The following is a 54,977-nucleotide window of genomic DNA, read 5'->3' as shown; positions in this document are numbered from 1 at the left end:
CCGACGCCGACCGAATGGACGATCGCCGACAGCGGCCCGACCGCATTCGAAACGTCGTTGGCGCCATGCGCGAAGGACAGCAGCGCCGCAGAGCCGATCAGCGGCAGGCGGAACAGCACCCGCAGCGAACTGTTGCGGTTTTCAAGATCCCGCGCCTGGGCGAGAACGAGCGGCCGGGCGGCAAGCCAGCTTAGCAGCCCGGTGGCAATTCCGATGAAGATGATGGTGAAGGATTGAAATTTGCCGGCTGGCGACAGTTGCAGCACCATATAGGCCATGAAGCCGCCGGCCATTGCCGCCACCAGCACCGGCACCCAGCGCTTGGCCGCCGCGATCTTATCGTCGCGATAGATGATCAGCGTCTTGACGAGATAAAGCAGCCCGGCTGCGATCAGCCCCCCGATCAGCGGCGAGGTGATCCAGCTCGAAGTGATTTCCAGCAGCACCCGCCAGTTCACCGGCTCCGGCCCGACGGCTGAGATGCCGGCTCCGATCACTGCTCCGACGATCGCATGGGTGGTGGAAACCGGCGCATTCATCCAGGTCGCGAGATTGATCCAGAGGGCCGCCGCCATCAGTGCCGCCATCATGATCCAGCCGAGTATTGCCGGCGGCACCTGGACGGCGTCGACCAAGTTCGAGGAAATTGTCTTGACGACCTCGCCGCCGGCGATGGTGGCGCCAAGGATTTCAAAAATCGCCGCGATGACCAGGGCCTGGCCCATCGTCATGGCGCGCGCGCCGACCGCGGCACCGACATTGTTGGTCACATCATTGGCGCCGATGTTCATCGCCATGTAGCCGGCAAGCGCCGCCGCCGCCACCACCAGCATCGCTCCCGGCCGGTCGAACACATAGACGCCGGCAAAAAGCATGGCCAGACCGAGAAAGATCAGTCCGAGACCGGGCGCCACCAGCCGCCGCAAAACATGCTTCGCCACGTCCTCGGCATGGGTGATCTTGTCGAGGTCCTTGTCGAGCGTGCGTTTCGTGAGGACTGCGGGACGTGGCGGCATTCTTGTTCCTGAGAATGAATCTGCTTCTACGCTGCTTTTCTAGCAGTGCAAGATGGCAGGAATCATTCCGCCGGAATTTGCTTGGCCGCCGGAATTTCGTTGTCCGTTGAAATTTGCGTCGCCGCGTTGGCCGAAAGCCTGTCGGTCATCTTTTTCTTGAAAGCAAGGAAGAGGTGACGGAGCTCCGGTTCGCGCACCCGCCCGGCCGCCTCGTCGAACGACACCCATTCGATGCGGCGCTCGCCTTTTTCCTTGAAGTTCTTCATCATATTGGTGACTTCGAGCGCATAGACCTGCACCTTGCAGACCACCTGCACCCCATCGCGCAGCACTTTGGGATAGGTATAGGCGCCAAGCGTCTCCGGCTCGACCACGCCGCGCACGCCGGCTTCCTCGAAGGCCTCCTGCATCGCGACCTCATGGGCGCATTTGCGCGTCATCGGCCAACCCTTGGGAATGACCCAGCGGCCGGTGTCGCGACTCGTCATCAACAGCACCTCGACCTCGCCGCTCTTCTTCTTAACCCGGTAGCAGAGCGCACCATATTGCTGTCGCGGCGGGCGCCGGAACATCAGTTGCACATCGGAAGCCAGTCGGGCGAAAAGAGTCAATTGTCGGGTCACCTTCACAGTCGTCGTTAGGAATCACTCATATACGTATATCACGGAAAGCTTACGCAATCCAAAATGGCATGACGATTCGAAACGCCATTTGATCGTCGTTCATAGGGAAAATCGAGGTAGGACAGGTTCGGAGAATCCGTCACGCCCTGTCTCGAATGCGTCACATTGCACAGCTGTACAATATGGCGTGATCTTGCCTTTCGTTCAATGGCAAGATCAAGTGATGCACTATGATTTTCGAATGTGGTAATCATGCGTCTACCCCCTCTCAACGCCGTCCGCGCCTTCGAGGCCGTCTGCCGTCACGGCAGCATTCTGAAAGCTGCCGAAGAGCTGAATGTGGTGCGTGGCGCCGTGCGTCAGCAGATTGCCACGTTGGAGAATCACCTCGGCCGCAAGCTCTTCACGCGTGACGGCCGCCGGCTGGTTCCGACGGTGCAGGCGAGCGCTTTCGCCGCCGCAGCGGGCGTGGCTTTCGACATTCTGCAGCGCGCCGTTTTGGAGCTCGAAGACGCCGAGCAGAATCGCATTCGGCTCGGCGTGCCCTCCGCCTTCGCGGTCTGGTGGCTGATGCCGCGCGTCGCGGATATGCAGGCAAGTCTCGGCGATACGGCGGTCGAGATCGTGCCGATGACCGTGGTCGAACCGCTGCAGATGCACCCGGAGTTGGACGCTGTGATCATGGGCGGTGAATACCGGCCGGCCCCGGGGATCACCGCTCTGCGATTCATGGAGGACGAGTTCGGCCCGGTCTCCACACCTTCGCTCGCCGCGACACTATCCAAGGACCCTGCAGCGATGGGTGCACTGACGATGCTCGCCAGCCGCAGCGTTCCGAAGCTCTGGGACGAATGGTTCGCCGAAAGCGGCACGCCGCCGGTCGTCTTTTCCCGCGTCCAGGAATTCGAGGATCTGCTGCTGGCGCTGGGGGCTGCCCGCTCCGGGCTTGGCATCGCGCTTGCGCCGCGTGCTTCGATCGAAGACGATCTCGAACGCCGGCATCTCGTGGCGCCCTACGGCTTCATATCCCGCCCGTCGGGCTACAGCCTCTGCTGCCGCACGCCGGATGCGAAACGGCCGGCCTTTGTGGCTTTGTCCGGCTGGCTGCTTCGTTGCGGGACGTCGGCCTGAAAGGGCAGATTTTCTGCCCCTTCGCCAGAATTACTTCCATATTCGCAGCCCTGTTGCTCCGCTAAAACAGCACCAAGGCGCAAATAGGAAAGAGATGATGGAAAAGACCGCAACCCGTATCGATTGGATCGGCGGCAGCTGCCGGCTGCTCACGGCGACGGCGGCCGAATTCGAGCGGACGCGTCCTTTCGAGGGTCTATCGATCGGTACCGGCATCCATCTCGAGCCGAAGACGGTGGCGCTGTTGATGACGCTGCGCGCCGGTGGCGCGCGTCTCGTCTGCACCGGCAATCTCAACAGTACCCAGCCGTCGACGGTCGAGTTCCTGCGTTCACAAGGAATCACCGTCTTTGCCACGCAGACGACCGATCCCGCTGCCCATCATCAGAGCCTCGAAGCGGTCATCGCCGAGAAGCCGGATCTGCTGCTCGACAATGGCGGCGATCTCTTCGCCATCGCGGCGGAAAAGCCCTATGCCAATCTCCTGGGCGGCACCGAGGAGACCACTTCGGGGCGCACCCGTCTGCTGCCGCTGCGCGAGCGGCTGGAGATGCCGATCCTCGTCATCAACGACAGCCCGATCAAGCAGTTCGCCGAAAACAGGCATGCCGTCGGCCAGAGCCTGTTCGAAAGCTACCTGCGCTTCACCAACCGCTCCACCAACGGCAAACGCGTGACCGTCTTCGGCTACGGCGCCTGCGGCAAGGGCACGGCCGCCTGTTTCCGCAATGCCTTTTCAACCGTCAGCGTCGTCGACATCGATCCGGTGACGACGCTCGAAGCCCATCTCGACGGTTTCGTCACGCCGCTACGCGACCAGGCGATCCGCTCGGCCGATATCATCGTCACCGTCACCGGTTTTGCCGGCATCGTCACGGCAGCCGACCTGCCGCTTGTCAAGGACGGCGCGATCCTGATGAATGGCGGCCATTTCCCGCATGAGATCGATGTCGAGGCCCTTCGCCGCCATCCCGATGTCACCGGCATCGATCGCTACGAGGCCGACCATATCGAGACCTTCCATCTCGCCGACGGCCGTTCCTTCCATGTACTCGGCGGCGGTCACATGGCCAATCTCGCCGGTCCGCGGCCGCTCGGCAATACGGTCGAGTCGATGGATCTCGGCTTCACCCTCCAGGCCCGCTGCCTGGAACGCATCGCCCGGGGCGAGGCCGGTCCCCAATCCTGCGTCGTCCCCGTACCCCGCGATATCGACGCGATGGTGGCGAACGCCTATCTCGATCTGGCGCGCTAATTCTCTCGTCGAGGTTAGTCGATCTCGACGACGAGCTTTCCATCCGCCTGCCGGCTTTCGATCAGCCGATGCGCCTCATCGGCATCGGCAAGGGTGAAGCGGTGCCTGTCGAGCTTGGGCATCACCTTGCCGGCTTCGACAAGCTTCGTCATCTCCCGCATGATCTGACCGTGATGGGCGCGTCCCTCGCCGGTCAGAAGCGGCAGCAGCGTGAAGACGCCGGAATAGGTGGCGGCCTTGAAGGAGAGCGGCGCCAGCGCGTGGCTTCCCCAGCCAAGACAGCTCACGACATGGCCGAACCGGCTGACGGCACGGAATGCCGTATCGAGCCCCTGGCCGCCGACCGTATCGTAGACCAGATCGAAACCCTTGCCGCCGGTGTGTCTTGCGACATAGGTTTCCACCGTTTCCACGTCACGATCGATCGGTGTTGCGCCAAGGCCGGCGAGATAATCCGCTTTCGAAGCGCCGTCGACCACATAGACCTCGGTTCCGGCAGCCTTGGCGATCTGCGCCACGATATGGCCGACACCGCCGCCGCCGAGTACGAGAACCTTCTGGCCGGCCTTGACCCCGGCGCGGTCGACAAGCCCTTCCCAGGCGGTGATCGAGATCAACGGCAGGGCGGCTGCCTCGCGCATCGACAGATTCTGTGGCTTTGGCGCCAGCAGCGCGGCGTCGATGGCTGCAAATTCGGCAAGCGATCCCTGAATGCCGCCGACCCCGCCGGTCATGCCGTAGACCGCGTCGCCGCGGCGGAAACCACTGACGCCAGTTCCGATCTCTTCGACGATGCCGGCCATATCGATGCCGAGTATGGCGGGAAGCGGATGGCGGGCATGGACCGCATTACCGGCCCGGATCTTGAGGTCGAGCGGGTTGACGCCACTTGCCTTGATGCGCACCAGAACCTGGCCCTCGCCGGGGGACGATTTTGCGATATCGGCGATCCGCAGCGGCGAATTCGGCGTCTCCGCCAGCAGTGCTTTCATCGTTGATTGGACAGGCATGGAACTCTCCTTCGTTCGCAGCGCGGCGTCTGCTGGGGCGTCGGCAATGGCTTGTGCTGGAAGAAGATGGTGCATTGAAGCGCGAATGAAAATGAAAGATAATGACTGAAATCCATGCATTTTTGTTTGACGGATGCGGGCGATGGAATGGAGCGACCTCAAGCTGTTTCTGGCGATCGCGCGGTTCGGCACGCTGGGGGCAGCAGCCCGCAGCCTCGGGCTGACGCAGCCGACGATGGGCAGGCGGCTGCGTGCTCTTGAAGCCTCGCTCGGCCAGACGCTTTTTCAGCGCACGACGGATGGCTTCGTGCTGACTGACGAGGGCACCGCCGTGTTCGCCGGCGCTGAACGCATCGAAGAGGAGGCGCTCGCCATGGAGCGCGTCCTCGCCGGTGGCAGTCGTCAGCTCGATGGCTTTCTCAGGCTGTCCTCATCCGATTGGTTCGGCGCGCATGTGCTTTCGCCGGTACTGGCGGAATTCTCGCAAGTCCATCCAAAGGTAGAGATCGAATTGCTGACCGACAGCCGGCTTCTCAACCTGTCGCGACGCGAAGCCGACCTCGTCTTCCGCATCCGGCCTTTCACGGAGGCGGAGGTCATATCGCGCAAGCTCATCCATATCGAATACGGCCTTTACATCAGACGCGGCGCACCGCACCCCGAAGCTGGCGATGGCACGGGCGCCCGCCTCATCACCATGGACGAGGCTTTCAGCGACATGCCGGATGTCGGCTGGCTGCAGCGCCTGTTGCCGCGGGCCGATACCGTCATGCGGAGCAACAGCCGCGACGTGCAGGCAGCGCTCTGTGCCAACGGTGCCGGGCTCGCCGTTCTGCCGCGGCCGCTCGGCGATTCCCTTGCGGTCGTCGAACTGGTCGATCTCGGTGAACCGCCACCCGGCCGCAACACCTGGGTCGGCTATCACCGCGACATGAAGCGGCTGGCGCGGCTGCGCGCCCTGCTGGACCTCGTCATCGAGAGGCTGGCGCGCTGAACCGGCACTGCCATCAGCGCTCCCAATAGGGGACGGGGCCATAAAGCTCTGCCAGATAATCGATGAACAGCCGCACCTTGGCTGGCAGGAACTGCCGGCTGGGATAGACGACCGACAGCGCGACATTGTGCGAGCCTTCATAGGCCGGCAGCACCTGCACCAGCCGGCCGGCCTTGAGCTCTTCGCCGATATCCCAGGTGGAGCGCAGGGCGATTCCGAGACCGGCGATGACAGCCTCGCGGATCACCTCGCTGGAATTGGTGATCAGCATGCCTTCCGGCCTGAGACTCAGCGCTCCGTCCGGTCCGTTCAGCCGCCAGGTGTCGTTATTGTGCGCCGGCAGGCAGCGGTGGTGTTTCAGTTCGTCGATATGCCGAGGTGCGCCATGCGCCGCCAGGTAATCCGGCGAGGCGCAGAGCAGCCGGCGCACCGGCGCCAGCCTTCGGGCGACGAGGCTCGAATCGGTGAGTTCGGCGATGCGGATCGCCAGATCGAAGCCGCCGCCGACGATGTCGCTGAATTCGTCCGTCAGCACCAGATTGATCGCAAGCTCCGGATGCGCCTCCATGAAACCCTTCAGATGCGGCGCGATATGCATGCGCCCGAAGGAGGTCGGCGCCGAGATCTTCAGCGTGCCGTGCATCTGCGCCGAGCGGCCGGAGATATAGAATTCCGCTTCCTCAAGCCCGGCGAGAATGCCGAGGACGCGGTCGTAGAAACCCTGTCCGGCTTCCGTCAGCGAGATCTGCCGAGTCGTGCGTTGCAAAAGCCGGGTGCCGAGCCGGTCCTCCAGCCGCTTGATCCGCTTGGAGACGACGGCCGGGGAAAAGCCGAGCGCGCGCCCGGCGAGAGACATGCTGCCTGTCGAAACGACCTTGGCAAAGATTTCGAGATCACCCAGATTGGTCATAAGGTTTTGCGACTTTTTCCCCTTTTGGCATAAGTGCTTAGCATTTGCGCCGCTTTCGGGAAAGTGCTAAGCCGGTCAATCGGCGGCAGGGAGGTTCGCGGCCGGTTCCGCTACCCACTTCCCGCTGTCATTTCCCCGTCGTCAGGGCCAGGGAGAACGCCATGTCCGACGCCATTTCGTTTCTCAGCCCCCGCGCCGATGTCCTGGCGCGCAGAGCCCAGATCGTCGCCGATCTGACCGATCTCCTGCCGCCGGAATGCCTGGTGCATGAGGCGCGCGAGCTGGTGCCGTTCGAGACCGACGCCTTCGTCTCCTACCGCCGTCTGCCGCTCGCCGTCGCCCTGCCGCGCACGACAGCCGAGGTTTCGGCCGTCATGCGCTATTGCCACCGATACGGCATTCCGGTCGTGCCGCGCGGCGCCGGCACCTCGCTTTCCGGCGGCGCCATTCCGCAGGAGGATGCGGTTGTGCTCGGCCTGTCGAAGATGAACAGTATCCTCGAAATCGATCTGCCGAACCGCGTCGCCGTGGTTCAGGCCGGCGTCACCAATCTCAACATCTCCGAATCCGTCTCCGCGGACGGCTTTTTCTATGCGCCCGATCCAAGTTCACAGCTTGCCTGCACCATCGGCGGCAATATCGGCATGAATTCCGGCGGCGCCCACTGCCTGAAATATGGCGTCACCACCAACAACCTGCTCGGCGTCAGGATGGTGCTGGTCGACGGCACGGTGATCGAACTCGGCGGCAAGGCGCTGGATGCGGCGGGGTATGATCTGCTCGGCCTCGTCTGCGGCCACGAAGGCCAGCTCGGCATCGTCACCGAGGCGACGGTGCGGCTGATCGCCAAGCCGGAAGGCGCCCGCCCGGTGCTCTTCGGTTTCGAAAGCTCGGAGGCCGCCGGCTCCTGCGTTGCCGATGTCATCGCCGCCGGCATCGTCCCGGTTGCGATCGAATTCATGGACAAGCCGGCAATCGAGATCTGCGAGGCCTTCGCCCATGCCGGTTATCCCCTCGATGTCGGCGCGCTTTTGATCGTCGAGGTCGAAGGGTCGGAAGCGGAGATGGACGCCACGCTGAAGGACATCGTCGAGATCGCCCGCCGGCACGCGGTGAAGACCGTGCGCGAATGCCAGTCGGCGACCGAGGCGGCATTGATCTGGAAGGGCCGCAAATCCGCCTTCGGCGCCACCGGCCGCATCGCCGACTACATCTGCATGGACGGCACGGTGCCGCTCAGCCAGCTTTCCCATGTGCTGAAGCGGACCGCCGAAATCGTCGATCACTATGGCCTGCGTGTCGCCAATGTCTTCCACGCCGGCGACGGCAATATGCACCCGCTGATCCTCTTCAACGCCAACGATCCCGAGGATGCCGCTCGCGCGGAAGCCGCCGGCAACGACATCCTGAAGCTCTGCGTCGATGCCGGCGGCTGCCTGACCGGCGAACATGGCGTCGGCATCGAGAAGCGCGACCTGATGCGCCACCAATATTCCGAGGCCGATCTCGCCCAGCAGATGGCGGCGCGCGCCGCCTTCGATCCCGGCTGGCTCCTCAACCCGTCGAAGGTCTTTCCGCTCGAAGGGCGCCCCGCCGCATGATCGATCTGATGCCGACGAGTGAGGAAGAGGCGACGGCAATCGTCCGCGCCCACGCGGAAAGCGGCCAGCCGCTCGCGATTTGCGGCGGCGATAGCCGCTCGGGCTTCGGCAATGCCGTTGTCGCCGAAGGCCGGCTGCGCTCGACCGGGCTTTCCGGCATCGTCGCCTATAATCCCGGCGAAATGGTCATGACCGTTCGAGCGGGCACGCCGCTCGCCGAGGTCGAGGCGGCGCTGTCTGAGAGCGGCCAGATGCTCGCCTTCGAGCCGATGGATCATCGCCCTGTGATGGGGACGTCCGGCGAGCCGACCATCGGCGGCGTGTTTGCCGCCAATGTCTCCGGCCCGCGCCGGCTCATCGCCGGTGCCGCCCGCGACAGCCTGCTCGGTGTGCGCTTCGTCAATGGCAAGGGCGAGATCATCAAGGCCGGCGGCCGGGTGATGAAGAATGTCACCGGCCTCGATCTCGTCAAGCTGGTGGCCGGCTCGCATGGCACGCTGGCTTTCCTCACCGAAGTTACTTTCCGCGTGCCGCCGCGCCCGAAGACGGAACAGACGGTGGTTCTGTCGGGCCTCAACGACGCCGAAGCGGCAAAGGCCATGGCCGCGGCAATGGCGCTGCCGGTCGAAATCTCCAGTGCCGCCCACCTGCCGCTGACGGTGACGTGGAAATTCCTCGCCGGCACATTGCCGGAGGGTGAGGCGACGGTGCTGCGCATCGAAGGCTTGGCCGGTTCGGTCGACGTGCGCATTGAAAAGCTTGTCGCGACAATGTCGGCCTTCGCCACGGTCACCAGGCTGGAGCAGCCCGACAGCCGCAGGCTCTGGCAAGAAATCCGCGACGTGCTGCCCTATGCCGACGGCACCGCGCGGCCGGTCTGGCGCGTCTCGGTCGCCCCCGGCACCGGCCATCAGCTGGTCGCGGCGCTGCGCCTCGAGGCCGGCGTCGACGCTTTCTATGACTGGCAGGGCGGTCTTGTCTGGATGCGCATGGAGGCCGGTCCTGAAGCCGAGCTGGTCCGCCGCTTCATCAAGGCGCTCGGTGGTGGCCATGCGACGCTGATCCGCGCATCGGCCGAGGCGAGGGCAGTCACCGCGGCTTTCCACCCCGAGCCTGAGGCGGTGGCGATGCTGTCACGGCGGGTGAAGGAGAAATTCGATCCGGCCGGCATATTCAATCCGGGGAAGATGGGGTGAGGGAGAAGATGAGCACAACCCCCGATATCCTCCAAAAGCGGAGGTCCCTCTAAATGCAAACCAACTTCACCCCGAGCCAGCTGCTCGATCCCGCTGTCGCCGAATCCGAGCAGATTCTGCGCAAATGTGTACATTGCGGTTTCTGTACCGCCACCTGTCCCACCTATGTGACGCTCGGCAACGAGCTCGACAGCCCGCGCGGCCGCATCTACCTGATCAAGGACATGCTGGAAAACGGCCGCCCCGCCGATGCCGAGGTCGTCACCCATATCGACCGCTGTCTCTCCTGCCTTGCCTGCGTCACCACCTGCCCCTCCGGCGTCGATTACATGCACCTGGTCGATCACGCCCGCGCCCATATCGAAAAGACCTATAAGCGCCCGTTGATGAACCGGCTGACGCGCGCCATCCTTGCCGCCGTGCTGCCCTATCCCGGCCGTTTCCGCCTGGCGCTCAATCTCGCCCGTCTCGGCCGGCCCTTCGCCGGCCTGATGCGGGGTGGCGCACTGAAACCTTTCGCCGCCATGCTGGCGCTTGCGCCGCGCCGCGTGCCTGCAGCTTCAGCCTTCGCAAAACCCGGCAGTTATCTGCCCGAGACGGAACGGCGCGGCCGGGTGGCGATCCTTTCCGGCTGCGCCCAGCCGGTGCTCGATCCCGGCATCAACGCGGCGGCGATCCGGCTGCTGACGCGGCTCGGCGTCGAGGTCGTACTGCCGGAGGGCGAGGTCTGCTGCGGCTCGCTGGTCCATCACATGGGCCGCGCCGAACAGGCGCTTGCGAGCGCGCGCGCCAATGTCGATGTCTGGACACGCGAGATCGATGGGCAGGGCCTCGACGCGATCATCATCACCGCCTCGGGCTGCGGCACGACGATCAAGGATTACGGCCACATGCTGCGCCTCGATCCCGCCTATGCCGCAAAGGCGGCCAGGGTCTCGGCGCTCGCCAAGGATATCACCGAATATCTCGCCACCCTCGAGCTGCCGGCCCACATGCCGAAGGGCATCACGGTCGCCTATCATTCCGCCTGTTCCATGCAGCACGGCCAGCGCATCACGCTCGCGCCGAAGCAATTGCTGAAAGCGGCGGGCTTTACGGTGCGCGATCCGGCGGAAGGTCATCTCTGCTGCGGCTCTGCCGGCACCTATAACATCATGCAACCGGAGATCTCGGCTGCGCTGAAGGCACGCAAGGTCAAAAACATCGAGGCCACCAAGGCCGATATCATTGCCACCGGCAATATCGGCTGCATCACCCAGATCGCCACCGGCACCGGCATGCCGATCCTGCATACGGTCGAACTGCTCGATTGGGCTTATGGCGGCGCTGTGCCGGAAAAATTAACAGGTTTACCGCTAGGCTGAAGCTACTACAGCGCCGCGCGTCTTTTCAGATGCGCAAAGGACGCTGTAGCACTTTAAATTGCTGCATATGCAGCAGGCCCGTCGGGCCGGTCTCGGGAGGTTGGGCGATGTGGCGGGGAATGATCGTGCTTGCGGGACTGCTCGGAGCGGCAGGCGCCGCCCATGCCGACAGTCGTTTGTTCTGTTCCGCCGACGACAAGGAAGCGCGTTTCACGCTCGAAAGCGGTTTCGAAAGCGATGCCGGCCACAAGCTCAACCATTTCCGCGGTGCACTTGTTGTCAAGGACCAGGCGCAATCGACGGTATTCGGAAAACGTGTTTTCGAATCGCAGCATCTGACCAATCACTGGTCGCGTGACGGCGAACTGCTCCTGGAGGTTCTCGACGGTGGTGATGACGACACCGGCGGAGCAACGCTGGATCTCGTCGTGGTTGCCGGCGAACGCGGCAAGCCGTCGGCAAATTTCAGCGGCACCTATTCCCTGACGATCGCAGGCGGTGAAAAGCCCTATGCCGTCCAGGGCAAGGTCAGCTGCGGCACGAAATAGAGCAATTTCAGGAAGTACGAAGCGGTTTTCCCAGGCAAAGCGCAAGGCGGTTTTGCCTGGGAATTGCATAACGATAAAAGGTTAGAGCGGTTTTGCGCTTTTATGCGCTGAACCGCTCTCACGTCGCAGCCGAAATTTGTTCTTACCAGTGGAATGAAACGCCGACGTTGACGGCATTCGTGAAGATGTTGGTCTTCAGGTCCACGCCGTTGTCGATCGGCACGTCGATGCGCGAATAGGTGCCCTTGTATTCGACGAAGGTCGACCAGCGCTCGGTCACCTTGAAGTCGACGCCGGCCTGGGCCTGCAGCGTCACGCCGCCGAATTCATAGGCCCAGGTCTTGCCCTCGGGGCGAATCACTTCGACATGCGGAATGTTCACGCCGATACCGGCGCCGAGATAGGGCGTCCAGCGGCGGGTCGGATCCTGGAAGCGGTAGAGACCGTTCACCGTAAGCAAGTTCAGGCCGTCGGTGAATTCGAAGTGCGACCAGCCGGTCTTGGCCAGCGTATCGTCGTCGGCATAGACCTTGTCATGGGTATAATCGAGCGAAATACCCCAGTTCGGCTTGTTGAAGTTCTCGAGCCACCAGGTGACGCGGCCGCCGTAATAAGGCGGGCTGCCGAAGGACTTGCCTTCCCAGCCGGCGGTGAAATGCGTGCCGTCGGAGAGATCGACGCCGCTGTGCGGTGCGGTCTGATAACCGCCATAGACAGAGAATTGCAGATCTTCCGCCGAGGCGGAAACTGCTGAACAGATTGTCAAAAACGCGATGCCCGCAAGTAGCGAAGCGGAGGAACGCAGCGCATATGTCATTGAATAGCCCCGATATTGCAAATATGTCGACTCTTAGGCATGTGTGCCAGCTTTCGGCCGCAAAGTCTAAGCAAAACAAAAGGCGCGTCGAAATGCGCCTTTCGTTTTTTTCGTCAGTGTTGCTCAGCCGCCAAACATCGTGCGCAGCACGTCGATGCCTCGGTCCTCGAAAGCCACCTTGCCCTGCCGGTTGCCGGGGCCGATGACGATCACCTTGGTGCCGACAGGCGCGCGGTCGTAGAGGTGCGTCACATCCTCGTTCATCATCCGGATGCAGCCGGAAGACATGTTGAGGCCGATCGTCCAGGGCTGGTTGGTGCCGTGGATGCGGAAGATCGTGTCGCGGCCGCCCTGGTAGAGATACATGGCGCGGGCGCCGAGCGGATTGTCCTCGCCGCCTTCCTGGAAAGCAGGGATGATGTGGCCCTTGGCGGCTTCGCGGCGGCGCATCTCGGCCGGCGGCGTCCAACTCGGCCATTCGGCCTTGCGGCCGATCTTGACGATCCCCGACCAGCCGAAGCCGTCGCGGCCGACGCCGATGCCGTAGCGGGTGGCGCGGTTGTTGCCTTCGACGAGATAGAGATATTTGTTGTTGGTATCGATGATGACGGTGCCGGCCGCTTCCGTCGTCACCAGGCGCACTTTCTTGCGCTTGAACTGCGGCTTCACGTATTTCGGCATCTGCGCCACGCGCACGATCTGCGCCGGGGCTCGTGTATTGTCCGGCGCGGAGCCGGCGGGTGCAGCAAAGGCGGATGTGGACATCAAGGACAGGACAAGTCCGGCGGCAGCCAGACCCGGCATCAATTTGATCATGATCGATTCCCCTCAAGCAAATTCGCTCGAAGCTACATGAACTTCTCCCCGATTCAAGATCGGCGTGGCCGGATAAAGCTCTTTTGGAGAAGGGAGCCGGCTATTCTCTACGGCTCCCCAGGTATTTGCCCGGTCGTTACATGACGATGACGCGGGTTCCGACGTTGACGCGGTCATAGAGATCGACGACGTCTTCGTTGCGCAGGCGGATGCAGCCCGAGGAGACGGCGCTGCCGATCGACCAGGGCGCGTTGGTGCCGTGGATGCGGTAAAGCGTCGAGCCGAGATACATGGCGCGGGCGCCGAGCGGGTTTTCCGGGCCGCCGTCCATGCGCGCCGGCAGGTAATGGCCCTTGGCGGCTTCGCGGCTGATCATTTCGGAAGGCGGCGTCCAGTCCGGCCATTCCGTTTTGCGGGTGATCTTGTGGGCGCCGGCCCATTCGAAGCCGGGCTTGCCGACGCCGACGCCGTAGCGCCTTGCCTTGCCGCCTTCCATCACCAGATAGAGGAAGCGGTTGTTGGTATCGATGACGATCGTGCCGGGCTTTTCCGTGGTATCGTAATCGACCATCTGCGGCAGGAATTGCGGCTCGATCGGACGGCGGATCGACGGGATGCCGGGATTGATCGCCGAAACGGTCTGCGGTGCGGCCTGCGGCGCCTGGCGCAGCGCGCGGCGCTGGAAGATTCCGCGCTGCGGCTGCCGGATGACCGGCCGCTGATAGACGACGGGTCGAACCGCGCCGCCGCCGAGCTGGTTGATCCAGGGCGCCGTCAGATCCGGGCTGAGCACGACCGGCGGACGGGTGGCGTAGCGGTCGTCTGCAAGGGCGGCCGTGGAGACAATGCCGAAGAGGGCTGCGGCAAGAATAAGCTGTTTCATCATCGGACGAACTCTCTACAAATGACCGAAAATGGCTGGCGGGACTACTTCTCCGCCCGGGCGGACATGTTCCGCCCGCAAAGACGCTGCCACCCTATCCGCCAGCGAATGGTAAAGATCGATTCATGAAAAGCCGACCGACCGGATAAACTTTTCGTCAGGGTTACCGTTCGGTTTGGAAAGACGGTTTGCAAATGGTAAAGCCGGAATCATGCACGGTGAACGAAGCGGACCCCCGCAGGATGAAGGATCATGAGCGCGACAGGCATCATCATCGGCGAGGACGGCAGGAGCCGCTGCCACTGGCACGCCAATCTGCCCGACTACCTCCGCTATCATGACGAGGAGTGGGGCCGCCCCGTCACCGACGACATCCGCCTCTTCGAGAAGATCTGCCTCGAAGGCTTCCAGTCCGGCCTTTCCTGGCTGACGATCCTGCGCAAGCGCGAGAATTTCCGCGCCGCCTTTTCAGGCTTCGATTTCGACAAGGTCGCTCTCTTCGGCGACGAGGATGTCGCTCGCTGCCTTGGCGATGCCGGCATCATCCGCCATCGCGGCAAGATCGTCTCGACCATCAACAATGCCAAGCGCGCGATCGCCCTCAGGGACGAGTTCGGCTCGCTCGCCCGTTATTTCTGGCGCTACGAGCCGGGCCATAACGAGCGGCCTGTTGTGGTCGACCGCGAGCATATCGTCGCCAACCCGACGACGCCGACATCGGTCATCATTTCGAAGGATCTGAAGAAACGCGGCTGGACCTTTGTCGGCCCGACCACAGTTTATGCTTTCATGCAGGCGATGGGTCTCGTCAACGATCATCTGGAAGGCTGCTTCTGCCGGCCCGAGGTCGAGGCGATGCGCTGCGCCCTGGTCCGTCCATGAAAGATCTGTCCGTGAGAATATTGATAACAGCCGCTGCCCTGTTTTTCCTGCCGGTCTCCGCCATGGCGCAGACACCGCAGCTCGATCCCGGCGAGAAGCTGGAGAAGCTGCAATTCCCGGCCGTCACCATGCAGCTGAAGGGCTGGACGAAGTTCGGCAATAGCCATGTCTATACGCTGCCGGTGCGCACCGGCCAGCACGTGAAGGTCAGTTTTTCCACCAAGAGCAAATTTGCCTTCCTGGCGATCTTCGACCTGTCGAAGCCGGATGACGAGGCCTTCTTCGGCACCGACGAGGATGGCATGAGCTTCGAGACGACGGTCAAGGAAGACGCCACCTGGCTGCTGCGTCCCTATTATTCCAAGGTCTCGCCGCGCCGCGGCCTCGGCGCTCCGTTCAGCATCTTGATCGAGCCCTTGGCGGCCGCCCCACAACCGCCGCAACCGCCGGCCGAGCCCGAACGCCCGTCGCTGTTTCCGAAGGCGCCTGCCAAGCAATGAGGCTCTAGCCGAGCCGGTCGATCAGTTCGCGCAATTCCCCGAGATGGCCGATCTTGCGGAAACGCGGCGCTTCTTTCGGTTCATCGACATGTTCCAGCACCCAGGTGAGTTCGTGCGGCACGAAGACGCCATAGCTGCCGGCGGCGATTGCCGGCACGATGTCCGATTTCAGCGAATTGCCGACCATCATCGCCCGCTCCGGCCCGTCGCCGACCTTGGCGAAGATGCGCCGATAGGTGACGGCGGTCTTGTCGGAGACGATCTCGACGGCATCGAAGAAATCGCCGAGCCCGGATTGGGCAAGCTTGCGTTCCTGATCGAAGAGATCGCCCTTGGTGATCATGACAAGCAGGTATTTGCCGGCAAGCCCCTCCAGCGTGTCGCGCACATGCGGCATGGTTTCGACGGGATGGGAGAGGAGCTCGCGGCCGATATCGAGGATCTTGGCGATCACGCCCGAGGGAACCTTGCCCTCGGTGATCTCGATCGCCGTCTCGATCATCGACAGCGTGAAACCCTTGATGCCGAAGCCGTAATGGCGAAGATTGCGTTTCTCGGCCTCCAGCAGCCGCTCGGAAATCTTCGGTCCTTCGGCGAAATCGGCAAGAAGCCTGGTGAAATGCGCTTCCGTCAGTCGGTAATATTGTTCGTTTTGCCAGAGTGTATCGTCGGCATCGAAGCCGATCGTCGTCAGTGGTCGCGTCGTCATATGCGCACCTCTTAAAATATGGCCGGCAATCTATCGGCTGCCTGTGTCGAGACAAGGGCGTCATCTTGGGTACGGTTGGGCGCAGCGTTGAAAAGCGCCGCTGCCGCACTAAATGCACTTTGCCTCACCCTGCAGCCAGCCACGGCTGTGCCTGTCGCGCGCAGGCCAATAATCAAAAAATGAAGTTCAGCGGTTCGCAAGCCCTCTTGCGGCAGACACAAAGGAATTTTTCCACCATGCGTTACAACCAGCTCGGAAATACGGGACTTTTCGTCTCGGAAATCTGCTTGGGCACCATGACCTTCGGTGAAGCCAAGCAAGGCAGCATGTGGGGCGCCATCGCCGATGTCGACCAGAATGCCGCCGACCGGATCGTCGAACGCTCGCTTGCTTCGGGCGTCAATTTCATCGACACGGCCGATGTCTATTCGGCCGGCGAGTCCGAAAGGCTGCTCGGCCAGGCGCTGAAGAACCTCGACATCCCACGCAAGGACGTCGTCATCGCCACCAAGGTCTATGGTGTGATGGGCGACAAGCCGAACGACCGCGGCGCCTCGCGCGGCCACATCATGGATTCCGTCGAGGCGAGCCTCGAGCGCCTGCAGACCGATCACATCGACCTCTATCAGATCCACGCGACCGATACGGTGACGCCGATCGATGAGACGCTACGCGCCTTCGACGATCTCGTCTCCCGCGGCCTGGTGCGCTACATCGGCGTCTCCAACTGGCAGGCCTGGCGCATCTCCAAGGCGCTCGGCCTGTCCGAACGCCGCGGTTTTGCCCGTTTCGAAACCGTGCAGGCCTATTATTCCATCGCCGGCCGTGATCTCGAACGCGACATCGTGCCGATGATGCAGGAGGAGAAGCTCGGCCTGATGGTCTGGTCACCGCTCGCCGGCGGACTGCTCTCCGGCAAGTATGGTCCCGGCGCGCCCGGCAACGGCGAGGGCCGCCGCGCCAGTTTCGATTTCCCGCCTGTTGACAAGGACAAGGCCTGGGCCTGCGTCGCCGTCATGCGCGAAGTCGCCGAAAAGCACGGCGTCGGCGTCGCCACCGTGGCGCTCGCCTATATCCTCGCCAAGCCCTTCGTCACCACAGTCATCATCGGCGCCAAGCGTGTCGACCAGCTCGACCAGAACCTTGCCGCCGTCAAGCTGAAGCTCGATGAAGACGATATGAAGAAGCTCGACGAGGTGAGCGCGCTTGCGCCCGAATATCCCGGCTGGATGCTGGCCCGACAGGGCGCCGGCCGCCGCCCGGCCGATTTCGAGCCGAAGGACTGACCTCGCCAACATAAGTCTTGGGGAACGCCTGACATCCCGGCGTTCCCCTTTTCATCCACGATCGATTATTTGCCGTGGGCCTTGAGCCAGGCGGTCATCTCAGCGATCTCGGCTTCCTGTGCCTTGATGACGGCTTCGGCGAGCTTTCGGATATCGGGATCTTTTCCATATTGAAGCTCGATCCTGGCCATATCGATCGCGCCCTGATGGTGCGGGATCATGCCGCGGACTAAATCCGCATCGGCATCGCCGCTATACTCGATCATCATATCCTTGTGCATCTTGGCATTGGCCTCGCTGAAGGCGTGGCTTGCCGCATCGTGATTGCCCATCGGCTTGCTCATATCCATCGGTTTGTCTTCGGCAAGGACGGGAGCGGCAATGATGGCGAGCATGGCGGTGAGGGCGATGATTTTCAAAGACATGAGAGTTCCTTCCTCTGTCTGACAATAGGTTTGCCGGGCGGCTGAGCCACCCGATTGGCATGGATTGCTATGGTGTCAGGACAATCGCGGAGGCGGCGACTGTGGTGTCGGTTTGTCGTCGTCGAGGGCGCGGGCAAGCGCGGGGTCGGGATAACCAAAAATGGACTTACCGCTGGCCATGACCGTCACCGCCGGTGGCAACAGCAGGCAGGCGGCGCAAAGCGGCATATGCGCGGAATTGCCGCCGGCGCAGGGGCCTTTCGAGGGTTCAGTCTTGCCCGCCGCCTCGGACATAGCCATGCCGTGCATTTCGTGATGCATGCCGGTTTCGACGGCAACCGGTGCATTCATCGATGCGCAGGTCGGACAGCCTGCCCATGCGGACATGGCGCTGTAGACCAGCCAGCCGAGAAACATCACGATGAGGGCGAGCATGCGCATGCTGTTTTATAGGCGAATGACTGATGCAAGCCAAGCCGACCGGCGATCACATCCTGATCACCAGCTGGCAATGACCTTGTGCTCGATCCGGTAATCCTTGCTCTCTTCGCCGAGCGGCGCCACCGGCCATGTCCAGGTAGCTTTTGCCGGCGGCGGCAATACGCCATGCAGCAGGTCGGCCTCCTCATGCGTCCTGCCGTTGCGGTCGATGACGGCATAGGCGATGTCGGTCACCAGGCAGCCGCGGCAGGGGAGGCCCGAAAGCCCGGTCAGATGCGCCGCGATCAGCCTTTCCACCGTGTCTTCGGGCATTCGCCCGGCCTCGGCCTCCGAGCGCCGTTTCACACCGCGACCGATCTGCGACAAGAGGTTGGCCGAAACCACCAGATCGAGATAGGGCACGCTCCTGAGGAAGCCGAGCGGTTCGGGCTGCCGGCCGGCGGCAAGGTCGTCATAGCCGGAGAGGTCGCGCTCGATCAGTCGGACATTGCGATAGCCCTTGGCCGACAGCCACAGGCGCACCGATGCGAGGTGAACGAGATCGACCAGCACGACGGTATCGAAATCGCGCGCCAGTTCCTCGATCGGCACGTCCCGCAACAGACCGGAACCGAGCACGACGGCGGTCCGCTTCTGCCTGAGACCGGCCGCAGCCGCGCGGATCGCAGTCCGGCTCTTTTCCTCATGTTCGGCCCAATCCGCCGCACAGCGCCCGGCCCGCGACCACAGATTGACGGAATAGCGGATGAACTTTCGATGCGGCTTGCCGGTCAGCGGCAAGGTCGCGGCATAGAGAAGCGCTTCAGCGATCATGAGCATATCCGCATTTCTGATGGATGCCTCCGGTTCAATCGATACTCCCTGCGGCATCAAGACCCTTCGCCCTTGCCGCTCCCCGCCCGATCGGTTAGGAAACCGCCACTGTCACAGTCAGCGGAATTCCCGGAAATGAACGACAAGCAGAAGAAACCGCAAAAGCTCAAGGCCCGCCTGCCGCGCGGCTTCGTCGACCGCACGGCCACCGATATCCGCGCCGTCAACGAGATGACGGCAAAGATCCGGGAAGTCTATGAGCATTATGGTTTCGATCCGCTCGAAACGCCGCTGTTCGAATATACCGATGCGCTCGGCAAGTTTCTGCCCGACAGCGACCGGCCGAACGAGGGTGTCTTCTCCCTGCAGGATGACGACGAGCAATGGATGTCGCTGCGTTACGACCTGACGGCGCCGCTCGCCCGTCATGTCGCCGAGAATTTCAACGAGATCCAGCTTCCCTACCGCACCTATCGCGCCGGTTACGTCTTCCGCAACGAGAAGCCGGGCCCCGGCCGCTTCCGCCAGTTCATGCAGTTCGATGCCGATACGGTCGGCGCGCCGGGTGTTCAGGCCGATGCCGAAATGTGCATGATGATGGCCGACACGCTTGAGGCCCTCGGGATCAAGCGCGGTGACTATGTCATCCGCGTCAACAACCGCAAGGTCTTGGACGGCGTGCTCGAGGCGATCGGCCTCGGCGGCGACGACAAGGCCGGCCAGCGGCTCAACGTGCTGCGTGCCATCGACAAGCTCGACAAGTTCGGCCCGGAAGGCGTGGCATTGCTGCTCGGCCCCGGCCGCAAGGATGAATCCGGCGATTTCACCAAGGGCGCCGGGCTTGATCAGGAGCAGATCGACAAGGTGCTGTTTTTCGTCGGCATCAAGGATTATGCCGAAAGCGCTCAACGCCTCGCCGAGCTCGTTGCGGGAACCTCGAGGGGTGGCGAAGGCGTCGAGGAGCTGAATTTCATCGCAGCGCTCGTCACCAGCGCCGGCTATCAAGCCGACCGGATCAAGATCGATCCCTCGGTCGTGCGCGGTCTCGAATATTATACCGGCCCGGTCTATGAGGCCGAACTCAGCTTCGACGTCACCAATGAAAAGGGCGAGAAGGTCGTCTTCGGTTCGGTCGGCGGCGGCGGCCGTTATGACGGTCTCGTCTCTCGTTTCATGGGCCAGCCGGTTCCGGCGACGGGCTTTTCGATCGGCGTCTCTCGCCTGATGACGGCGCTGAAGAACCTCGGCAAGCTCGGCGCCAGCGAGGTGATCGAGCCGGTGCTGGTCACCGTCATGGACGGCGATGTCGAGGCGATGGGCCGTTATCAGAAAATGACGCAGCAACTGCGCGCCGCCGGCATCCGCGCCGAGATGTTCCAGGGCAACTGGAAGAAATTCGGCAACCAGCTGAAATACGCCGATCGCCGCGGCTGCCCTGTCGCCATCATCCAGGGCGGCGACGAGCGCGCCGAAGGCGTCGTGCAGATCAAGGATCTGATCGAAGGCAAGCGGCTTTCCGGCGAGATCGAAGACAATGCCAGCTGGCGCGAAGCACGCGTGGCGCAGGAGACGGTGCCGGAAGCCGACCTTGTGGCCAAGGTGAAGGAAATCCTTGCTGCGCAGGCTGAGGATCGGAAGAGGGCAGCATCGAATGTCTGAGGCGTACCTTCAGGCACGCCCTTCGCCTACTATTTGGAGCTCGGCATGCCCCTGATCAACCTCCCCGAATTCTCCAACGACCTGCTGGCCGAATTTACCGCGCGCAACGCCGAGCGCATCGATACGCCTGTCATTCAGCCGGCCGAACCTTTCCTGGACATCGCCGGTGAGGACCTGCGCCGCCGCATCTTCATGACGGAGAGTGAAACCGGCGCCAGCCTTTGCCTGCGTCCCGAATTCACCATTCCCGTCTGTCTGCGCCACATCGAGACGGCGACCGGTACGCCGAAGCGTTATGCCTATCTCGGGGAGGTTTTCCGCCAGCGCCGTGACGGCGCCAATGAATTCTACCAGGCCGGCATCGAGGATCTCGGCGATATCGACCTGTCAAACGCCGACGCCCGCGCCATCGGCGATGCCACCGGCATCCTCGCTCGCCTGCTGCCGGGCCGGCGACTGTCGGTGACATTGGGCGACCAGGCAGTGTTCGAGGCCGTCGTCCAGGCGCTCGGCCTGCCGCTCGGCTGGCAGAAGCGCCTGATCCATGCCTTCGGCAACATGACGCAGCTGGAAGCGCTGCTGGCCAGCCTCGTCAGCCCGCAATTCGTCACCGGCCTGGACGACGATATTGCCAGGCTGGTCGCATCCGGCGACGAGCAGGCGCTGGTCGTCCATCTCGAGCGGGAGATGCAGAAGACCGGCTATTCGACGAATGCCAGCCGCTCGCCCCTGGAGATCGCCCGGCGCCTCAAGGAAAAGCTGATCCTCTCCGAAACCCGCCTCGACGATGCGGCCTTCCAGGTGCTGGAAGAGTTCCTGTCGCTCGACGTGCCGCTCATCAACGCGTCCGCGGCCCTTGCCGGTTTCGCCGATGCTGCTGGCCTGAAACTCGGCAACGCGCTCGCCCGCTTCAATGGCCGGGTCGCAGCCCTTGCCAATGCCGGCGTCGATCTTTCCTGCCTCGACTACCGCGCCGCCTTCGGACGGCCGCTCGACTATTACACCGGCCTCGTCTTCGAGGTGACGGTGGAAGGCTCGAGCGCGGTGCTCGCCGGCGGCGGTCGCTTCGATCGGCTGCTGACCTTCCTCGGCGCCACGGACCGCATTCCTGCCGTCGGCTTCTCCTTCTGGCTCGACCGTATCGAAACCGAAAGGGCAGCCGCATGACCATCACCATTGCGCTTCCTTCCAAGGGCCGGATGAAGGACGACGCTTCGGCGATCTTCGAACGTGCCGGCATGCCGATCTCGGCTGTTGGTAACGACCGCTCCTATCGCGGCCGCGTCGAAGGCTGGGACGATGTGGAAGTCGCCTTCCTGTCGGCTTCCGAAATCTCTCGCGAAATCGGCAACGGCAGCGTCGATTTCGGCGTCACCGGCGAGGATCTGATGCGGGAGGGTTTTGCCGAGATCGACAAGCGCGTCGAATTCTGCGCCCGGCTCGGTTTCGGCCATGCCGATGTCGTCGTCGCCGTGCCGGAGATCTGGTTGGATGTCGACACCATGGCCGATCTCGTCGATGTCGCCGCCGATTTCCGCGCCCGCCACTCCAGGCGGCTTGCTATCGCCACCAAATACTGGCGGCTGACCCAGCAGTTCTTTTCGAGCCAGCACGGCATCCAGCTTTATCGCATCGTCGAAAGCCTGGGGGCCACCGAGGGCGCTCCCGCCGCAGGCTCGGCTGACATCATCGTCGATATCACCTCCACCGGCTCGACATTGCGCGCCAACCACCTGAAGGTGCTCCAGGACGGCGTCATCCTGCATTCGCAGGCCTGTCTCGTGCGCGCCCGCAAGGAGAGCCACGCCGACGAACCGGCGGTGCAGGCGATCATCGATGCGGTGCGCGCCGCCCTCTGATCTCGGCTACATAACGGCACAAGAAAAACCCGCCGTCGGATGACGGCGGGTTTTCTGTTTCTGGGAGGATGTCTGCTGGTGTCAGGCCGTTGCGTAGGCGCCGCGGCGGGCGTCGAGCGAGTAGGCGCCTGCGCCATTGGTGGCGAGCATGATATAGGCGCCGGCGAGCGTGATGTTCTTCATGAAGTTGACGAAGTTCAGGCCGCTCAGCCAGGCGTTAGCGGCGGCCGGGAAATCAGGAACGTTGATCGGCGAGAAGTGGAAGACGAAGCCGGTAAAGACGCAGAAGACGGCAAGCAGCCAGCCGACGATGCGGACCTGGAAGCCGACGAGCACGGCAAGGCCGGTTGCAAGCTCGAACAGGCCGGCGAGATAGGTGAGCGCGGTGGAAGCCGGCAGGCCGGCGCCGGCGATCATGCCGGCGGTCGATGCCGGATCGGTCAGCTTGCCGAAGCCGGCGAAGATGAACATGAAGGAAAGAAGGATACGGGCGATCAGGATGATGACGTTGTTTGACATGGACGTTGTCTCCGTTTGATTGGCTCTGGAGATCTTGGTGCCCCGGCACCGGTTGGACCTCGGATGCTTCTATGTCGCTCTTTTCCTTCGTTGTGGAAAGATAAACGGAAGCGGACAGATCGTTCAACAATATGGAACGATCTCCTGGTCGCCGCTGCTTGCCTTTACCGAGCCCGGTCTTTTATGGTCGGCGCCCAACATGGAGATTCCGATGGCAGATCTTTCCGCATTTCCGATCACGACGCGCTGGCCGGCGAAAAATCCCGACATCATCCAGCTCTATTCGCTGCAGACGCCGAACGGGGTGAAGGTTTCCGTCGCCCTCGAAGAACTCGGTCTTGCCTACGAGCCGCATTATGTTTCCTTCGCCGCCAACGAGCAGAAGTCGCCGGAATTCGAATCTCTCAACCCGAACGGCCGCATCCCGGCGATCATCGATCCGAATGGCCCGGACGGGAAGCCGATCGGCCTTTTCGAATCCGGCGCCATCCTGCTTTATCTCGCGGAAAAGACCGGCAAGCTCATCCCTGCCGACGCCGCGGGCCGCTACGAAACCATCCAATGGGTGTTTTTCCAGATGGCGGGCATCGGTCCGATGTTCGGCCAGTTCGGGCATTTCTACAAATTCGCCGCCGACAAGGTCGCCAACAATTCCTACCCGGTGGAGCGTTATCGCGACGAGTCCAAACGTCTGCTCGGCGTGCTCGAAGACCGGCTGAAGGGCCGCCAGTGGATCATGGGCGATCTCTATACGATCGCCGACATCACCACCTTCACCTGGGTTCGCGGCGCCGATATCTTCTATGGCGGCCGCGAGGTTCTGGAATATGCGAAATTCCCCGCAGTCTCGGATTGGCTGGAGCGCTGCATCGCCCGTCCGGCAAGTGCGAAGGGCCTCAACATACCCGTCAAGCCGGAATAACGGAGAGGCCGACCGGAAATGCCGAAGGCCGCCCTTGAGAGCGCCTTTTCTTTGCGCTGGCGGCTTTTATCGGCGGCTTGTGATCTGCCTTGCGCCTTCAAGCTTGAAGCGCGGGAAGATGAAGACGCCGGACATGCCGCCGCTGTATTTCTCTTCGAGCCCGTTCGACTCGCCCATGCAGAACAGCGGCTGGCGGAAGCCATTCGGCATGATGATCGTCGTCGAAAAACAGAAGGAGGAGTTGAGCGTCGCCGCCTGTTCGAACAGCTCCAATATGTGGCTGCGGTCTTTGGTATCGTAGCAGCGGATCAGGCTTAACAGCCCGCATTCCTGTGCGGAGAGGCCGTGTAGCATGCCGCTCCATTCGCCGAGGCGGAGCATGCCGCTCGACAAATCTCCGATCCAGCTTTCGGAGATGGAAAACTGCGCCAGCATCTCGTGATTGCGATTGGCGTCCTCAAGCGAGCCGGGCATCAGGGGCAGGGCTGCATTGGCTTTGGCGATCTTAAACAAGGCGTTCTCCCGTTCGCATGCGGCTTCTCCGCCGCACGCTCGGCAAACACAAAGAAACAGGATCATGTCGCTGCGGACATGATGTCCGCCCATCCGGCAATCGCCATGGCGTTCAGGGGCTCCGGAAGCGGAGCCGTTGAAGCCGAACATTCGCGTATCGCCGTTTCGCGCTCCGACCTCGTCTATTAGCGAAAAATTATCGCCGGGCGCACTTTAATTGCAGCGCGGATTTATAGGAGCTTTTGGACAAACGGCAACGGCTTTTTAAGGGGTATTCGGATCGGGATCATTTCTCGTGAGGCCGCGCTTCCGGGACATTTCAGGAGAATCGGCGGTGGAGGATCATCTTTGAGGGCATTGGAAGCGTTTTCACCTGATGCGGAGGCCGGAAACGGCACGGCAACCCTGCGACCCCGCGCCGATGTTGGCATACTGCAGAGGCGCAGCAGCGCAAGCTTCACACAAGCTTCGGCCCGGGGGCGGGCAATAGACGGCTGGTTAGATGGGTTGATCAGCTGAATCGGGCGTGCCACGTGGTCGAATCGCCGCTGCATCATTCCTGAAATCGGAAGCGGTTGAAAAGACATCGGCGGTGCTATCGAGACAAAAGAAAAGGGCGACCCGAGGGCCGCCCTTCCTGTTCCGGATGCCGGAATGGTGTCAGTGCAGGCTTTCGCCTATCACATCATGTCCATACCGCCCATGCCGCCCATGCCGCCCGGCATAGCCGGAGCGTCCTTCTTCGGCAGCTCGGCGATCATGGCTTCGGTGGTGATCAGCAGCGATGCAACGGAAGCTGCATCCTGCAGGGCCGTGCGAACGACCTTGACCGGGTCGATGATGCCCATGCCGATCATGTCGCCATATTCGCCGGTCTGGGCGTTGTAACCCCAGTTGTCCTGATCCTTGTCGAGGATCTTGCCGATGACGATCGAAGCTTCGTCGCCAGCGTTTTCAGCGATCTGGCGAGCCGGAGCCTGCAGAGCGCGACGAACGATGTTGATGCCGGCTTCCTGGTCGTCGTTGATACCCTTGGAGGTGATCTTGACGGAAGAGCGCAGCAGGGCAACGCCGCCGCCCGGTACGATGCCTTCCTGAACGGCAGCGCGCGTCGCGTTCAGAGCGTCGTCGATGCGGTCCTTCTTTTCCTTCACTTCGACTTCCGTCGAGCCGCCGACGCGGATAACGGCAACACCGCCGGCCAGCTTGGCAAGACGTTCCTGCAGCTTCTCGCGGTCGTAGTCGGAGGTGGTTTCTTCGATCTGGGCCTTGATCTGGGCAACACGGCCTTCGATGTCGGACTTGGCGCCCGAACCGTCGACGATCGTGGTGTTTTCCTTGGAGATCGAAACCTTCTTGGCACGGCCGAGCATGTCGAGCGTGACGGATTCGAGCTTGATGCCGAGGTCTTCGGAGATGACGGTGCCGCCGGTCAGGATAGCGATGTCTTCGAGCATGGCCTTGCGGCGGTCGCCGAAGCCGGGCGCCTTGACGGCAGCGATCTTGAGGCCGCCCCGCAGCTTGTTGACGACGAGCGTTGCAAGAGCTTCGCCTTCGACGTCTTCAGCGATGATCAGGAGCGGCTTGCCGGTCTGGACGACGGCTTCGAGAACCGGCAGCATCGACTGCAGGTTCGACAGCTTCTTCTCATGGAGGAGAATGAAGACGTCTTCGAGGTCGGCGATCATCTTTTCCGGGTTGGTCACGAAGTAGGGGCTGAGGTAGCCGCGGTCGAACTGCATGCCTTCGACGACTTCGAGTTCGGTTTCGGCGGTCTTGGCTTCTTCAACCGTGATGACGCCTTCGTTGCCGACCTTCTGCATGGCTTCGGCAATGTCGAGACCGACCTGACGTTCGCCATTGGCGGAGATCGTGCCGACCTGGGCGACTTCTTCCGAGGTGTTGATCTTCTTGGCCTTGGCCTGGAGATCCTTGACGACTTCGGCGACGGCGAGATCGATGCCGCGCTTCAGGTCCATCGGGTTCATGCCGGCAGCAACGGCCTTGGCGCCTTCGCGAACGATCGCCTGGGCAAGAACGGTTGCAGTCGTGGTGCCGTCGCCGGCGATGTCGTTGGTCTTCGAAGCAACTTCGCGGACCATCTGGGCGCCCATGTTTTCGAACTTGTCTTCGAGTTCGATTTCCTTGGCGACGGAAACGCCGTCCTTGGTGATGCGCGGTGCGCCGAAGGACTTGTCGATGATGACGTTACGACCCTTCGGGCCGAGCGTGACCTTGACTGCATCGGCGAGAATGTCGACGCCGCGCAGCATCTTTTCGCGCGCGGTGCGGCCAAACTTGATTTCTTTAGCTGCCATGTTAGTGACTCCTGAATTCGAGTTGTTCGGGCAAAAGGCCCGTCAGCCATTTCGGGAAAGCAGGTCGGCCGATCAGCCGATGATGCCCATGATGTCGGCTTCCTTCATGATCAGAAGGTCTTCGCCGTTGATCTTGACTTCGGTGCCGGACCACTTGCCGAACAGAACGCGGTCGCCAGCCTTGACGTCGAGTGCAACGACCTTGCCGGACTCGTCACGAGCGCCGGAACCGACGGCGACGATTTCGCCTTCCTGCGGCTTTTCCTTGGCGGTATCGGGAATGATGATGCCGCCCTTGGTCTTTTCTTCGGACTCGACGCGACGAACGACGACGCGGTCGTGAAGCGGACGGAAATTGGTGCTTGCCATTGTCTAATCCCTCGATCGAATGACATTCGCGGACCGGAGCGGCCCACATGGATAGGTGTTAGCACTCCCTTGCGGTGAGTGCTAGCGACGAGCATTTAGGGATGGCTCCGAAAGGAGTCAATGAGAGCAATCACGAATTTTTGTGCCGGAATTGTGAAGAGACCGGAGAATAGTCGGAGATTGCAGGCGAAACCATGGCGCGACCGGGCTTTGGCGAAGTCCGTCTGCCCTTGACGATCTGCCGCTTCGGGATGGGGTCGGCAAAACCTTTTGCCCATCCGCGCCATCGGATTGCCGGTCAGGATCTTCGCATTGGCCCGGCAGCGAAGAAAATGCCTTGCCATCGCCTTGCGCCTTTGCAATGTCACCGTGACTAAAGCAAATCGGGAAATCGGAATGGCCAAGCGGATAGAAAACTTCTCTAACATAACAGGTCACTATGATGTGGTGCTCTGCGATGTCTGGGGCGTCGTTCATAATGGCGTCGATCCGTTTCCGAAGGCGGCTGCCGCCCTTGAAGCGGCCCGCGCAAGCGGCGCCGCCGTCGTCCTCATCACCAATTCGCCGCGCCTTTCCTGGCAGGTGGTCGAGCAGCTGCGCCAGATCGGCGTTCCCGACAGCGCCTATGACCGGATCGTTACCTCGGGCGACGTCACGCGCCGGCTGATCTCCGAAGGGCCGAAGACGGTCTTCCTGCTCGGCCCCGAGCGCGACAAGGCGCTTCTCGAAGGCATTGGCGTCGAGCGCCGGCCGGCTGGCGAAGCGCAATCGCTGGTCTGCACCGGCTTTTTCGACGACGAGACGGAAAAGCCGGAGGATTACACCGACATGCTTCTCGACTTCAAAGCCCGCGACGTGCCGATGATCTGCGCCAATCCCGACCTCATCGTCGAGCGCGGCCATCGCATGATCCCCTGCGCCGGCGCCATGGCCGCCTACTACGAGCAGCTGGGCGGCAGCACCCGCATCGCCGGCAAGCCGCACCAGCCGATCTACGAGGCGACGATGGCCGCTGCTCGCGAGCTTCGCGGCGATTTCCCGGTCGAGCGCGTGCTGGCAATCGGCGACGGCATGCCGACCGATGTGCGCGGCGCCTTGAATTACGGCCTCGACCTTCTCTACATCAGCGGCGGTATCCACGCCAAGGAATACACCTTGAACGGCGAGACCGACGAGGCGATCCTCCACGCCTATCTCGAACGGGAAAACGCCGCGCCGAAGTGGTGGATGCCCCGCCTTGCATGAAGAGAAGCCAGCCGATGACCGTCTTCCACCGCAATGAAACCCGCGAACCCTTGCCCGCCCATCTGAAGGGCGGCGTCATTGCCATCGGCAATTTCGACGGCGTGCATCGCGGCCATCAGTCGGTGCTCAATCGCGCGCTCGAAATCTCCAAGGCCCGCGGTATCCCCGCTTTGGTACTGACCTTCGAGCCGCATCCGCGCACGGTCTTCCGGCCGCAGACGCCGGTCTTCCGCCTGACGCCGGCGCCGCTGAAGGCCCGCATCCTGGAAACGCTGGGGTTCAGCGCCGTCATCGAATATCCCTTCGACTACGAATTCTCGCAGCGCTCGGCCGATGATTTCATCCATTCGATCCTGAAAGATTGGCTCGGCGCCTCCGAAGTCGTCACCGGCTTCGATTTCCATTTCGGCCGCGGCCGCGAGGGCGGCCCCGCCTTCCTGATGAATGCCGGCCATAGCTACGGCTTCGGCGTCACCCTGATCGATGCTTTTCGCGATGAAAACGCCGATGTTGTCTCGTCGAGCCATATCCGCGCGCTGCTGAAGGAGGGCAATGTCAGCGAAGTCGCCGGCATGCTCGGTTACCGCTATACGGTCGAAGCCGAGGTAATCGACGGCGAAAAGCTCGGCCGGCAGCTCGGTTTCCCCACAGCCAATATGCGCCTGCCGCCCGAGGTCGATCTTGCCGCCGGCATCTATGCCGTGCGTTTCCGCCTCGAAGACGGCACGCTCCACGATGCCGTCGCCAGCTACGGCCGCCGCCCGACGGTGACGGAAAATGGCGCGCCGCTGCTCGAAACCTATCTTTTCGATTTCAGCGGCGATCTCTACGGTCAGCTCTGCTCCGTCTCCTTCTTCGGCTATCTGAGACCCGAACTGAAATTCGACGGCCTCGATCCGCTCGTCGCCCAGATCAAACGCGACGAGGAGGAGGCGAGGGCGCTGCTATCGGGCGTCAGGCCGCTCGGTGCGCTTGATGGGAAATTGTGCTTTTCCTCAGCGCAATAGCCGGCTGTCGAAAGGATAGCGGATCGTTTTTTCGATTGTCAGCCGCGACGCGTCCGGATGACGCGGATTGATGAGAATATTCGCGGCCTCCGGCATGATTGCCGATGGGACGCGCAGCAGACAGAAATCATTGTCTTCCAGCAATTTGCTGCCACGGTCGCGCGTCAGGCTGGTCTGATTGACCGCAGCAGGGTCGATCCCGATATCGAAGGCTTCAATGTCGTCCGGGCAACGGATTTTCAGGAGCTGAAAATCTCTCGGAATTTGATGCAGATCGACCTGTACCAGAATTTCGAGGAGCGCAGTCGACGGGTGATCGCAGCAATAGACGACGGGAATTCCCTGATGATGGCATCGTCCCGGTGCAAGCAGCCCGCCGCGTCCGGAAAGATCGGCATAATTCGAGATACGCCATAAGATCATCGCCTAGACGTAAATCCCGTGGTCGATCTGCTGCAGGGCCTGCTCGACGAGGCGCGCGCCGGTTTCCGATTCCAGGAGATCGATTGGCGTGATGCCGTCCATGCCGCGATTGGGCTTGCGCAGCCAATCGAACGCGATGGCTCTGTCGCCGAAAATGCGCTTAGCCATGTCCGCGATCCGCACGATACGTAAGGCGCCGTCGTTTTCCTCGACCGTCAGCGGCTCGCCGTTCGCATTACGTCTCGCCAGAGTTCGGCGCGGTGCGACGAAACGATATATTTCCTCCACGGAAAAGCCGAACTCTGTCAATTTCAATGCCATCGCTCCGTCATAAACCTGGACGGAGCCGTGCGAAGCGATCTCGAGGCGCTCGCGTATGGTCATCGGATCGGACGTCTGAAGAGAACTGAGCATTACCGTGAACACCTTCTTGCCAATTGCCCCTATATATATGCGCATTTGGCTCAGTCTTCAATTGCTTCCGTTGTGGCAGCCGGCCTCTTCCTTTTCCCGGCAAAAACGCCTATGAACCGGCGCGATGATGAAATTTCGGCTGGCGATGACGATGCGAATTATCGGCCCGGCCTTCCGCGCGCGCTAAGCGGCCGGAAGGTCCGGGTTTTTGGCGCTTGGATACGAGCGCTGCCGTCACCAGCTATTTCACGCCCGTTGCGCCCTTCCTGGGCTGCCAGAAAACGATTGTCAGACATGACCGACACAGCCGAAAAGATCGACTATTCGAAGACCCTCTATTTGCCCGAGACCGATTTCCCCATGCGCGCCGGCCTGCCGCAGAAGGAGCCCGAACTCGTCAAGCGCTGGCAGGAGATGGGTCTCTACAAGAAGCTGCGCGCTTCTGCCGCCGGCCGCGAGAAGTTCGTCCTTCACGACGGCCCGCCCTATGCCAATGGCAACATCCATATCGGCCACGCGCTGAACAAGATCCTCAAGGACGTCATCAACCGCTCATTCCAGATGCGCGGCTACGACGCCAATTACGTGCCTGGCTGGGATTGCCACGGCCTGCCGATCGAATGGAAGATCGAGGAGAAGTACCGCGAGAAGGGCAAGAACAAGGACGAGGTCCCGGTCAACGAATTCCGCCGGGAATGCCGTGAGTTCGCCACCGGCTGGATCAAGGTCCAGGCGGAAGAGTTCAAGCGTCTCGGCATCGAGGGCGACTTCGACAATCCCTATACGACGATGAACTTCCACGCGGAATCGCGCATCGCCGGCGAGCTTCTGAAGATCGCCGCGAGCGGCCAGCTCTATCGCGGTTCCAAGCCGATCATGTGGTCGGTCGTCGAGCGCACGGCGCTGGCCGAGGCCGAGGTCGAATACCAGGATTATGAGAGCGACACGATCTGGGTGAAATTCCCGGTCGTCGAAGGCCCGGCCGCGCTCAAGGACGCGTTCGTGGTCATCTGGACGACCACGCCCTGGACGATCCCCGGCAACCGCGCGGTCTCCTTTTCCGCGCGCGTCTCTTATGGCCTTTACGAAGTGACGGCGGCCGAGAACGACTTTGGTCCGCGTCCCGGCGAAAGGCTGATCTTTGCCGATAAGCTGGCCGAGGAATCCTTCGCCAAGGCCAAGTTGCAGTACAAGCGCTTGAGCGATGTCTCTGCGGCCGACTTCGCAGCGATGACCTGCGCCCATCCCTTCAAGGGTCTCGACGGCGGCTATGAATTCCATGTGCCGCTACTCGATGGCGATCACGTCACCGACGATGCCGGCACCGGCTTCGTGCACACCGCACCCAGCCACGGCCGCGAGGACTTCGATGCCTGGATGTCGGCTGTCCGCACGCTCGAGGCGCGCGGCATCGAGACCAAGATCCCGTTCCCGGTCGACGATGGCGGCTTCTACACATCGGATGCCCCCGGCTTCGAAGGCGCCCGCGTCATCGACGACAACGGCAAGAAGGGCGATGCCAATGACCGCGTCATCAAGGAGCTGATCGCCCGCGGCGCGCTCTTTGCCCGCGGCCGGCTGAAGCACCAGTATCCGCATTCCTGGCGTTCGAAGAAGCCGGTGATCTTCCGCAACACGCCGCAATGGTTCGTCTATATGGACAAGACCCTTGCCGACGGCACGACGCTGCGGTCGCGCGCGCTGAGCGCGATCGACGACACCCGTTTCGTGCCCGCCGCCGGCCAGAACCGCCTGCGCGCCATGATCGAAGGTCGCCCGGACTGGGTGCTCTCGCGTCAGCGCGCCTGGGGCGTGCCGATCGCCGTCTTTGCCGACGAGCATGGCGAGGTCCTGGTCGATGACGCCGTCAACGCCCGCATCCTCGAAGCCTTCGAACATGAAGGCGCCGACGCCTGGTTTGCCGAAGGCGCCAAGGAACGCTTCCTCGGCAATGACCACGACCATTCCCGCTGGAAGCAGGTCATGGATATCCTCGACGTCTGGTTCGATTCCGGCTCGACGCACACCTTCACGCTTGAGGACCGCCCGGACCTGAAGTGGCCGGCCGACCTTTATCTCGAAGGTTCCGACCAGCATCGTGGCTGGTTCCATTCGTCGCTCTTGGAATCGGCCGCCACCCGCGGCCGTGCGCCTTACAACGCCGTCCTCACCCATGGTTTCACCATGGACGAGAAGGGCGAGAAGATGTCGAAGTCGAAGGGCAACGTCACCGCACCCCAGGAAGTGATGAAGGATGCCGGCGCCGATATCCTGCGCCTCTGGGTGATGACCTCGGATTATGCCGACGACCTGCGCGTCGGCAAGACGATCATCCAGACCAATGTCGACGCCTATCGCAAGCTGCGCAACACCATCCGCTGGATGCTCGGCACGCTCGCCCACGACAAGGGCGAGGAGATCGCGCTCGCCGATCTGCCGGAGCTGGAGCAGCTGATGCTGCATCGGCTTGCCGAACTCGACGAGCTGGTGCGCGAGAACTATGACAGCTTCGACTTCAAGAAGATCGCCCGGGCGCTGATCGATTTCGCCAATGTCGAGCTTTCGGCCTTCTATTTCGATGTCCGCAAGGATGCGCTTTATTGCGACGCGCCGTCGAGCCTGCGCCGGCGCGCCAGCCTGCATGTCATCCGGCAGATCTTCGATTGCATGGTGACCTGGCTCGCTCCGATGCTGCCCTTCACCACCGAGGAGGCCTGGCTGTCGCGCAACCCGTCCGCCGTGTCAGTGCATCTGGAGCAGTTTGCCCCGGTCGCCAAGGAATGGCGCAACGATGCCCTGGCCGAGAAGTGGAAGAAGATCCGCGCGGTGCGTTCGGTTGTGACCGGCGCGCTGGAAATCGAGCGCAAGGACAAGCGCATCGGCTCCTCGCTGGAAGCGGCTCCCGTCGTCCACATCGCCGATCCGGACCTGCTGAAGGCGCTCGAAGGTCAGGACTTCACCGAAGTCTGCATCACCTCGGCGATCGAGATCAAGACCGGCGAAGGCCCGGCGGATGCCTTCCGCCTTGCCGAGGTGCCTGAGGTCAGCGTCGTGCCGAAGCTGGCCGAGGGTGAAAAATGCGCCCGCTCCTGGCGCATCACCCGGGATGTCGGTTCCGATCCTGAATATCCCGATGTCTCGGCCCGCGACGCCGCCGCCCTTCGCGAACTCGCCGCGCTCGCGTGAAGAATATTACCGGGTGAATTGCGCTTTCGCGGTTCATCCGGTAAAAGCTGCCTGAAAATGGCCGGATTTTTGCGTCAGGGGGACGGTTGTCCGGTTGGGCGACGATTGCACCGGGGTGGAAGGGTTTTCATGTTAACATCGCATTGGTTCCGTATGGGCGCCTGCCTGTCTGTCGTCATGGCGGGATGCTCGATGGTGTCCGGTTGCGCCAGCAGCCCGACCTACGGCACCGACAAGACCGCCATGGAACAGCTGACCGACGATCTCGGCCAGTCCGTGTCGTTGACCGGACCGGACCCGAAGAACAAGGGCGTCAAGTACACGCCGCGTCCGACGCTGGTGCTGCCGGCCGAGGCGCAGAAGGAAAACCTGGTTGCGCCGCAGCCGACGGTCGCCAACAAGGACAATCCGCAATGGCTTGAATCGCCGGAGGAGACCCGCGCCCGCCTCGTTTCCGAGGCCGACGCGAACTCGGACAATCCGAATTACCGCTCGCCTCTCGCCAGCTCGGCGATCGAAGGCGGCCGGCGCACGACGGAAGCCCAGACCAAGGCCTATCGTGAAGCCCGCGCCCTGCAGAAGGGCTCCTATGTCGATCAGCGCCGCTATATATCCGATCCGCCGCCCGGTTACCGCACTGTCGACGATCCGGCAAAGCTCGATGATCTCGGCGAGCCAGAGCTCAAGAAGCAGAAGAAGCGCAAGAAGGATGCAGCGGTCGCCAACACCGGCAAGCAGTGGTGGAACCTCCTGCAATAGCTTTTTCGGCGCCGACAGGAATGACGGCGCCGCGCACAGACGCCGCTGATTACGGCGCCTCTCTCCGTTGCGAAAAGAATCTCCGCAAGATCTCGGCCGATTGCACCTCGTTGAAGCCGGAATAGACCTCCGGGGCGTGGTGGCAGGTCGGCTGCGCATAGAATCGCACGCCATTGTCGACGGCGCCGCCCTTCGGATCCTCGGCGCCGTAATAGAGCCTGCGGATACGCGCAAACGAGATGGCTGCCGCGCACATGGTGCAAGGCTCGAGCGTCACATAGAGATCGGCGCCGACAAGACGTTCCTGCCCAAGCGCGTCGCAGGCGAGCCGGATTGCGGCGATTTCGGCATGCGCGGTCACGTCATTGAGCTCGCGCGTGCGGTTTCCCGAGCGTGACACGGCAATGTCGTCGACAACGACGACGGCGCCGATCGGTACCTCGCCGCGTTCTCCGGCGGCGCGCGCTTCTTCAAGCGCCATCTCCATGAAACGATTTGTCTTCACGATCGCACGAATTTCCACTTAACCGCAGATGCGTGACCTGATAGACAGGCCCAAAAGGCAGGCAAACAACAAATGACACCCAAAGACAAGCCAAAACGCCCGGGCGCAAAGCCGTTTTCACGGGACACCGAGCCGAAGACCGGCGCCAAGCCGGGCGGTGGCAAGCCGGCAAAGGCTGCGATCGCCGAGGCCGATGGCGAGGCCAAGGCCGAACGCATTTCCAAGGTGATGGCGCGCGCCGGCGTCGCCTCCCGCCGCGACATCGAACGCATGATCATGGAAGGCCGGGTAACGCTGAACGGCAGGGTTCTCGAAACCCCCGTCGTCAACGTCACGCTCGCCGACCGCATCGAGGTCGACGGCGTGCCGATCCGCGGCATCGAGCGCACCAGGCTCTGGCTCTATCATAAGCCGGCTGGCCTCGTGACCACCAATGCCGATCCGGAAGGCCGGCCGACCGTCTTCGACAACCTGCCGGAAGAATTGCCGCGCGTCATGTCGATCGGCCGTCTCGACATCAATACCGAAGGCCTGCTCTTGCTGACCAATGACGGCGGTCTTGCCCGCGCGCTGGAACTGCCGGCGACCGGCTGGTTGCGGCGCTACCGCGTCCGCGCCCATGGCGAGATCGATCAGGACGCGCTCGACAAGCTGAAGGACGGCATCGCCGTCGACGGTGTGCTCTATGGCTCGATCGAGGCGACGCTCGACCGCACCCAGGGCTCGAACGTCTGGATCACCATGGGCCTTCGTGAAGGCAAAAACCGCGAAATCAAGAACGTGCTCGGCGCGCTCGGCCTCGACGTCAACCGCCTGATCCGTATTTCCTATGGCCCGTTCCAGCTCGGCGACTTGCCGGAAGGCCATGTCGTCGAAGTGCGCGGCCGCACGCTGCGCGACCAGCTCGGCCCGCGCCTCATCGAAGAAGCCAAGGCGAATTTCGACGCGCCGATCTACAATGCGCCAGCTGTCGCTGCCGAGGAAGAGGCAGAGCCTGCAGTGCCGGAAAAGCGCGAGCGACCGCGCCGCGACGAGGACAAGCGCGAACGGGCGCTGAGCCGCCTCGACACCAAGCGCGACGACCGCCACGGCGGTGGGCGCAGAGATGACGATCGCCGCGACAGCGGCCGCAGGGACGACGACAAGCCGAAGCGTCCCCAGCCGCTCGGCCAGCGCCGCAGCGCCAATGTCTGGATGGCGCCGGGCGCCCGGCCGCTCGGCGAAAAGGCCGCCGCGAAAGCCGCCAAGAATGCACAAACGGCGCGCAAGCGCGGCGAGCAGGCGCCGGCAAAGAACGCGTTCGACCGTACCGAGGATCGCCCGCGCACGCAGGTGAACCGTGTGCGCGAAGAGGATGGCGAATGGATTCGCTCGAGCGAGCAGCCCCGCCGCAAGGATGAGGCTGAAGGTTCCGGCCGCAAGCGTTCCTTCGGGGACCGCCCCGCCCGTGAAGATCGCGGTTTTGGCGACCGCCCGGCGCGCGGCGACCGTCGCCCGCGCGAAGCGGGTGACGAACGTCCGCGCACCAGAAGCTCCGCCGGCGAAGGCCGCTCGGAGCGTCCGCGCGGCGACCGGCCTTTCGGTGACCGTCCCTCGCGTGGCGATCGACCCTTCGGCGACAAGCCGCGCGGTGATCGCAGGCCGCGTGCCGACGGCGACGAGCGTCCTCGGGCTGCCAGAGCCTCCACCGGTGAGGCCCGTTCGGAGCGTCCGCGCGGCGAGCGGCCCTTCGGCGACCGTCCCTCGCGTGGCGATCGTCCCTTCGGCGACAAGCCACGTGGGGATCGCAAGCCGCGTGCGGATGGTGACGAACGTCCGCGGGCAGCCAGAAGCTTTGCCGGCGAGGGCCGCTCGGAGCGTCCGCGCGGTGAAAGATCGTTTGGCGACAAGTCTTCGAGTGCCAGGCCTTCGAGCGACAGGCCTTCGGGTGACAAGCCGCGCGGCAAGGGTTTTGCCGGCAAGCCCGGCGGGGCCAAGAATTTTTCCGGCAAGCCGAAAGGCGCCAAGTCGAGCAGTGACAGGTCGGGCGGTGACAGGCCGGGCGGCGACAGGCCTGCAGGCGGGCCGTCCAAAGGTGGTGCGAAAGGAAAGGGAATGACGCGCGGTGCGGATCGTCGGCGGTGAGTTTCGCGGACGGCCTCTCGCCGTGCCAAAATCCAACGATATCCGGCCGACTGCCGACCGGACGCGCGAGAGCCTGTTCAATATATTGAGCCATGCCTATCCGGAATGTGTCGACGGCACCCGGATCCTCGACCTTTTTGCCGGAACCGGCGCTGTCGGCCTCGAAGCCGTTTCGCGCGGCTGTCGCCACGCGCTCTTCGTCGAAAACAGCGTCGAGGGCCGGGCGTTGCTCTGGGAGAACATCGATGCGCTCGGCCTGCACGGCCGCACCCGCATCCTGCGCCGGGATGCGACCGATCTCGGCAGCGTCGGCAATCTCGAGCCCTTCGACATGCTCTTTGCCGACCCGCCCTACGGCAAGGGGCTCGGCGAAAAGGCGATGGCGGCGGCGGCCGAGGGCGGTTGGCTGCGGCCGGGCGCGATTGCGGTGCTCGAAGAACGCGCCGATATTGTCGTTTCCGTCCACCCTTCCTATGTTTTCCTCGAAAACCGCATCTTTGGCGATACGAGGGTGCATTTCTTCCGATATCAGCCGCAATAAGCGGGGGCGGGGCGTGCAGCAGGCAGAGATCATCAGTCCGAAACTGCCTGCGATCAGCGATTTGCCGACGGTTGCGGTTGCCTTCGGCGGCGGCGGCGCGCGCGGGCTTTCCCATATCCACATCATCGAGACGCTGGATGAACTCGGTATCCGCCCGGTGGCGATATCGGGTTCCTCGATGGGCGCGATCATGGGCGCCGGCATGGCGGCCGGCATGTCCGGCGCTGAAATCCGCGAACATGCGCTGGCGACCGTCGGCAACAAGACGGCCGTCATCGCCCGCATCTGGGGCCTGAGGCCGGCGACGGTGCGCGATGCGGTGGCCAAGGGCGTCCGCATCGGCCAGTTCAATCTGGAGCGGATCCTCAAGGCCTTCCTGCCATCCGAGCTGCCGGCCCGTTTCGAGAACCTGCTGGTGCCGATGAAGGTGATCACCACCGATTATTACGGGCAGTGCGAGGTGATCATCGAGCAGGGCGAGCTGTTCCCGGCGCTCGCCGCCTCTTCCGCCATTCCCGCCGTCTTCATGCCGGTGCGCCTGCGCGACCGCGTGATGATCGACGGCGGCATCAGCAATCCCGTGCCCTATGAATGTCTGATGGACCTTGCCGACATCGTCATCGGCATCGATGTCGTCGGCGCGCCGGAAGGCGATGGCACCCATATTCCGAACCGCATGGAAAGCATCTTCGGTTCCGGCCAGCTGATGATGCAGACGGCGATCACGCTGAAACTGAAGCTCCGCGCGCCGCATATCTTCCTGCGCCCGACGGTCGGCCGCACCGGCGTCATGGATTTCCTCAAGGCCCGCGAAGTCCTCGCCATGTCCGTCGGCGTCAAGGACGACCTCAAGTTCGCCCTCGACCGCGAGATCGAAGCGCGGCTAAAGCGCTAAAGTGCACTGCACGGGAACCGTTGCTTGTTTCCGGGCGACATCCATGCGCGGTTCAGTGAGCATCGCTTCGGCTATGAGTTCGGCATCGTCATTGTCGATTTCGAAGAGACCAAAGCGCAATCGATAGCCCCAGCCTCCCCGGTCGCTTGTGAAAGACAGCCGGCCGAGCAACGGCCGGATCGGCGTTTCCACGGCCCGCCACCAGGCGACATCGCGCCTCCAGGGACGGAAACCGGGGTCAACGTCCACCTGATATGCCGCCGTCTCCTCGACCACGCCAATTGCCGTGAACGCCTGCAGGCGATCCTTGCAGCCAAATGTTTCGGTCGGCGAATAATAGATCACCCGGTCGCCAGGCGCGCTTCGCTTTAGCGGTGCGGCCTTGCCATGACAGACCTGCATGAACCCGGCTTCGCGCCCGATGCGGACATGATTTGCTGATGCGACTGCGATCCAGCTGCGGGACATGTTTCAGTCCTCCGCAACGTTGTAGACGCGCAGGCGATGCCCGTCGGGGTCGGCTGCAACAAAGGTGCGGCCGAAATCCAGGTTGGTCGGCGGCAACAGCATGGTCGCGCCCTTGACTTGCCATTCGGCGTGAAGCGTATCGACCTTATCAGCTGTCGCGACCTTGAAGCCGACATCGCAGCCGCCGCCCGTTGCAGCCGGCGCCGGCTCCACGCCCGCTCTGCCCCAGAGTCCCAGGGCCAGACCCGAAGGCAGGATGAACATGGCGAAGGTCGGGCTGAACTCAACTGGATCCTGCCCGAGCAGTCGGCCATAAAAGCCGGCGCTTTTTGGCACGTCGGCTACGAAAAGTAGAATGCTGTTGCTGTCGATCATTGGTGGCCTCCTGGTTGGGTCAGGAGGATCGTCTACAGAGACATGCTGACAGATTCTGGCAGTAGCATTCGCCTCTGCCGCCGTTCAATCCGCTCAAGCTTCGCACGTCCCGGAGTGGATTTATGCGTCCGCCGTCGCATCCGCGGTGCCCGCCAGCAGATCATCCTCGAAGGGATCGACGGCGCGCTTCGGCTTGACCAGCGGTTCGGGGCGGACCGGGTGGGAAAACAGCATGTCGCGCCCGGCCTGCAGCCCTTCGGAAACCTGCAGCGCCAGGCGGGCCTCGTCGCGCTTGCGGATATCCTCGCCGATTTCGTAGGCGTCGACCTCGGAAACGCCGAGCGCCTCCAGCGTCCGCCGCCCGAAGAGCAGGCCGGATTCCAGCGTTTCACGCAGCTCGTAATCGACGCCCTTGTTGCGCAGTTCGATGGAATGGATGCGGTCGTAGGAGCGCACATAGAGCCTTGTGTGCGGATAATCCGCCTGCACCAGTTCGACCACCTTGTCGGTGACTTCCTTCTTCTGGGTGCAGACGAGCACGATCTTTGCCCGGTCGATGCCGGCCGAGCGCAGCACGTCCTTGCGGGTGCCGTCGCCGAAATAGATGCGGAAGCCGAAGGAGGAGGCCTGGCGGATGCGGTCGGCCGAAAATTCGATGACGGTGACGCTGCGTCCGCCGGCAAGCAGGATCTGGGCGGCGATCTGGCCGAAACGCGAGAATCCGACCATCAGCACGTCGGCGCCCGCGCCCTCGAAATCCTCGTCCAGCTCCTCCCGTTCGTCGCCGTTGAGCAGCCGCTTCGAAAGCGCCGCCCCGATCGGCGTTAGCGCCATCGACAGCGTCACGATCGCGACCAGCAGCGATGCCGTGCTGGTCGACATCAGTCCGGTCGTACCCGCGGCGGTGAACAGCACGAAACCGAATTCGCCGCCCTGCGGCAGCAGGAAGGCGATGCGGATCGCATCGTCGTGCGGCGAGCCCGAGACCCGGCAGAGCCCGTAGATGATGATCGCCTTGACCGCCATGACGATCGGCACGGCGACGATGACGAAGAGCCCGTTGTCGAAGAGAACGTCGAGCTGCAGCGACAGGCCGACGGCGATGAAGAAGATAGCGAGCAGCACGCCGCGGAACGGCTCGATATCCGCCTCCAGCTCGTGCCGGTAGGAGGATTCGGCCAACATCACGCCGGACAGGAAGGCGCCCATCGCCATCGAAAGTCCGGCAAGCTGCATCAGGCTCGCCGATCCCATGACGACGAAGAGCGCAGCGGCGATCATCGCCTCGCGCGCGCCGGTCCGGGCGATGATCTGAAAGAGCGGCGTCAGCAGGTAGCGCCCCGCAACGATCATCGCCGCGACCGCGCCGACGGCCACGGTGAAATCCAGGAGCGGCGCATTGCTGCCTTTGCCACCGCCGTCGAGAATGGTGATCAGCGCCAAGAGCGGCACGATCGCCAGATCCTGGAACAGAAGCATCGAGAAGGAACGCTGCCCGTATCGCGTATTGACGTCGCCGTCGCCTTCGAGGATCTGCATGGCAAAGGCCGTCGAAGACAGCGCCAGGCCAAATCCGGCAACGATGCTGCCGCGCCAGTCGAGAACGCCTGAAAGCCACGCCAGCGCGGTCAGCGCCAGCCCGCTCACCACCACCTGCGCCGTGCCGAGGCCGAAAATGTCACGCCGCATCTGCCAGAGGCGCGAGGGTTTCAGCTCCAGTCCGATGATGAAAAGCAGGAAGACGACGCCGAGCTCGGCGACGGCGAGGATCTGTTCGCCATCGGTGATCCCGTGGAAGACAGGGCCGATGACGATGCCGGCGGCGAGATAGCCGAGCACCGTGCCGAGCCCCAGCTTCTTGAAGATCGGCGCGGCGACCACGGCTCCGCCGAGCAGCAGGATCGTTTCGGAAAAAAGGGCATTGGGCGCTGACATGCTGGCAATTTCTTTCAACGGCGGGAAGCGAGCAAGCAGCCCCGATAAAGAATCGGTGGCGGCGGCCTTGATGCTTGGGAGAGTGCACAATAAATGGAAGCCGAAGGAAAGGCCAAATCATGTCCTCTGAAATTGATTCCTCGACACTTCTTTCCCGCGCAAGTCAACTGATCGATCTGGCAAGGAAGGCAGGGGCCGATGCCGCCGACGCCGTCGTCGTCCGGTCGCGCTCGCAATCGGTGAGCGTCCGCCTCGGCAAGGTCGAGGCCACGGAATCTTCCGAAAGCGACGACTTTTCCCTGCGCGTCTTCATCGGCAAGCGCGTCGCCAGCGTTTCGGCCAATCCGGGCTTCGATCTCCAGGCGCTGGCCGAGCGCGCCGTCGCCATGGCCAAGGTTTCGCCGGAAGATCCCTTCGCCTGCCTGGCCGATGAGGCGAGCCTGTCGAAATCCTATCCCGACCTGCAATTGCTCGACACCACCGAGGTCTCCTCCGAGATGCTGCGCGAGGCGGCTCTTGCCGCCGAAGCCGCAGCCCTTGCGGTCAAGGGCGTCACCAATTCCTCCGGCGCCGGTGCGTCGGCCGGCATGGGCGGCCTCGTTCTTGCCACTTCGCACGGTTTCGAGGGCAGTTACATGGCCTCGCGTTTCGGCCATTCCGTCAGCGTCATCGCCGGCGAAGGCACTGGCATGGAGCGCGACTATGATTACGACAGCCGCCTTTATTACGCCGAGCTCGACGATCCCGCCGAAATCGGCCGTCGGGCCGGCGAGCGGGTGATCAAGCGGATCAATCCGCGTCAGGTGCCGACCGGCAAGGACGTCACCGTCATCTTCGACCCGCGTGTCGCCCGCGGCTTCGTCGGCCATATCGCCGGTGCGATCAACGGTGCTGCCGTCGCCCGCAAATCGAGCTTCCTGCGCGACAGGATGGGTCAGCAGGTGTTGAAGTCAGGCCTGTCGATCACCGACGATCCCTTGATCGTGCGGGGGCCCTCCTCGCGGCCCTTCGACGGCGAGGGCGTGTCCGGCGAGCGGCTTGTCATGATCGAGGACGGCGTGTTGAAACACTGGTTCCTCTCGACCTCCACGGCGCGTGAATTGGGTCTTACGACCAACGGCCGCGGCGTGCGCGGCGGCACATCAGTCTCGCCTTCCTCCAGCAACCTTGCCTTGGAACCCGGCGACATCTCCCCGGAGGAGCTGATCCGCAGCGTCGGCAACGGTTTTTATGTCACCGAATTGATCGGCCACGGTGTCAACATGATCACCGGCGAATACAGCCGCGGCGCCACCGGCTTCTGGATCGAGAACGGCGAACTGACTTTCCCGGTTTCCGAGGTGACGATCGCCTCGAACCTCAAGGACATGTTCATGCGCCTGACGCCGGCAAACGACATCGATCGCAAGTTCGGCGTCGCGGCCCCCACCTTTGCCATCGAAGGCATGACGCTTGCAGGGCGCTAGAGCATGATGCCGAAAACTGTGCGCGGTTTTCGGACGACATCATGCTCTCATGATAGTTCAGAAACGGATTGATCTGATGAGCGACATGGAGAAAGCCCGCTGGCAGAGCGATCTCACGCTGATCGTCGATGCTGCGAAGGAGGCGGGTGCCGTCGCTTTCGGCTTCTTCAACCAGTCTCCGGAAGTCTGGTGGAAGAATGACGACCGCTCGCCCGTCAGCGCCGCCGATTTCGCCGCCAACAAGACGCTCGAGACCATTCTGCGCAAGGCCCGGCCGGATTATGGCTGGCTGTCTGAGGAAACCGACGACGATGCCGACCGTCTCTCACGCGAGACCTTGTTCATCATCGATCCGATCGACGGCACGCGCGCCTTCCTCGGCGGCCAGAAGGTCTGGTGCGTCAGCGTCGCGGTGGTTCATCGCGGCCGGCCGGTCGCCGGCGTGCTCTATGCCCCGGCGCTCGAAGAGCTCTATGAGGCGGTCGAGGGCGGCGTGGCGCTGAAGAACGGCGTGCCCTTCACCGTCTCTGTCGCCGACCCGGAGGAAATGAGCCGTCTTGCGATCGGCGAAGACTTGCTGAAGACCTTGCCGTCGGAGTTCCAGGAGCGGGTGACGCGCGAGAAATACATCCCCTCGCTGGCCTATCGCATTGCCATGGTGGCCGACGGTCGTCTCGAAGGCACCTTCGTCAAGGCCAATTCACATGATTGGGACCTTGCCGCCGCCGATCTGATCCTCGCCTGCGCCGGCGGCGGTCTCGTCGATCTCGAAGGCCGGGCGGTCGTCTACAACAGCGTCGAAGTCACCCACAAGGTCCTCTGTGCGGGTCCGACGCCCCGCCTCGGCGAATTCCTCGCGGCCTTTGCAGGACGACGAGACAGTTGACGTTTCCGTCAAAATCCCGCAGATGGGATGGCGGAGGAGAATAGGCAGAAAGAGAAGAAAAAATGACTGAATCCGGTGACAAGAAGCAGCTTTTGCATCTCGTTTTTGGCGGCGAACTGGAAAGCCTCGATGACGTCCAGTTCCGTGATCTGAAGGGTCTCGATATCGTCGGCATTTTCCCGGATTATGCCACGGCGCTGACGGCCTGGAAGTCGAAGGCGCAGCAGACGGTCGACAATGCGCATATGCGCTACTTCATCGTCCACATGCATCGTTTGCTCGATCCGCAGGAAAAGGCCAAGGGCAACTGACCTCGGCCACCAAGCTGAGTCAGGGACATCGGCCAGGAGCTTCGGCCGGGCACCTCGGGATGTGCCGCCGGCGCGGCCGCTCGTCGAGCGGGCTTTCGTGCATCGGGCGCCGTCGATCCGGATTGGTCGATCCGGATTGTTTGACGCATTCTGAACAAATTGATCGGCCATTGCGGCCGCAACGATAATTAGGGAATGGGTGTGATGTCGATCGGTTTTGATCGGAGGCTGGCGCAATGAGCTCCCGGATGGCGCGGTTCGGTCTGAGCGCATACCGTCTGGCGGGAACCGTGGCCTCTCCGGTCGTCGGCCTCTATATCACCTACCGCACCGCCAAGGGTAAGGAAGACCGGGCGCGCCGCCTGGAGCGCTTCGGTTATCCGAGCGCCAACCGGCCGCAGGGTCCGCTCGTCTGGTTCCATGCCGCAAGCGTCGGGGAAACCAATGCCGTCATCCCGCTGATCCGTGAAATCCGCCGCCGCGATATCCATGTCATCCTGACGACCGGCACCATCACCTCCGCCAAGCTCGCCGCCGAGCGCCTCGGCCAGGAGGCGATCCATCAATATGTGCCGCTCGACCTGAAACCCTCCGTCAGCCGCTTCCTCGATTATTGGCAGCCCGACTGCGCCATCATCGCCGAATCCGAGATCTGGCCGGCAACAGTGCTGGAGCTTGGCCGCCGCCGCATTCCGCAGATCCTGATCAATGCCCGCATGTCGGATCGCTCCTTTGCCCGCTGGCGCCGCCGCCCGGCGATCGCCGAAGCCTTGTTCGAGAATCTTGCCCTCGTCATTGCCCAGTCGGATGTCGATGCCGAACGTTTTCGCGATCTCGGCGCTGTCCCGGTCATCACCTCGGGCAATCTGAAGGTCGATACCGACGCACCGCCTTATGACAGCGCCGTCCTGGCCCGCTATAAGAAGCAGATTGGCGACCGCAAGACCTGGGCGGCGATCTCGACCTTCGACGGCGAGGAGAATGCCGCCGCCATCGTTCATCGGGCGCTCAAGGAGCGTGATCATCAATTGACGATCATCGTGCCGCGTCATCCCGAGCGCAGCGACGAGATCGAGGCGGCTCTGGTCAAGCAGGGGCTGAAGGTCGCCCGCCGCACCCGCGACGATGTCTTGTCCGCCGATGTCGATATCTTCCTCGGCGATACGATCGGCGAAATGGGCCTCTATTTGCGACTGACGGAAATCGCTTTCGTCGGCCGCTCGCTCTTTGCCGAAGGCGGCCAGAATCCGCTGGAGCCTGCCATGCTCGGCTGCGCCATTCTTTCCGGCGGCCATGTGCAGAACTTCCGCGATGCCTATCAGAAGCTTGCCCGCAGCGGCAGCGCCCGCATGGTGCGCGATACCGAAATGCTGGCCAAGGGCGTGCACTACCTGCTGATCAACGACGAAGCCCGCCGCAATATGATCGAGGCCGGCATCACCGCCGTGCACGAGATGCGCGGTGCGCTGACGGCGACAGTGAAGGGGCTGGAGCCCTACATCAACCCGTTGACGGTCAAGGCGCGGCTGCTGCCCAAGGCCGTGGCCCAGCTCTGAGGAACGAAGATGTCGGCAGCCGCCCCCATCAAAGGCATTCTTTTCGACAAGGACGGCACGCTGCTCGACTATGACGAGAGCTGGCTGCCGGTAAACCGCGAGCTGGCTCGCATCGCCGCGGAAGGGGATCCGCTTCTCGCCGACCGGCTGCTTGCCGCCTGCGGCATGGATCCGGTGACCGGTCATATCGTTCCCGACAGCCTGCTTGCCGCCGGCAATACCCGCCAGATCGCCGAGGGCCTCGTTGCCGCCGGCTCGATGGTCGATGTCGGCGAACTGACGGTGCGCCTCGACGCGCTCTTTTCCAGCGCCGCCGAATTTTCCGTGCCGGTAACCGACCTTGCCGGCTTCTTTTCCCGGCTGCATCGGCGCGGCTTCAAGCTCGGCGTCGCCTCCAGCGACAATGAGCGGTCAATCCGCCAGACGGCGGAGCGCTTCGGTTTTGCCGGCTATATCGACTACATCGCCGGCTATGACAGCGGTTTCGGCGTCAAGCCGGAACCGGGCATGGTGCTCGGCTTCTGCGCCGCGACCGGTCTTTCGCCTGAAGAGGTCGCCATGGTCGGCGACAACAATCACGATCTGCACATGGGCCTGAATGCCGGGACGGGGCTGAGGATCGCGGTGCTGACCGGCACCGGTTCGCGGGATTCGCTTGCCGCCGCCGCCCATCACGTGCTCGACGATATCACCGCCATCGAGACGCTTTTGCCGGACCTGCAGCCGGCCTGACCGGTAAGGGCTTGCATTTTTTCAGGTTTTGGCTTCTCAATCCAGCCGATCGAAAAGCAGGGGACCGGTTGCGGCTGGAGCAATTCCAGCAAAAGTGCACAGCGGTTTTGCCGGGAAGAGCGCGTAGCGACTTCCCAGGAATGGCGTGAGAACAAGGCCGGCAGGGGAGCGGGACGGCAAGATGATATCCGAAGCGCCGCCGTTCTGGTGGAGGAAAGCCGATTGGCGAGCCTGGCTGCTGCTGCCGCTTTCTTTTGTCTATGGCCGCATCGCCGGCCACCGCATGGCCCATGCGCGCCGCGCCTCTGTTCCAGTTCCGGTCATCTGCGTCGGCAATTTCACCGTCGGCGGCGCCGGCAAGACGCCGACGGCGCTGACGATCGCCCGTGCCGCCAAGGCGAAGGGGCTGAAGCCCGGTTTTCTCAGCAGGGGTTACGGCGGTTCGCTCGATGTGACCACCGTCGTCGATCCCGATCATCACCGGGCGGTTGCCGTCGGCGACGAGCCGTTGCTGCTTGCCCAGGAGGCGCTGACGGTGATTTCCCGAAGGCGTGTCGAGGGTGCTGCGCGCCTGGTGGCGGAGGGCGCCGATCTCATCATCATGGATGACGGGTTCCAGAGTGCCCGGCTGGCGATCGACTATGCCCTGCTCGTCATCGATGCGACCCGCGGCCTAGGCAACGGCCATATCGTGCCGGGCGGCCCTGTGCGAGCGCCGATCCGCCAGCAGCTGCGTCATGCGACGGCGCTGCTGAAGGTCGGCGGAGGCAATGCGGCCGACAGGATCGTCCGCATGGCGGCGCGGGCGGCAAAGCCCTATTTCACCGCATCGCTGAAAGTGCGGGGCGACAATACGCTCGCCGGCACGAAGGTGCTCGCCTTCGCCGGCATCGCCGATCCTTCGAAATTCTTCCGCACAGTGGAATCACGCGGCGCCGAAATCACGGTCGCCAAATCCTTCGGCGACCACGAGCACCTGACCGAGGAAGAGATCGACGACATCCTGACGACCGCCGAGCACCAGGGCCTTCTGATCGTCACCACCTCCAAGGATTTCGTCCGCCTCTCCGGCCATCCTGGCAAGGCAGCCCGGCTCGCCGAAAAGAGCCGGGTGATAGAGGTCGACATGGTGTTCGACGATCACCTCGCGCCCAGTCTCATCATCGACCGGGCGATCATTGCCTGTCGCGAGCGGCGCCTGCGGGAAATGAAGCCTGCCAGCCAGGGCAATCCAGGAAAAGCTGAGCCGCAGTTTTAAAGTGATAGAGGGCTTAACGCCGTTGGTTCGGCAGCACGCCGGCGCGTTTGTCGGCATCGATGGCCGAGATCACGTCGGCATAGGGCTCCTGCCGGGCGACGCTCCAGTAGCGCAACTCGTCGAGCGGGATCTGTTTCCCCGTCATCGCGCAGACGACATAGGAGCCGGGCGAGAGAATCTGGAAATCGCCATCGAGATACCGGATCTTCGCCTCGCGGTTTCCGTGCCCTTCGAACAAATTCATGCGCTCCGTTCCCTGCAGTCTGTCATTAGAGCATGTCGCACAAAAGTGTGCCGCGGTTTTGCGATCACGACATGCGGAACACCAAAGATCCGAAGCGTGGCAAGCGAATCTGAAAGATTCGCGACACGCTTTAGTCTGCCATACTCTCGAAAGGGCTGCTTTTCCAGCTTTTTTAGCTTCTGCCGAAAAGCCGCTCGATATCGCTGAGCTTCAATTCGATATAGGTCGGCCGGCCGTGATTGCACTGGCCGGAGCCGGGCGTCACTTCCATTTCCCGCAGCAGCGCGTTCATTTCCTCCGGCCGCAGCCGCCGTCCGGAGCGCACCGATCCGTGGCAGGCCATGGTCGCCGCCACATATTCGAGCTTGGCCGACAGGCCCGACGCCGTATCCCATTCGGCAATCTCATCGGCAAGCTGGCGGATCAGGCCATGCGCATCGACCTCGCCGAGCATCGCCGGCGTCTCGCGCACGGCGATCGCCCCGGGGCCGAAACGCTCGATCGCCAGGCCGAGTTCGGAAAGCTCCGCCGCATGCTGCATCAGCCGGTCGCAATCCTCTTCGGGAATGTCGATGATCTCGGGGATGAGCAGCACCTGCGAAGCGAGCCGCTTCGAATGCAGCGCCTTGCGCATCGCCTCGAAGACCAGCCGCTCGTGCGCGGCATGCTGGTCAACGATCACCAGCCCGTCCTCGGTCTGGGCGACGATGTAATTTGCGTGGATCTGCGCCCGCGCCGCGCCGAGCGGATAGCGCGCGGTTGCTTCGGGGGCGGCCGGCTGCGGCGAAAACTGCGACTCGGCCCGCGCCGTCGGCATCGACAGCCCGTCGAAGGACGCCTGCGGCCGTTCGCTGAGACCCGTTGCCGGCTGATAAGGCCGGAAGGGCGAGGTCTCAGCCGACCATGGCGCCTGCGGCCGCTGCGCCTGCGGCTGGAAGCCGGGGCGGAAGGAGCGCAGCATGTCGCTCGCCCCGGTCGTTGCCGCCCGACTGCCGTCGCGGGCCAAGGCCTCACGGATGGCGCCGACGATCAGGCCGCGCACCAGGCCCGGGTCGCGGAACCGCACGTCGGATTTTGCCGGATGCACGTTGACGTCGACGAGAGCGGGATCGAGCGTGATCGACAGCACCGCCACCGGATGGCGTCCGGAAGGGATCGTCTCTGCATAGGCGCCGCGGATCGCCGAGAGGATCAGCTTATCCTGCACCGGCCGACCATTGACGAAGGCGTACTGATGGGCGGAATTGCCGCGATTGAAGGTCGGCACGCCGGCAAAACCGGTGAGCGAGATCTCCTCGCGCACGGCGTCGAGCGCAATGGCGTTGTCGCGGAATTCCTTGCCGAGCACCTGCGCCATGCGCGCCAGGTGATCGTCGCCGGTCGCCGGAAATTCCAGCGTCGTGCGGTCCGAGCCCGACAGCACGAAGCGTACGGCGGGAAAGGCGATCGCCATGCGCTTGACGATCTCGGTGATGGCGCCGGCCTCGGCCTTCTCCGTCTTCAGGAATTTGAGCCGGGCCGGTGTGGCGAAGAACAGGTCGCGCACTTCGACGATCGTGCCGGGATTGGCGGCGGCCGGCCTGATATGCGCGATTTTGCCGCCGGCGACAGCGATCTCGTGGCCGCCGGCGCTGTCGCGCCTGCGGCTGGCGATGCTAAGCCTGGCGACAGAGCCGATCGAGGGCAGCGCCTCGCCGCGGAAGCCGAGTGTGCGGATGTCCTCGAGCGTCTCCGATATCTTCGAGGTGCAGTGGCGCCTGACCGCCAGTTCCAGATCGGCCGCGTCCATGCCCGAGCCGTTGTCGCTGACGCGCAGCAGCGCCTTGCCGCCGCCTGATGTGGCGATCTCGATGCGGGTCGCGCCCGCGTCGAGCGCGTTTTCGATCAGTTCCTTGGCAGCGCTCGCCGGCCGTTCGATGACTTCGCCGGCGGCAATCTGGTTGATGAGCGTTTCGGAGAGCTGTCTGATGGCCATGGGTTATTTTCGGGGATTCGCGGGCTGGAGGGAAGGGGTTGGCGCAAGCTTTCCCTAGGCGTGATCGGGGCCTCCCTCAAGATCGGGGTCGCCGCTGCATGATTTCATCCTCAAATCGGAACCGATCTAAGGATGAAATTATGCAGCAGTTCAAAGTGTTACAGCGTCCTATGCGCGGCTGGAAAAGACGCGCGGCGCTGTAATGTTAAGCCGGTTTTAACATAAAAATGGCATTTCTATTCATATACCTCCGGAAGCTGCGAAATCGAACAGATGTGGGACGCAAGAGCATGAGTGCCGGCTTCGAAAAGGCGGACACATCATCAGAAATCGATGGGACCTCCGTCGAGGCCGATCTGCAGACGGCGCTTTTCGATGTGGTGTGCGACAGCCTTTCCGCAGCTTTCATCATCTACGACAAAAACGATCATCTGATCTTTGCAAGCCGCCAGACGCTGGAGTTCTTCCCCCTGCCGCCGGAGATGCTGAAGCCGGGCACCCGGCTTCGCGATTTCCTCGGGGCGATGTATGACACCGGCATTCGTCAGCAATATGCTGCGAAGCAGGGCGGCTCGCTGAGCCGCGAGGACTGGCTGTCGCAGAAAATCGCCTCGCATTGGCGCGAGCGCTTCGAATCCGTCGAGCGCCATGGCGCCGACAGCTGGGTCCGCTTCGTCAAGCGCAGGCTGCCGGGCGGTTACGGCGTCACCATCATCTCCGACATTTCCGAGGACAAGAAGCGTGAGGAGCAATGGCGTTCGGATCTGGAGCGCGTACAGCTGACCGAGGACATTCTCGACAATCTGCCGTTCCCGCTCTTCGTCAAGGACCGCAATCTCACCTATGTCGCCGTCAATCTCGCCTTCTGCGAAAAATATCAGACGACCGCCGACGAAGTGCTCGGGCGCAAGAGTGGCGATCTCTTCTCACCGGAGATCGCCAAGCGTTTTGAGGAAAGCGATCGTCATGTGCTGGAGACCGGCGAAATGTCGGTCTCGCGCCAACGACAGATCTCCCGCGACGGCATCGAGCGCGACATCGTCAGCCGCAAGCACCGTATCGGCAAGCCCGGCCGCTATTTCCTGGTGTCGACCACGCAGGACCTGCCGCGCGACGGCGCCGATCTCGACGAGTTCGGCCGGGCCTCGGCGATCACCACGTCAAGCAATCAAAGCTATCGCCGGGCCTATGTGCCGGTGCCGAGCGCCGTCGAGCGCCGCGAACCGGCGGCAATGGAAGCGATCGTTCCAGAGAATTTCTCGGGCCGCAAGGTCCTCGTCGTCACGGCCGACCTCGCCGCCGAGACCGCTGCGCTCCGGACCCTGTCGAAATACGGCTTCGAATCCTGCTCGGTCCGCGGCGAGGACGAAGAGGAGCGCTTCCTGGAAATCGCCACCTCCTCCGGCATCTCGCTCGATCTCCTGATCATCGACAATCAGATGGGCATGCGCTGCCTCGAACTCGCCGAGCAATACGGCATCCCGTCGCTGGTCATGGACGGTTTCCAGATCGCCAACGAGCTCACCTTCCAGATCGCCCGCCATTTCAATCGCAACAGCCGCAGTGCTGCCGGTTCGGATACGGATTGGGAAATCAGCATCTCCGACGACGTGGTCGGCCTGCAGGTTCTCGTCGCCGAGGATAATGATATCAACCAGATCGTTTTTTCTCAGATCCTCGAAGGCCTGGGCTACAGCCATATGATCGCGGCGACCGGCGACGAGGTCGTGCGCATGTGGGCCGAACACCGGCCGCAGATCGTGCTGATGGATATTTCCCTGCCGGGCTTCAACGGCTTCGAGGCAGCGCGTCTCATCCGGCAGATGGAGGAAACCGGCGGCGGAGCCCGCACCCCGATCATCGGCGTGCTCACCCAGGCCTTCGAGCGCGACCGCGCCGAATGCGTCAAATCAGGCATGGACGATGTCATCATGAAGCCCGTCAGCCCCGACATGCTGGAGACCGTATTTCAGAAATACCTGATGGATGAGGCCGTGCGGGCGCGAGGCTAGGCGGAGAGACCCGTCAATTCCCTAAATTTTGGGGCGGTTCAGGCGGCAGAAGCCGTTGATTTACTATCGAATTGTTAAGACATGCCGGTCATTCTTTGCATGGCTCCGGAGGAAAGCTCGGGTTTGGATGATAAAATCGGCGGACATAGCCTTCTTGACCGTCGGTCAGAACGAGCTGCAGGCCATGGCCTATACCGATCCGCTGACCGGATTGGGTAACCGCAATCGCATGCGCGACAAGGTCTTGCAGATCTCTTCCGAGCGTGCCAGCGACCCGGCCCCCTTCACCATCGGCATCGCCAATCTCGACAGTTTCAAACCGATCAACGATCTCTTCGGCTCGGCAGCCGGCGATGAAATCCTTTGCCAGGTCGCCCACCGCCTCAAGGCCTGTATTCCCGATGGTGCATTGGTCACCCGTCATGATGGTGACGAATTCGCTTTCGTGCTGCCGCTGATTTTCGAGCGGGCGAGTGCCGAGAAATTCGGTCAGATGATCCGCGAAGTTCTGTCGGCTCCCTATGACCTCGGTGACCGCAACGTCCGTCTCTCCGCTTCCCTCGGCTTCTCCATCTATCCCTTCGCCGGAGAGGATTGCGATGAACTGCTGAAGAGCGCCGAAACCGCCCTCTACCGTTCCAAGCGCCGCGGTCGCGGCCAGATCACCGTCTACTCGCGCGAGATCGCCCAGGAGATGAAGCGCGCGACGCAGCTGGAGCAGGCGCTCAGAAACGCCATCATCTCCGATGCGATCGATGTGCATTTCCAGCCGATCGTCTCGCTGTCCAACAACCAGGTCGTCGGTTTCGAGGCGCTCGCCCGCTGGAACGATCCCGATCTCGGCTTTGTCCCGCCCGGCGTCTTCGTGCCGCTCGCCGAAGAGCGCGGCTTCATCGACGCGCTGTCGGAAGCACTGCTGCGCAAAGCCGCCGAAGCCGCCCTTTCCTGGCCACGCGACCTCTTCCTGTCGTTCAATCTCTCCTCGGCCCAGCTGATGGATCCGGGCACCAGCGGCAGCATCCTGTCGATCCTCGGCCGCGTCGGCTTCGATCCCCATCGCCTGGAGCTGGAGATCACTGAGACCGCGGTGATGAGCTCGGCCGATACCGCCCACCGCATCATCGCCGATCTGCGCGCCGCCGGCGTGCGCATCTCTCTCGACGATTTCGGCACCGGCCAGTCGAGCCTCGGGCGCCTGCGCGACTTCATCTTCGACAAGATCAAGATCGACCGGGCCTTCGTCTCACGCATCAATTCCGATCGCGCCTCCGAACATATCATCAAGGCGATCTTGACCATGTGCGAGGGTCTGGAGCTGGAGGTCGTCGCGGAAGGCATCGAGGATTATGCCGAGGCGGTAAAGTTGCGCACGCTCGGCTGCGGCATGGGCCAGGGCTATCACTTCGGCCGTCCGGCCGACGGGATCGCCACGCTGCGCTTCCTGCACGAGAACTATTACGATCCGACCATAGCGGAGCGGGTCAGCGCATAAAGCGATGGCGCCCCTAGGAGCGCCATCGCCTGCGCTATACTACCGCGCGTGGTTTAGTTGACCCCGGTCTACTTGGCCGTGGTCGAGCCTGTCGACGTGGCGTCGGTCGGCAGGGCGGTACCGGTGGCCGGTGCCTTTTCAGCCGACTGCATGGCCAGCGTCTTGAACTCAGGTGCGGCCTTCAGCGATTCAGCCGTTTCGCTTGTCGTCAGCTTGACGCTGCCGTCCTGGGTGTTCTGGGCGACGGTGATCTTGTCCATCGGCACGGCGACGTTCTTTTCGCCGATACCGAGGAAGCCGCCGACGCCGACGATCGCGGCAACCAAGCCGCCATCCTTCTTCATGATCAGGTCGTTGACGCTGCCGATACTTTCATTGTTGCCGTTATAGACCGACTGGCCGATATAGGTATTGGCGCTGATCTGATCCGGAGCCTGTTCGGTGATATAGCCGGCCTGAGCCGTGTCTGTCGTCGCGGCCGGGGCGGGAGCCTGTGCGGCATCGCCTGCGGGCTTGGTGACGTCAGGAGTGATCGGCGGCTTCGGGGCTGCCGGATCGGCAGGCGCCGCTTGGGTCGGAGCGGCGGGATCCGCCGGCTGCGGGGCCGTCTGTGAGAATGCCGCCGGTGCGAAAGCCGTGGCAAACAGCGCGCCAGCGGCAACGGTCGTCAAGAGTTTGCGTGTCATTTCGAACCTACCTTCAGTTCCCTAGAGTGATCGCTGACCCGGCAATATCTGTGTGATTGCCGCGCCGGTTCGAAGGGAAAATGACTGGTGGGCCGATTGGTTCCGGTTGAAAACACGGAAAATTTCTCGATTCTCACGGAACATTTATCGAAAAACCGCTGCAGAAACGAGAAAGAGCGCCCCGGTCCGAGGGCGCCCTTGAGGGTCGTTGGCAAAGCCGGATTTAGATCACATAGACGGGATCGAACGCGCCTTTGACCTCGATGCCGAGTTCCAGAAGCGCGCCGGCGCTCGGCTGGGCCGAACGGGCATTTTCATCCAGCCCTTCCCAGGCGGTGGTGACCGCCAGCCGGTCGGCATTGACGCCGATGAAGGCGGGGCAGGAGGGCTGGACGGCAGGAACCTTGTAGCGGGAGATGCGCAGGCCATCGGGATTGTAGCGGTCGACGACCCCCGCACCCCAGCGTGCATTCCAGATATAACCATCGGCATCGACCACCGAGCCGTCGATGTCGCCGGGCTCGTTCATGCTGTCGACGAGCACGATCGGTTCGCCCGAGGGCAGGCCGGTCTGCGGATCGACCATGACCCGCATCAGCCGGTTGATGCGGGAATCCGTATAATAGCCGACCGTGCCGTCCGGCGAGAAGCAGATCGAATTCGGGATGCTGATGCCGTTGAAGATCTTCGTCACCTTGCCGCTGGCGACATGATAGATGGCGCCGGCCTGGTTTTCCGCCCGCTTGCTCATCGTGCCGATCCAGAGTGCACCGGAAGGATGGGTGCGGCCGTCGTTCGAACGGTTTTCCGGCCTGTCGTTTTCGAGCGCGGCGTAGAAGGTGAGGTTGCCGCTGGCCACGTCGCGCACGAAAAGCCCTTCCTCCGTCGCGATCAGCTGCCGTCCGGCGTCGATGCGGGCAAGTACGCTCGCCATCACAGGCAGCGGATGCACCTTTTTCGCGCCTGTCGAAAGATTGAGCTCATGCAGTTCCTTGCCCAGGATGTTGAACCACCAGACGGTATTGCTGTCCGGATCATAGGTCGGGCCTTCGCCGAGGACGGAATTGGTGTTGCAAAGGGTTTTGCCCTCGAACTCATAAATA

Annotated in this window: 55 protein-coding genes (2 of these 55 running past the window's edge); 29 read left to right on the top strand and 26 right to left on the bottom strand. The window is 62.8% G+C overall.

Features of this window, described 5'->3' with window-relative positions:
• Positions 1-1,016, bottom strand: partial view of an inorganic phosphate transporter gene (locus FHT69_RS20300; protein WP_183904213.1) — the 5' portion only. Its footprint begins 481 nt before the window's first position; only the first 1,016 of its 1,497 coding nucleotides appear in the window; its start codon is at positions 1,014-1,016; its stop codon lies off the left edge, out of view.
• A 62-nt stretch (positions 1,017-1,078) separates the two neighbouring features.
• Positions 1,079-1,627, bottom strand: a complete 549-nt coding sequence (locus FHT69_RS20295; RefSeq protein WP_047613768.1) for an NUDIX hydrolase — start codon at positions 1,625-1,627, stop codon at positions 1,079-1,081.
• A gap of 264 nt (positions 1,628-1,891) precedes the next feature.
• Between FHT69_RS20295 and FHT69_RS20290 the strand changes: the two genes are divergently transcribed.
• Both FHT69_RS20290 and FHT69_RS20285 read left to right on the top strand, forming a co-directional pair.
• Positions 1,892-2,770 (top strand): LysR substrate-binding domain-containing protein, encoded by an 879-nt coding sequence (locus tag FHT69_RS20290; RefSeq protein WP_097542886.1) that lies wholly within the window; start codon positions 1,892-1,894, stop codon positions 2,768-2,770.
• Positions 2,771-2,867: 97 nt separating this feature from the next.
• Positions 2,868-4,025 carry an adenosylhomocysteinase gene (locus FHT69_RS20285; protein WP_183905870.1) on the top strand — a complete coding sequence of 386 codons (1,158 nt, stop codon included), beginning with the start codon at positions 2,868-2,870 and terminating at the stop codon, positions 4,023-4,025.
• A gap of 14 nt (positions 4,026-4,039) precedes the next feature.
• Here FHT69_RS20285 and FHT69_RS20280 read toward each other — a convergent pair whose 3' ends face one another.
• Positions 4,040-5,035, bottom strand: coding sequence for a zinc-dependent alcohol dehydrogenase family protein (locus tag FHT69_RS20280; RefSeq protein ID WP_047614409.1), 996 nt, complete (start codon positions 5,033-5,035; stop codon positions 4,040-4,042).
• Between the two features lie 142 nt (positions 5,036-5,177).
• Here FHT69_RS20280 and FHT69_RS20275 point away from each other — a divergent pair, with 142 nt between their 5' ends.
• Positions 5,178-6,029, top strand: a complete 852-nt coding sequence (locus FHT69_RS20275) for a LysR family transcriptional regulator (RefSeq protein WP_097630504.1) — start codon at positions 5,178-5,180, stop codon at positions 6,027-6,029.
• A 13-nt stretch (positions 6,030-6,042) separates the two neighbouring features.
• Here FHT69_RS20275 and FHT69_RS20270 read toward each other — a convergent pair whose 3' ends face one another.
• Positions 6,043-6,939: a LysR family transcriptional regulator gene (locus FHT69_RS20270; RefSeq protein WP_183904215.1), complete on the bottom strand. Its 897-nt coding sequence runs from the start codon at positions 6,937-6,939 to the stop codon at positions 6,043-6,045.
• Between the two features lie 161 nt (positions 6,940-7,100).
• Here FHT69_RS20270 and FHT69_RS20265 point away from each other — a divergent pair, with 161 nt between their 5' ends.
• From FHT69_RS20265 to FHT69_RS20250, 4 genes are all read left to right on the top strand, one after another.
• Entirely contained in the window at positions 7,101-8,540 is a 1,440-nt protein-coding gene (locus FHT69_RS20265) for an FAD-linked oxidase C-terminal domain-containing protein (protein ID WP_183904216.1), read from the top strand.
• Positions 8,537-9,736 carry a glycolate oxidase subunit GlcE gene (gene glcE / locus FHT69_RS20260; RefSeq protein ID WP_183904217.1) on the top strand — a complete coding sequence of 400 codons (1,200 nt, stop codon included), beginning with the start codon at positions 8,537-8,539 and terminating at the stop codon, positions 9,734-9,736. The genes FHT69_RS20265 and glcE overlap by 4 nt, the downstream gene beginning before the upstream one ends.
• Positions 9,737-9,789: 53 nt before the next feature.
• Positions 9,790-11,100: a glycolate oxidase subunit GlcF gene (gene glcF, locus FHT69_RS20255; protein WP_183904218.1), complete on the top strand. Its 1,311-nt coding sequence runs from the start codon at positions 9,790-9,792 to the stop codon at positions 11,098-11,100.
• A 107-nt stretch (positions 11,101-11,207) separates the two neighbouring features.
• Complete coding sequence (locus FHT69_RS20250) at positions 11,208-11,648, top strand: hypothetical protein (RefSeq protein WP_047613775.1); 441 nt, start codon at positions 11,208-11,210, stop codon at positions 11,646-11,648.
• Positions 11,649-11,790: 142 nt separating this feature from the next.
• On the opposite strand, the gene FHT69_RS20245 is transcribed toward FHT69_RS20250, so the two are convergent.
• From FHT69_RS20245 to FHT69_RS20235, 3 genes are all read right to left on the bottom strand, one after another.
• Positions 11,791-12,465: an outer membrane protein gene (locus FHT69_RS20245; RefSeq protein ID WP_047613776.1), complete on the bottom strand. Its 675-nt coding sequence runs from the start codon at positions 12,463-12,465 to the stop codon at positions 11,791-11,793.
• Positions 12,466-12,588: 123 nt separating this feature from the next.
• Positions 12,589-13,281, bottom strand: coding sequence for a L,D-transpeptidase (locus tag FHT69_RS20240; RefSeq protein ID WP_047613777.1), 693 nt, complete (start codon positions 13,279-13,281; stop codon positions 12,589-12,591).
• Between the two features lie 136 nt (positions 13,282-13,417).
• Positions 13,418-14,167 (bottom strand): L,D-transpeptidase, encoded by a 750-nt coding sequence (locus FHT69_RS20235; RefSeq protein WP_183904219.1) that lies wholly within the window; start codon positions 14,165-14,167, stop codon positions 13,418-13,420.
• Between the two features lie 249 nt (positions 14,168-14,416).
• On the opposite strand from FHT69_RS20235, the gene FHT69_RS20230 reads away from it, so the two are divergent.
• Complete coding sequence (locus tag FHT69_RS20230; RefSeq protein ID WP_183904220.1) at positions 14,417-15,046, top strand: DNA-3-methyladenine glycosylase I; 630 nt, start codon at positions 14,417-14,419, stop codon at positions 15,044-15,046.
• Positions 15,043-15,546, top strand: a complete 504-nt coding sequence (locus tag FHT69_RS20225; protein ID WP_047615319.1) for a hypothetical protein — start codon at positions 15,043-15,045, stop codon at positions 15,544-15,546. The genes FHT69_RS20230 and FHT69_RS20225 overlap by 4 nt, the downstream gene beginning before the upstream one ends.
• A gap of 4 nt (positions 15,547-15,550) precedes the next feature.
• Here the strand turns inward: FHT69_RS20225 and FHT69_RS20220 are convergent, their stop codons facing one another.
• Complete coding sequence (locus tag FHT69_RS20220) at positions 15,551-16,255, bottom strand: HAD family hydrolase (protein WP_047613781.1); 705 nt, start codon at positions 16,253-16,255, stop codon at positions 15,551-15,553.
• A 236-nt stretch (positions 16,256-16,491) separates the two neighbouring features.
• Between FHT69_RS20220 and FHT69_RS20215 the strand changes: the two genes are divergently transcribed.
• Positions 16,492-17,541, top strand: a complete 1,050-nt coding sequence (locus FHT69_RS20215) for an aldo/keto reductase (protein WP_097542932.1) — start codon at positions 16,492-16,494, stop codon at positions 17,539-17,541.
• A 65-nt stretch (positions 17,542-17,606) separates the two neighbouring features.
• On the opposite strand, the gene FHT69_RS20210 is transcribed toward FHT69_RS20215, so the two are convergent.
• From FHT69_RS20210 to FHT69_RS20200, 3 genes are all read right to left on the bottom strand, one after another.
• Positions 17,607-17,966: a DUF305 domain-containing protein gene (locus FHT69_RS20210; protein WP_183905869.1), complete on the bottom strand. Its 360-nt coding sequence runs from the start codon at positions 17,964-17,966 to the stop codon at positions 17,607-17,609.
• A gap of 75 nt (positions 17,967-18,041) precedes the next feature.
• Positions 18,042-18,407, bottom strand: coding sequence for a hypothetical protein (locus FHT69_RS20205; protein WP_097542878.1), 366 nt, complete (start codon positions 18,405-18,407; stop codon positions 18,042-18,044).
• Positions 18,408-18,464: 57 nt separating this feature from the next.
• Positions 18,465-19,226 (bottom strand): hypothetical protein, encoded by a 762-nt coding sequence (locus FHT69_RS20200; RefSeq protein ID WP_179867800.1) that lies wholly within the window; start codon positions 19,224-19,226, stop codon positions 18,465-18,467.
• Between the two features lie 129 nt (positions 19,227-19,355).
• Here FHT69_RS20200 and hisS point away from each other — a divergent pair, with 129 nt between their 5' ends.
• The 3 genes from hisS to hisG are packed head-to-tail and all read left to right on the top strand — an operon-like array spanning position 19,356 to position 22,738.
• Entirely contained in the window at positions 19,356-20,879 is a 1,524-nt protein-coding gene (gene hisS, locus FHT69_RS20195; protein WP_183904222.1) for a histidine--tRNA ligase, read from the top strand.
• A gap of 45 nt (positions 20,880-20,924) precedes the next feature.
• Positions 20,925-22,046 carry an ATP phosphoribosyltransferase regulatory subunit gene (locus tag FHT69_RS20190; RefSeq protein WP_047613786.1) on the top strand — a complete coding sequence of 374 codons (1,122 nt, stop codon included), beginning with the start codon at positions 20,925-20,927 and terminating at the stop codon, positions 22,044-22,046.
• Complete coding sequence (gene hisG, locus FHT69_RS20185) at positions 22,043-22,738, top strand: ATP phosphoribosyltransferase (protein ID WP_047613787.1); 696 nt, start codon at positions 22,043-22,045, stop codon at positions 22,736-22,738. Before FHT69_RS20190 ends, hisG begins: the two co-directional genes overlap by 4 nt.
• Before the next feature lie 81 nt (positions 22,739-22,819).
• Here hisG and FHT69_RS20180 read toward each other — a convergent pair whose 3' ends face one another.
• A complete protein-coding gene (locus FHT69_RS20180; RefSeq protein ID WP_047613788.1) occupies positions 22,820-23,257 on the bottom strand; it encodes a DoxX family protein in 438 nt (145 codons plus the stop codon).
• Between the two features lie 211 nt (positions 23,258-23,468).
• Between FHT69_RS20180 and FHT69_RS20175 the strand changes: the two genes are divergently transcribed.
• A complete protein-coding gene (locus tag FHT69_RS20175) occupies positions 23,469-24,179 on the top strand; it encodes a glutathione S-transferase family protein (RefSeq protein ID WP_047614411.1) in 711 nt (236 codons plus the stop codon).
• 66 nt (positions 24,180-24,245) lie between these two features.
• Here FHT69_RS20175 and FHT69_RS20170 read toward each other — a convergent pair whose 3' ends face one another.
• From FHT69_RS20170 to FHT69_RS20155, 4 genes are all read right to left on the bottom strand, one after another.
• Positions 24,246-24,692: a hypothetical protein gene (locus tag FHT69_RS20170; protein WP_183905868.1), complete on the bottom strand. Its 447-nt coding sequence runs from the start codon at positions 24,690-24,692 to the stop codon at positions 24,246-24,248.
• A gap of 680 nt (positions 24,693-25,372) precedes the next feature.
• Complete coding sequence (groL, locus tag FHT69_RS20165; protein WP_008529514.1) at positions 25,373-27,010, bottom strand: chaperonin GroEL; 1,638 nt, start codon at positions 27,008-27,010, stop codon at positions 25,373-25,375.
• Positions 27,011-27,082: 72 nt separating this feature from the next.
• Positions 27,083-27,379, bottom strand: a complete 297-nt coding sequence (groES, locus tag FHT69_RS20160) for a co-chaperone GroES (protein WP_004675403.1) — start codon at positions 27,377-27,379, stop codon at positions 27,083-27,085.
• A gap of 95 nt (positions 27,380-27,474) precedes the next feature.
• Positions 27,475-27,783, bottom strand: a complete 309-nt coding sequence (locus tag FHT69_RS20155; RefSeq protein ID WP_183904223.1) for a hypothetical protein — start codon at positions 27,781-27,783, stop codon at positions 27,475-27,477.
• Here FHT69_RS20155 and FHT69_RS20150 point away from each other — a divergent pair.
• Together FHT69_RS20150 and FHT69_RS20145 are read left to right on the top strand one after the other, a co-directional pair.
• Positions 27,776-28,624: a TIGR01459 family HAD-type hydrolase gene (locus FHT69_RS20150; protein ID WP_047615329.1), complete on the top strand. Its 849-nt coding sequence runs from the start codon at positions 27,776-27,778 to the stop codon at positions 28,622-28,624. The genes FHT69_RS20155 and FHT69_RS20150 overlap by 8 nt on opposite strands.
• Positions 28,625-28,638: 14 nt before the next feature.
• Complete coding sequence (locus FHT69_RS20145; protein ID WP_097542930.1) at positions 28,639-29,631, top strand: bifunctional riboflavin kinase/FAD synthetase; 993 nt, start codon at positions 28,639-28,641, stop codon at positions 29,629-29,631.
• Here FHT69_RS20145 and FHT69_RS20140 read toward each other — a convergent pair.
• Positions 29,620-30,054 carry an RES family NAD+ phosphorylase gene (locus tag FHT69_RS20140; RefSeq protein WP_183905867.1) on the bottom strand — a complete coding sequence of 145 codons (435 nt, stop codon included), beginning with the start codon at positions 30,052-30,054 and terminating at the stop codon, positions 29,620-29,622. The two genes, FHT69_RS20145 and FHT69_RS20140, sit on opposite strands and share 12 nt — an antisense overlap.
• Positions 30,055-30,057: 3 nt before the next feature.
• Complete coding sequence (locus FHT69_RS20135; protein ID WP_245433284.1) at positions 30,058-30,513, bottom strand: antitoxin Xre/MbcA/ParS toxin-binding domain-containing protein; 456 nt, start codon at positions 30,511-30,513, stop codon at positions 30,058-30,060.
• Positions 30,514-30,762: 249 nt separating this feature from the next.
• Between FHT69_RS20135 and ileS the strand changes: the two genes are divergently transcribed.
• Entirely contained in the window at positions 30,763-33,654 is a 2,892-nt protein-coding gene (ileS, locus tag FHT69_RS20130; protein WP_097595302.1) for an isoleucine--tRNA ligase, read from the top strand.
• 129 nt (positions 33,655-33,783) lie between these two features.
• Positions 33,784-34,413, top strand: coding sequence for a hypothetical protein (locus FHT69_RS20125; RefSeq protein WP_047613796.1), 630 nt, complete (start codon positions 33,784-33,786; stop codon positions 34,411-34,413).
• Positions 34,414-34,462: 49 nt separating this feature from the next.
• Here the strand turns inward: FHT69_RS20125 and FHT69_RS20120 are convergent, their stop codons facing one another.
• Positions 34,463-34,900 carry a nucleoside deaminase gene (locus FHT69_RS20120; RefSeq protein ID WP_097595301.1) on the bottom strand — a complete coding sequence of 146 codons (438 nt, stop codon included), beginning with the start codon at positions 34,898-34,900 and terminating at the stop codon, positions 34,463-34,465.
• A gap of 90 nt (positions 34,901-34,990) precedes the next feature.
• On the opposite strand from FHT69_RS20120, the gene FHT69_RS20115 reads away from it, so the two are divergent.
• From FHT69_RS20115 to FHT69_RS20105, 3 genes are read left to right on the top strand one after another with little or no spacing between them, the layout of a single operon-like run.
• Positions 34,991-37,042: a pseudouridine synthase gene (locus tag FHT69_RS20115; RefSeq protein ID WP_183905866.1), complete on the top strand. Its 2,052-nt coding sequence runs from the start codon at positions 34,991-34,993 to the stop codon at positions 37,040-37,042.
• The gene (gene rsmD, locus FHT69_RS20110) at positions 37,023-37,583 is read left to right on the top strand and encodes a 16S rRNA (guanine(966)-N(2))-methyltransferase RsmD (protein ID WP_047613800.1); all 561 of its coding nucleotides are present in this window, start codon (positions 37,023-37,025) and stop codon (positions 37,581-37,583) included. Before FHT69_RS20115 ends, rsmD begins: the two co-directional genes overlap by 20 nt.
• Positions 37,584-37,596: 13 nt before the next feature.
• Entirely contained in the window at positions 37,597-38,478 is an 882-nt protein-coding gene (locus tag FHT69_RS20105) for a patatin-like phospholipase family protein (RefSeq protein WP_047613802.1), read from the top strand.
• Here the strand turns inward: FHT69_RS20105 and FHT69_RS20100 are convergent.
• The 3 genes from FHT69_RS20100 to FHT69_RS20090 all read right to left on the bottom strand — a co-directional run bounded on the left by FHT69_RS20100 (position 38,467) and on the right by FHT69_RS20090 (position 41,256).
• Positions 38,467-38,946 carry an EVE domain-containing protein gene (locus FHT69_RS20100; RefSeq protein WP_047613804.1) on the bottom strand — a complete coding sequence of 160 codons (480 nt, stop codon included), beginning with the start codon at positions 38,944-38,946 and terminating at the stop codon, positions 38,467-38,469. The genes FHT69_RS20105 and FHT69_RS20100 overlap by 12 nt on opposite strands.
• 3 nt (positions 38,947-38,949) lie before the next feature.
• Positions 38,950-39,321, bottom strand: a complete 372-nt coding sequence (locus FHT69_RS20095) for a VOC family protein (protein WP_097542871.1) — start codon at positions 39,319-39,321, stop codon at positions 38,950-38,952.
• A 120-nt stretch (positions 39,322-39,441) separates the two neighbouring features.
• On the bottom strand, positions 39,442-41,256 hold the full coding sequence (locus FHT69_RS20090) for a monovalent cation:proton antiporter-2 (CPA2) family protein (protein ID WP_047613808.1): 1,815 nt from the start codon (positions 41,254-41,256) through the stop codon (positions 39,442-39,444).
• 119 nt (positions 41,257-41,375) lie between these two features.
• Here FHT69_RS20090 and FHT69_RS20085 point away from each other — a divergent pair, with 119 nt between their 5' ends.
• From FHT69_RS20085 to lpxK, 6 genes are all read left to right on the top strand, one after another.
• Positions 41,376-42,722: a TldD/PmbA family protein gene (locus FHT69_RS20085; protein ID WP_183905865.1), complete on the top strand. Its 1,347-nt coding sequence runs from the start codon at positions 41,376-41,378 to the stop codon at positions 42,720-42,722.
• 76 nt (positions 42,723-42,798) lie between these two features.
• Complete coding sequence (locus FHT69_RS20080) at positions 42,799-43,608, top strand: 3'(2'),5'-bisphosphate nucleotidase CysQ (protein WP_063476417.1); 810 nt, start codon at positions 42,799-42,801, stop codon at positions 43,606-43,608.
• Positions 43,609-43,670: 62 nt separating this feature from the next.
• Positions 43,671-43,919 carry a DUF4170 domain-containing protein gene (locus FHT69_RS20075; RefSeq protein WP_047613812.1) on the top strand — a complete coding sequence of 83 codons (249 nt, stop codon included), beginning with the start codon at positions 43,671-43,673 and terminating at the stop codon, positions 43,917-43,919.
• A 236-nt stretch (positions 43,920-44,155) separates the two neighbouring features.
• Positions 44,156-45,475, top strand: a complete 1,320-nt coding sequence (gene waaA, locus FHT69_RS20070; protein ID WP_047613814.1) for a lipid IV(A) 3-deoxy-D-manno-octulosonic acid transferase — start codon at positions 44,156-44,158, stop codon at positions 45,473-45,475.
• Between the two features lie 9 nt (positions 45,476-45,484).
• A complete protein-coding gene (locus FHT69_RS20065; protein ID WP_063476418.1) occupies positions 45,485-46,207 on the top strand; it encodes an HAD family hydrolase in 723 nt (240 codons plus the stop codon).
• Positions 46,208-46,388: 181 nt separating this feature from the next.
• Entirely contained in the window at positions 46,389-47,465 is a 1,077-nt protein-coding gene (lpxK, locus tag FHT69_RS20060; RefSeq protein WP_097542868.1) for a tetraacyldisaccharide 4'-kinase, read from the top strand.
• A gap of 13 nt (positions 47,466-47,478) precedes the next feature.
• Here lpxK and FHT69_RS20055 read toward each other — a convergent pair whose 3' ends face one another.
• Together FHT69_RS20055 and mutL are read right to left on the bottom strand one after the other, a co-directional pair.
• On the bottom strand, positions 47,479-47,709 hold the full coding sequence (locus FHT69_RS20055; RefSeq protein WP_003545832.1) for a DUF2093 domain-containing protein: 231 nt from the start codon (positions 47,707-47,709) through the stop codon (positions 47,479-47,481).
• Between the two features lie 172 nt (positions 47,710-47,881).
• Complete coding sequence (gene mutL, locus FHT69_RS20050) at positions 47,882-49,684, bottom strand: DNA mismatch repair endonuclease MutL (protein WP_097630524.1); 1,803 nt, start codon at positions 49,682-49,684, stop codon at positions 47,882-47,884.
• 290 nt (positions 49,685-49,974) lie between these two features.
• Between mutL and FHT69_RS20045 the strand changes: the two genes are divergently transcribed.
• Both FHT69_RS20045 and FHT69_RS20040 read left to right on the top strand, forming a co-directional pair.
• Complete coding sequence (locus FHT69_RS20045; RefSeq protein WP_047613824.1) at positions 49,975-51,696, top strand: response regulator; 1,722 nt, start codon at positions 49,975-49,977, stop codon at positions 51,694-51,696.
• Between the two features lie 127 nt (positions 51,697-51,823).
• Entirely contained in the window at positions 51,824-53,188 is a 1,365-nt protein-coding gene (locus tag FHT69_RS20040; RefSeq protein WP_183905864.1) for a bifunctional diguanylate cyclase/phosphodiesterase, read from the top strand.
• Between the two features lie 68 nt (positions 53,189-53,256).
• Here FHT69_RS20040 and FHT69_RS20035 read toward each other — a convergent pair whose 3' ends face one another.
• A complete protein-coding gene (locus FHT69_RS20035) occupies positions 53,257-53,874 on the bottom strand; it encodes a PRC-barrel domain-containing protein (RefSeq protein ID WP_063476423.1) in 618 nt (205 codons plus the stop codon).
• A 223-nt stretch (positions 53,875-54,097) separates the two neighbouring features.
• Positions 54,098-54,977: the 3' portion of an SMP-30/gluconolactonase/LRE family protein gene (locus FHT69_RS20030; protein WP_097542864.1), read on the bottom strand. 8 nt of this gene lie beyond the right edge of the window; only the last 880 of its 888 coding nucleotides appear in the window; its start codon lies off the right edge, out of view; the stop codon is at positions 54,098-54,100.

It is taken from the genome of Rhizobium sp. BK008, from assembly GCF_014197345.1.
GTDB lineage: Bacteria > Pseudomonadota > Alphaproteobacteria > Rhizobiales > Rhizobiaceae > Rhizobium > Rhizobium anhuiense.
This window is presented reverse-complemented; position numbering and strand designations above follow the sequence as displayed.

What these genes read in the sequence shown, in the direction of transcription:
- FHT69_RS20290 (WP_097542886.1), top strand. Translation starts at nt 1,892, where the DNA reads ATGCGTCTACCCCCTCTCAACGCCGTCCGCGCCTTCGAGGCCGTCTGC.
- FHT69_RS20285 (WP_183905870.1), top strand. Translation starts at nt 2,868, where the DNA reads ATGGAAAAGACCGCAACCCGTATCGATTGGATCGGCGGCAGCTGCCGG.
- FHT69_RS20280 (WP_047614409.1), bottom strand. Translation starts at nt 5,035, where the DNA reads ATGCCTGTCCAATCAACGATGAAAGCACTGCTGGCGGAGACGCCGAAT.
- FHT69_RS20275 (WP_097630504.1), top strand. Translation starts at nt 5,178, where the DNA reads ATGGAATGGAGCGACCTCAAGCTGTTTCTGGCGATCGCGCGGTTCGGC.
- FHT69_RS20270 (WP_183904215.1), bottom strand. Translation starts at nt 6,939, where the DNA reads ATGACCAATCTGGGTGATCTCGAAATCTTTGCCAAGGTCGTTTCGACA.
- FHT69_RS20265 (WP_183904216.1), top strand. Translation starts at nt 7,101, where the DNA reads ATGTCCGACGCCATTTCGTTTCTCAGCCCCCGCGCCGATGTCCTGGCG.
- glcE (WP_183904217.1), top strand. Translation starts at nt 8,537, where the DNA reads ATGATCGATCTGATGCCGACGAGTGAGGAAGAGGCGACGGCAATCGTC.
- glcF (WP_183904218.1), top strand. Translation starts at nt 9,790, where the DNA reads ATGCAAACCAACTTCACCCCGAGCCAGCTGCTCGATCCCGCTGTCGCC.
- FHT69_RS20250 (WP_047613775.1), top strand. Translation starts at nt 11,208, where the DNA reads ATGTGGCGGGGAATGATCGTGCTTGCGGGACTGCTCGGAGCGGCAGGC.
- FHT69_RS20245 (WP_047613776.1), bottom strand. Translation starts at nt 12,465, where the DNA reads ATGACATATGCGCTGCGTTCCTCCGCTTCGCTACTTGCGGGCATCGCG.
- FHT69_RS20240 (WP_047613777.1), bottom strand. Translation starts at nt 13,281, where the DNA reads ATGATCAAATTGATGCCGGGTCTGGCTGCCGCCGGACTTGTCCTGTCC.
- FHT69_RS20235 (WP_183904219.1), bottom strand. Translation starts at nt 14,167, where the DNA reads ATGATGAAACAGCTTATTCTTGCCGCAGCCCTCTTCGGCATTGTCTCC.
- FHT69_RS20230 (WP_183904220.1), top strand. Translation starts at nt 14,417, where the DNA reads ATGAGCGCGACAGGCATCATCATCGGCGAGGACGGCAGGAGCCGCTGC.
- FHT69_RS20225 (WP_047615319.1), top strand. Translation starts at nt 15,043, where the DNA reads ATGAAAGATCTGTCCGTGAGAATATTGATAACAGCCGCTGCCCTGTTT.
- FHT69_RS20220 (WP_047613781.1), bottom strand. Translation starts at nt 16,255, where the DNA reads ATGACGACGCGACCACTGACGACGATCGGCTTCGATGCCGACGATACA.
- FHT69_RS20215 (WP_097542932.1), top strand. Translation starts at nt 16,492, where the DNA reads ATGCGTTACAACCAGCTCGGAAATACGGGACTTTTCGTCTCGGAAATC.
- FHT69_RS20210 (WP_183905869.1), bottom strand. Translation starts at nt 17,966, where the DNA reads ATGTCTTTGAAAATCATCGCCCTCACCGCCATGCTCGCCATCATTGCC.
- FHT69_RS20205 (WP_097542878.1), bottom strand. Translation starts at nt 18,407, where the DNA reads ATGCGCATGCTCGCCCTCATCGTGATGTTTCTCGGCTGGCTGGTCTAC.
- FHT69_RS20200 (WP_179867800.1), bottom strand. Translation starts at nt 19,226, where the DNA reads ATGCTCATGATCGCTGAAGCGCTTCTCTATGCCGCGACCTTGCCGCTG.
- hisS (WP_183904222.1), top strand. Translation starts at nt 19,356, where the DNA reads ATGAACGACAAGCAGAAGAAACCGCAAAAGCTCAAGGCCCGCCTGCCG.
- FHT69_RS20190 (WP_047613786.1), top strand. Translation starts at nt 20,925, where the DNA reads ATGCCCCTGATCAACCTCCCCGAATTCTCCAACGACCTGCTGGCCGAA.
- hisG (WP_047613787.1), top strand. Translation starts at nt 22,043, where the DNA reads ATGACCATCACCATTGCGCTTCCTTCCAAGGGCCGGATGAAGGACGAC.
- FHT69_RS20180 (WP_047613788.1), bottom strand. Translation starts at nt 23,257, where the DNA reads ATGTCAAACAACGTCATCATCCTGATCGCCCGTATCCTTCTTTCCTTC.
- FHT69_RS20175 (WP_047614411.1), top strand. Translation starts at nt 23,469, where the DNA reads ATGGCAGATCTTTCCGCATTTCCGATCACGACGCGCTGGCCGGCGAAA.
- groL (WP_008529514.1), bottom strand. Translation starts at nt 27,010, where the DNA reads ATGGCAGCTAAAGAAATCAAGTTTGGCCGCACCGCGCGCGAAAAGATG.
- groES (WP_004675403.1), bottom strand. Translation starts at nt 27,379, where the DNA reads ATGGCAAGCACCAATTTCCGTCCGCTTCACGACCGCGTCGTCGTTCGT.
- FHT69_RS20150 (WP_047615329.1), top strand. Translation starts at nt 27,776, where the DNA reads ATGGCCAAGCGGATAGAAAACTTCTCTAACATAACAGGTCACTATGAT.
- FHT69_RS20145 (WP_097542930.1), top strand. Translation starts at nt 28,639, where the DNA reads ATGACCGTCTTCCACCGCAATGAAACCCGCGAACCCTTGCCCGCCCAT.
- FHT69_RS20140 (WP_183905867.1), bottom strand. Translation starts at nt 30,054, where the DNA reads ATGATCTTATGGCGTATCTCGAATTATGCCGATCTTTCCGGACGCGGC.
- FHT69_RS20135 (WP_245433284.1), bottom strand. Translation starts at nt 30,513, where the DNA reads ATGCGCATATATATAGGGGCAATTGGCAAGAAGGTGTTCACGGTAATG.
- ileS (WP_097595302.1), top strand. Translation starts at nt 30,763, where the DNA reads ATGACCGACACAGCCGAAAAGATCGACTATTCGAAGACCCTCTATTTG.
- FHT69_RS20125 (WP_047613796.1), top strand. Translation starts at nt 33,784, where the DNA reads ATGTTAACATCGCATTGGTTCCGTATGGGCGCCTGCCTGTCTGTCGTC.
- FHT69_RS20120 (WP_097595301.1), bottom strand. Translation starts at nt 34,900, where the DNA reads ATGGAGATGGCGCTTGAAGAAGCGCGCGCCGCCGGAGAACGCGGCGAG.
- FHT69_RS20115 (WP_183905866.1), top strand. Translation starts at nt 34,991, where the DNA reads ATGACACCCAAAGACAAGCCAAAACGCCCGGGCGCAAAGCCGTTTTCA.
- FHT69_RS20100 (WP_047613804.1), bottom strand. Translation starts at nt 38,946, where the DNA reads ATGTCCCGCAGCTGGATCGCAGTCGCATCAGCAAATCATGTCCGCATC.
- FHT69_RS20095 (WP_097542871.1), bottom strand. Translation starts at nt 39,321, where the DNA reads ATGATCGACAGCAACAGCATTCTACTTTTCGTAGCCGACGTGCCAAAA.
- FHT69_RS20090 (WP_047613808.1), bottom strand. Translation starts at nt 41,256, where the DNA reads ATGTCAGCGCCCAATGCCCTTTTTTCCGAAACGATCCTGCTGCTCGGC.
- FHT69_RS20085 (WP_183905865.1), top strand. Translation starts at nt 41,376, where the DNA reads ATGTCCTCTGAAATTGATTCCTCGACACTTCTTTCCCGCGCAAGTCAA.
- FHT69_RS20080 (WP_063476417.1), top strand. Translation starts at nt 42,799, where the DNA reads ATGAGCGACATGGAGAAAGCCCGCTGGCAGAGCGATCTCACGCTGATC.
- FHT69_RS20075 (WP_047613812.1), top strand. Translation starts at nt 43,671, where the DNA reads ATGACTGAATCCGGTGACAAGAAGCAGCTTTTGCATCTCGTTTTTGGC.
- waaA (WP_047613814.1), top strand. Translation starts at nt 44,156, where the DNA reads ATGAGCTCCCGGATGGCGCGGTTCGGTCTGAGCGCATACCGTCTGGCG.
- FHT69_RS20065 (WP_063476418.1), top strand. Translation starts at nt 45,485, where the DNA reads ATGTCGGCAGCCGCCCCCATCAAAGGCATTCTTTTCGACAAGGACGGC.
- lpxK (WP_097542868.1), top strand. Translation starts at nt 46,389, where the DNA reads ATGATATCCGAAGCGCCGCCGTTCTGGTGGAGGAAAGCCGATTGGCGA.
- FHT69_RS20055 (WP_003545832.1), bottom strand. Translation starts at nt 47,709, where the DNA reads ATGAATTTGTTCGAAGGGCACGGAAACCGCGAGGCGAAGATCCGGTAT.
- mutL (WP_097630524.1), bottom strand. Translation starts at nt 49,684, where the DNA reads ATGGCCATCAGACAGCTCTCCGAAACGCTCATCAACCAGATTGCCGCC.
- FHT69_RS20045 (WP_047613824.1), top strand. Translation starts at nt 49,975, where the DNA reads ATGAGTGCCGGCTTCGAAAAGGCGGACACATCATCAGAAATCGATGGG.
- FHT69_RS20040 (WP_183905864.1), top strand. Translation starts at nt 51,824, where the DNA reads ATGATAAAATCGGCGGACATAGCCTTCTTGACCGTCGGTCAGAACGAG.
- FHT69_RS20035 (WP_063476423.1), bottom strand. Translation starts at nt 53,874, where the DNA reads ATGACACGCAAACTCTTGACGACCGTTGCCGCTGGCGCGCTGTTTGCC.